The organism is Streptomyces sp. NPDC058086, from assembly GCF_042885015.1.
GTDB lineage: Bacteria > Actinomycetota > Actinomycetes > Streptomycetales > Streptomycetaceae > Streptomyces.
Genome location: NZ_JBHVST010000087.1, coordinates 1 through 48,146, shown reverse-complemented (window position 1 = coordinate 48,146; position 48,146 = coordinate 1). Strand labels below are relative to the sequence as shown.

Sequence of the window (48,146 nt, the reverse complement as noted above, 5' to 3'; positions counted from 1 at the left end):
CTCACCCGCACCCTCCGCCGAGGGCTTGCCCACATCCAGCGTCACCCCGAGCTCATCAACGGCTGCCTCACCGAAACCGGACTGACCCTCACCCCAGATCCCCCGAAGCCAATCCGAAAAGGTCAGTAGTAGCCGCATGAGTTGAAGTCCTGAGCCAAGCGGTCGTTGCGGTCGCGGTCGGCAGGGCGGCTAAGCATGGCACCGCAGGGCGGATAAGCAGGCGCACTCAGGCGGTACGACGCGGAGCGATGAGATCACCTCGCCATCGCACCGCCGGAGTCCCATGCTCAGCCGCATCGCCGTCGCCCTCGTCCCCTCCCTTGGCTGTCTGACGACGTCCGCCGAACCCCGCCGAGTCCCGACTCCCGGCATCCTCGTTTCCAACCACACTTCCCTGCAGAAATACCAGGTCAGGGACCCGGTCTACCAATTGCAGAACCCGTCAGCGTTGCGGCGCTCACTGGTCTGGGGGGTCGAGGACAAGCTCGGACGTGATCAGGGCATCGAGCTCCGCGCGTATCTCGTCAAGACGATCGGCGTCGCCCGGTGCCTTGTCGCGTAGTGCCGTCAGATCGGCCTGACCGTCGAGGAGCTGGCTCCACAGCACTCCGCGCCCCAATTCGAGCAACTCGACAGCCGCACCGTGCCGATTGGCCGCAACGGCAGCGGACGCGGCCTCGCTGGCGAGGCCCGCGTGGTCGGACAGCAACCGCTCCTGGCCTGGACGGCGGACTCCGCGCCAGGCCAGCTGTGGCAGCAGAAGCACCGCGGTGTCGAAACCCTCCACCGCCGAAGTCAGCGTGGGGTCGACTATCAGAGCCATTCGCGCCCAGGCGTGCGCCGCCTGCACCCGTACGTAGGTCTGGGTGGTCGGCGACGTGGCGGCCTCGCGCCATCGGGCGATCGCCTGCGAGGCATCGGCCAGCTTCCGCCACTTGAGGAATCTCTCGGCATGCGCGCTGCCGAGGTTCATCAGCCGGATACCGAGGCTGGGGTGGCCGCCGGGCGTGGCGGCCACCGAGTCCTGCCCGGCTCTGACTGCTTCGCCGAAGTCTGCGGCCACGCCGGATTGCTTGGCCTGCTTGAGCGACAAGGTGCACAGATTGGTCAGGACGCCCGCACGATGGACGCTCCCGTCCGGGAGCAACCGGGCTGCCTCGCTCGTAGCGTGAAGTGCTGCCTCCAGATCCGACGGTGCGGTGCTGTGCTCGAATCGGGTCGCGAGGACGGTAGCGAGATTGGCAAACCTTATGCCCTGGTCGGGGTCGGCATCTTCGGCCCCGGCAACGGCCCGCTCGCTGACCGCGACCGCTTCGTCGAGGTCATCGGGTCGCCCGTAGTAGCTGAAGCGGATCCGGAGCGCGATGCCGAGGTTGTTGAGCGTCGCCTTCAGCCCCGGGTCCCCGGGGGGTGCGGCATCGATCGCCTTACGACCGTACTCGACGGCCGCGTCGAGGTCGGCCGGCTCCCTGAAGCGCTCGAAACGGACCCGGAGCAGATCACCGAGGTCGCTGAGCAATGGGAACCGGGTCGCCGGTTCGGCGGTCATCGCCGCAAGTGCCGCCCGGGCGGCGTTGATCGCGCCCTCCAGGTCTGCCGACCGCCCGACACGGTTTAACCGGATCCGCCGGACCACAAAGAGGTTGTTCAGCATCGCTCCCCGGTTCGGGTGTCCGAGCGGTGTGACGTCCACCGCCTGTCCGCAGATGTCGACAGCCCGATCGAGGTCGTCTGCCGACTCGGTGACATCGAAGCGTTGCCGGAGCAGGACGCCCAGGTCGGCGAGATAGAGCACCCAGAAGGGGTCTGTGGTCACGGCAGCCGCCTCTTCGCAGGACCGGATGGCGGCATCGAGGTCGGCAGGATCACCCAGTTCGTGGAAACGCAGCTTTAGCGCTATGGCGAGGTCGTGCATCATCCTGCCCCGCTGGGCGTGTCCTGGGGAGTCGGCGACTGCTTTCTGCAGCGCTCGCACCGCGGCGTGGAGATCGTCGCGGTTGCCAACACGCTCGAAGCGGATATGCAGAAGGACGCCGAGGTTACCCGTGATGGAACCGAGATCGGGATGCTCCGGCAGGGCTTCGACCGCATGGTGGAGCAGGGTGATGGCATGGTCCAGGGCGGCCGGCTCCACCTCCTGCCCTCGGGGAATGACGTCGGCCGCCAGTCGCACCCATTCCAGGGGATTTATGGATTCGATGACGCCTCTCATCAACACCTTGTGCAGTTCCTGGGGTACGCGGCCGGGCTCAGCGACCACGAGCGAGGCGAACATCTGGATCGCCACTTGCAGATCCTCACCGACCTGGCTGCCCTGTCTCTCCAGGTACCGGCACCAGCGCAGCCAGCCCACCACCTCCATGACGTCGTAGGGAAGTCGGCTGTTGGACGCGGCGGCCTGCCGCAGCAGTTGGTCCGCCTCCTCCAGGGCCGCCGGATCGAGCACCAGGGAGGGGTCCGCCTGTTCCGCATAGGTATGGATCCGCGCCCACAAGGCGTCGATCAGTGGGTTCCGCATGCCACTTCTCCTACCTTGGGTTTCGGCAGAGCCGAGGCCGGTGCCCGGACGGGGCACCGCATCCGTCACTTCCTCGGGGTGCAGGAGTCGACGGCCCGCATGCCTTCAGCACGTTCCAGGTCCACGGTGACCTCTCCCACCGCAGTCTTCAGCGTCAGCCTGCCCGCCTCCATCCGCACCACCGATCCGCAGCGGACACCGGTCGGGGTGACGACTTCGATGACGGGCTTCTTCATGGCCGGCCCATACCACGTCATCCCCACGGCCGTGACGAGCAGGGCCGTGCACGTCAGTGCGAGCGCCAGGCCCCAGTTGAGGGCCCGGAACGCCAAGAGCGTCTCAACGTGGTCGGCTCCGGCCAGCGAGCCGGAGCCGTGCACCGCCCGCGGGTCCCGCAGATCGACGGCGACCGGGCGGCCGTGCGCGGCACGCAACAGCAGCAGGGCCGCAGCCGTTCCCGCGATCAGGGCGGCGAGCAGCACGCATCCGACAAACGCGTCGTACGGCGAGGCGAGTTCGCCGATGTCGGAACGGCCCTTGATGATCCCGAAACCGATGAGCCCTGCCAGCAGCGCTCCGACGCCGTTGCGCCAAGCGAGGGCTTTCTCCCGCACACGGGGGAGCGCCCCCTGGACGGTTTCGTGTCGGTAGCGGGCCATCGCCAGGTCCGCGGGGTCAGGAGGCGGCCCAGGAGCGATGATCACGGTCGTCCCTCGGCGGGTCGCCGCGTGATGGTCCAGTACGCCCCGCAGCCATACTCGCCCTCGGGCCGCCCCGGGTGAACGCCATTGCACGTGCAGATCATCGGCACCACGCTCGGGTCACGGCGGGGACGACTCCCGTCCTCTTCGCTGGGCCGTGACCGCTCCCGCCTCCAAAAGGTGGCCTTGACCGACCTTGTGACATGGAGAAACTCCATCAAGTCCCGGCACCGCGGACACGGGCCGCGCAGGATGACGCCGCCCCTGGTCGGCAGCGGCTCGAAGCCGGTCGATCCTGTGGGGAACTCCGTGGGCGCCACCTGGTAGAGCAGCGTCTCGTCGTGATCCGCGCTCGAGGCGGCGCCGTCGTCGGACCGCGGTGGATTGCCCGGACCGTTCTCGTCGTCCGAGCCAGGCCCGGCGGGGGTCTCTGCCACGAGTGATCCTTCTTCTTCGAAAGGGTCGGCGTTACGGTCCGGTGTGGGTGAAGGGGGCCCACAGGCGGGGCTCGTCCGGGGTCTCGTCCCGCAGCGCGCGAAGGGCGTGGTGCAGGGCCGTAGCCGCGCCGTCCGGTCGCAGTCTTCCGTCGGCCGTGATGTCGCCGTAAACGGCCCGGAACACGTTCGCGGATGTTTCGTCGTCCACCGACCACAAAGCGGCCACGACATGTCGGTACCCGGTGTAGTGCAGCGCTGCGGCCAGAGTGATCACCTCGTCGAGAAGGTGGATGCCGCCGACTGCGGTCTTGCAGGCGGACAGGCCGGCGAAGTCGCCCCGGAACTGGCGCGCCGCGATGTCGGCGACGCTGAGCATGCCGTCAGTGAGCAGTAGACCGCCACGCGACGGTTCGTTGAGATCCTGGTCGCCGTGGCAGCTGAAGTGGACCCAGCGGTGCTGCGACAGTTTCTTGCTCACCTGTGCGCGCGTGGCTCTCGGGCCTTCCAGCAGCGTGCGCCGGCTGGGCGGGAAGAGTCGGGTGAGCAGCTCTCGCTCCCGGGTCACGTTGTGCAGGACGGGTTGTCCCAGGGCGTCCTCCACGGCGACGATGAGGAGGCGGTCGCGGTTCGTCTCTTCTCCGGCCCGGTCGCCGTCCGCCCCACCGCCGCTGTCAGTTGGCGACGGAATCGCCTTCCGTGCCTCCAGGAGGGCTCGGAGCGTGGGGGTGTACGACGAGACCACGCGGTCGATCACCGTTCGGGGCACCGGAGCCCCGGGGGTCGCGTCGACCGGGCCGTGGTATCCGGCGGCATGCAACGGCAGCAGAGTGAGGGGCCCGGTCGGACACCACCATAAACGCGGCCACGGATCGTTCGGGCCCGGCATCCGGTCCAGCTCCAACGCGTTGAGCACCGGCGCGGCAACTGTGTCCCATAGCCACTCCTGGAGAGAGCGGAGCATGTCGTCCGTACGGCTCTCGGCTTCCAAGAGACTCTGCGCGGCACGGAGTTGTTCGCGGATGGCGGTGGGGCCCGGGTCCTCGTCCACGGCCTCCTGAGCCTTGTGATGTGCATGTGCGGCGACTTCCGCCTCGCGCAGCGTCTCGAGGTAAGCCGTGGCCCGCTTCGTTGTCTGGTCCAGTGTCAGGTGAGGCAATGCCCGCTGTGCGACACCATCGTCGGAGACGATCAGTGCGTCGCAGCGCCAGCGACTGACATTGACGACGATGACGGGACCACCGGACGCCGCGGGGAGCAGGGTCTTCAGGGCGGGCGGGCCCAGGAAATCCTCGAACCCTTGCAGTTTCCGTACTTTACTCACCAGTTTGTCCCACTCGCGGACCAGAGCCATCCGGCGGTCCACCAAGTGGTCTTGCTCGTCCTCGAAGCCCGACATCCCCCATCGCCTCCCCCTTGATGGCGCAATCGCATCTTGCCCAAAGGAAGCGCTGTCATGCTTCGTCATACTTCCGGCACGCTTCATACCTTTCTCGATTACTGTGGCTGCCCAACGGACACCTCGGCTACAAGCCCTCGAACGATCACATCGAACGCGCCCGGCGGATCGAGGAGCGACGAGCCGCCCGCAACCCGCTCGTTCCCCACCTGGCCGCCCCGGGCCAGGAAGCTCTGTTCACGATGCGCAGAGACTGGACGCCGCTGCTGAACCTCGACCGGCGCGTCGAGTCCCTGCCGGAGCTGGCCGAGCCCGCCCGCCGCCTGGCCGACGAGTTCACGGCCATGATGCGCGACCAGCAGTGGGACATGAACCAGAAGGTGGTGAACGGGCGGACCTTGCACATCGTGCTGTCCTAGCTCGGCGCGGACACCCCGATCCTGGAGGCCGACGTGGTCGACCTCGCCCGCCAGGACACGAACTTGGCGGCCAAACGCGTCTGCCAGTTCCTCAAGGCCCGCGACATGCTTATCGAAGATCCCGGCCTCCACCGCGACCGGGACCTGGAGTGGATCGAACAGCCCTATAGCCCGGCTGCCGGAGCAGATCGCGACGGAAGCACGGGCTTGGGTCACCGTCCTGCGAGGCCAGGGCCGCCGCGAGCACGAACCCCGCAGCTACCACAGCATCCGCCACTACTTCAGCGGCCTTCAGCCGGTCCTGGACAACTGGATCACCGCTGGCGTCACCAGCCTGCGAGAGATCTCCCACGACGACGTCAAGATAGCCCTCGACGCCTGTCAGGGCCACGCTGCCCGCTACCTCGCGGTCTCCCTCCGCAGCCTCTTCCGGGCCCTGAGACAAGAACAGCTGGTCTTTCAGAACCCGACCCGAGGCGTGGTCGTCAGCTCAGTCAAGACCCTGCCGCCGTCCATCCCCTCCGACGTCCTGGCCGGCCTGCTGGACCGGGCGACCAGCGCAGCCGGTTCGAACGTCCTGGCCCTGGTGGCCGTCCATGCCCTGCCCGGCCACGATGTCCGCCAACTGCTGACCGCCGACCTCAACCTCTCCAAGGGCCGCCTCATCGTCCGCCGCGGTCTGCGTCGTCACACCGTTTACCTCGAAGAGTTCACCCACCGGCTGGCCGCCGAATGGCTCTCCGAGCGGCACCGCCGCTGGCCAGCCTCGACCAACCCATACCTGCTGGTCAGCCAGCAGAGCGCGATGGATCCCGACCACCCGCCCGTCACTGCCACCATGATCAAACGACACTTCCGTGACCTGAGGCTCTCCCTGTCGCAACTCCGACAGGACCGCATCCTGCACGAGGCCCGGATCTCCGCCGACCCCCTCCGCCTCATGCGGCTGTTCGGCATCGGCGACACCACCGCCATGCGCTACATCGCCGCCGCCCACCCCGAGCGCACCGCGAAGCTGCCACGCTGACCGAGCCCAGAAAGCACCGCGCAGGCGAAGTCACCGCGCCAGACGGTCAGTGAACCGCAGTCAGTTATCCAGGGAATCTTCGGGATCGTCCTTGGCCTCGGCCATCACTCTGCCGCCGACAAAAGCCACGCTTAGGGCAAGTGCGCCAGCAGCGCCGATCAGCACCTTCTTGAGCGCCCCGTCCAGGAACTGCTTGTTCTCGCTGTCCTTCTGGAACTGCATCCTTGCAGTTTCCTGGATCAGCACGATCAGAAACTTCTTCTCTTCCCAGCTCAGGTTGTCCTTGTTGAGTTCGCCCTTGAGGATGTCCCTGACCTCCTGGCAGGCCCGGTGGACATGCTCCTGGCTTTGATTGTTGGCCGAGAGCGTCGACTCGTGCGCCCGCTCGATGGCACTCACAGCATCCTTGGCGAAGTCCTTGAACGCGGGGAACTGCTCAACGATCTTGAGGGCCACCTCAGTGTCCATGTTGGGCATCATGGCCGCGAACCTGATCATCTTGTCTTTGGAGAGGTTCCTCCAGGACTCGATCCCGAGTGCCTTCTTGATCTGAGCTTCGTTCTTGTACTTCATGCCGCGGTTCCCCCTTGACTTCAGCTAGGCAGCCATGGGGGCAAAAACCCACAGGTGCCGACAATCGCCCCAGACCCCCGTGGGCTGACCTGTCCGTAATCTAACGCGAGTTGGTCCTCAACCCACGCGTCCCTTGGTGCGAAGCGTCGGCCCCGCGGTCCGGTTCGAGCCCTTCCGAGTCTCAGATTCTGCGAACCTGCGCGCTTCCGACCGGACTGCGCAGAAGATCCGCCGCCAGGAGCAGGGCTGTGAATACGCCGCAGCCCAGCTCATCGCGCTCGGCGCTCCGCGGCCGCGGCCCGGCTGCGACCCGGCTCTCTGGCTGCGCGAGGCCCTGGCCGCGGTCGGAGCCCGCAACATCCGGCACCGCGGCGCGCATCGGTTCGTATTCCGGCTCGGCCGAACCCGCCGTGAGCGGGAGGAGATCGAGCTCGGCATCCCCGCCTCCCGGCCCTACCCCAAGCAGCCCGATCCCGAGCCGACAGCGACCTGAGCGAAAACCCCGTCGTAACCGCCCGCCTCGGACTGCATGCCGTCCTGCGCACCCAGTCCCACCGCCCACTCCTCGACTCATCGGAGCTGACATGCCTTCGCGTTCCGCTAACCGCCCGCCCAGCACACCCGATTTGACCTCTTACGATCTCCTCGCACCTCAGCTGTCCGGCGGCAAGGACAGCGCGGTCATGATGGCCGTGTTCATGGAAGCCGCCCAGGCCGCCGGCGTGGACGACCGGGTCATCTCGTACCACGCCAGCCTCGGGGCGCTGGAGTGGCCGCCCGTGGTCTTCGACGGCATCCGCTACCCGGGGGTGTCCGAGCTCGCCGCGCTGCAGAGTGCCGCCTTCGGGGTACCGGCCGACCGGCACGTCGAGGTCACCCGCACGATGCCGGGCCCGGACGGCACCCGGATGCCGCACAGCCTGCTGACCGAGATCGCGGCGTACGGGCGTTTCCCCCGCATGGGCAGCCCGTACTGCCGCAAGGCCGCGAAGGAGAGCGTGGTCTCCAGCGCCTGGACGCCGATGGTCAGCCGCCTGAAGCGCGAGCTCGGCCGCCCGGTGCGGATCCTGAAGGTCATGGGCCTGCGCAGCGACGAGGGAGCCGACCGTAAGAAGCGCTCTGGGCAATGTTGCACACGCTGCATCAACGGGTTCGCCGTGAAGTACCTGGACAGTACCGTCTCCCGTTGCGGGTCGCGTCGAATGGTCCCTCGAAGGAGTGGTGCCTTGCAGGGCCCGGCCTGCGCGACTTGCGGGGCTGGTGTACTCCGTGCACCGGTGGTGCAGTGGATGCATCACGCGGTAGGTGTTGAAGATGGCCACCGGTCGCGGAGGGTGATGAATGGCGCGGGGGAGTTCGGGCGGCGCGACCGCCGTGCCCGGGGTCGCCAGGCTTCACGTCGTCGAGGGCGTCTCGATGCTGCGGCCGCAGGCCGCGGTCTTCGAGAAGACGCTGCAGGGGTTCGGGGATCACCAGCGGGCTCGCCATCTGGCGCCGGACACGATCAAGAGCCGTGCTCGCATCGCCCGGCAGGTGCAAGCGTTCTCCGGCGGCTATCCGTGGGAACCGGTCTGGAACCACGCCATGTTCGACCGCTGGTCGGCGATGCAGGCGAAGGAGGTGACCACCTCCACGCTGCGCGGCTACCGTGGCGACCTGGCTCTCTATCTGGCCTACTTGTGCGATCCGGCCTACGAGTGGCCGCAGGTCTGCTTGGAGACGTTCGGCATGTTCGCCGGCTTCGCCCTGCGGGACCTCAACGCGGTTCGCCACGCTCAGGAGTACATGGGGCAGCCCAGTGGCAACCGGCCGTTGTCACGGGCGGAGATCAAGAAGTTCTTCGGGCAGATGGACCCGGAGATCAAGCGGCTGCGTGCGGCTCGACACAAGGGTGCGCTGGCCGCGGCCCGTGACCTGGCGATGTTCACCACGACGTATGGCTGGGGTCTGCGGCGGCGGGAGGCCGCTCGGCTGGAGACACATGACTGGCGGCGGCAGGCCAAGCTGCCGGAGTTCGGCGACTACGCGGGCCTGGCCGTCCGCTGGGGTAAACCGGCTGGCCCGGGGCAGCCGCCGAAGCGGCGGATGGTGATCTCGGTCTGGCCCTGGGCGGTGCAGACCGTCCGGCTTTACATGGAACACATCCGCCCGCAGTTCTACCTCGACCGCACGGACGACGGGGTGATGTTCCCGACCGAGCGCGAGGAGATGATCTCCGAGCGGGCGTTCAACCAGCGGTTCCAGCACTCGCGCGAGCTCGCGGAGCTGCCGGAGTGCCTGGGGCCGCACTGCCTGCGGCACACCTATGTGACGCGGCTGATCGAAGCGGGCTATGACGGCCAGTTCGTGACCGAGCAGGTCGGCCACTCCCACGCGGCGACCACCGCGATCTACACCGCGCTCAGTAGCGACTTCAAGAACCTCAAGGTCCGCGAGTTCCTGGACACGGCCGAGGAAGCCCAACTGGCGGCAGCGTTCGCCCGAGCGGACGCCGAAGCGGAGATGGATGACGACTTCAGCGATCAAGCAACGGGCGAGCTCGTCGGCGCCGGCCGCCCGAAGGAGAAGTGATGACCGCGGTTCCCGCTGGCAACAACCCACAAGGGAAGACGGAGCTGGAGGCTCTCCACCCTCGCTACGAGTGGCGGCTCCAAGAGCTGATGGCCATCCGCAAGAACTGGTACAGCACGACCAAGCTGGGGCCTGAGCTGCGGAAGTTCGGGTTCGAGCTGGACCGCAGCAGCATCTACCGGCTGGTGAAGACCGACCGTCCGCCGAAGATGCCGGTGGAGCTGATCCTCGCGCTCTGCAAGATCCTCCAGTGCACCTTCGAGGACCTGGTCGTCGAGGTCGAGCCGGAACCGGCCGTCGAGGAGCCGGCGCCGAAGGGCCCGCGGCCCGTGGTTCCCGATATGCCGCTGTTGTCGGCGGACTTCTTCGATGCGGAGGGCTGACGGTGGGGCGGAAAGAACGCGGCATCTGCAACGGCTGCGGCAAGGACCGTTCGATCGCGCTGAAGTCGAAGGGCCTGTGCTACACCTGCTGGACCAAGCTCCGGGAGACGGAGACCTGCTGGCAGTGCGGACGTCAGGAGCCCGCGGCGTTCCGGGATGAGAAAGGGGCCTGGTGCCGGCTCTGCCGGTCGAGGAATCTGGCTGAGCCGTGCTGCGTCTGCGGGCGGGGCGGGAGAGTCGGATCACGGCGGGACGGGAAGCCCGTCTGCTGTCGCTGCTGGCAGCGCGAGCGCCGCATCCCGCGGCCGTGTCACGTCTGCGGCCGCGCCATGAAGGCCACGAAGAACACCCCTACGGGGCGGATGTGTTACACCTGCCACCGCAAGACGCTGCCCAAGGAGGCGTGCTGGGTCTGTGGTCGCATGGTCGTGGCCTCGGCTCACACCGAAGAGGGTGCCTGGTGCGAAACCTGCCGCAAGCGGGCACTCGCCGAGCCGTGCTCGCGCTGCGGCATCACCCGGACGATCACCGCCCGCGAGGAGGACGGGGGTCCGGTCTGCAGTGCCTGCTACCAGCGGGAACATCGCGGTGATCGGCCCCGGCACAAGTGCGTCAACTGCGGCGAGATGAAGGCCGTGGACCGGATCGCAGACGACGGACCGCTCTGCGAGAAGTGCAACAACCGTCGGGCGCCCATCGTGCTCTGCCCACGTTGCGGCAAGCACCGCAAGATCGGCGTGTTGAGCACCGGGGTCTGCCGAGCCTGCACCCAGCAGATGCGGCCTCGCGAACTATGTCGCATCCGTCGCCGGAGCATGCCGGTCGCCTTCCGCGACCCCGAGGGCCAGCCCTGGTGCGACAACTGCCGTCGTCGCGACTGCGCAGAACCGTGCTCCGGCTGCGGCATCACGAAGGTGGTCACCGCCCGTGACGCCCGCGGGCCGTGGTGCTCGGCCTGCTGGCAGCACCCTCGCCCCGGTCCCACCTGCGGCGACTGTGGACAGAGCCCGTCCATGCCTATGCCGAGCTGGGACGGCACACCACGTTGCGTCTCGTGCTACGGGGCCTCGAGTGTCCCCTGCAGCCGCTGCGGGACGCTCGCCAGGGCCGAGCGTCGCTGGCCGGAAGGTCCGGTCTGCTTGCCCTGCGTCGACGAGGTCCGCTTCACCCACGCAGAGTGCCACCGATGCGGCCGAATGGCGGCCGTCTTCCGCCAGGAGGAAGCAGGTCCGCTCTGCCCGGAGTGCGCTGGGCTCAACTTCGCCTACCGCTGCCCGGCTTGCGGTGCGATGGGGAGACTTCTGCACGGTCAGTGCCCTCGTTGTCGGGCTCTGCAGGAGCTCGACGAGACGTTCGCCGGCCCGGACGGCCAACGCTCATCCCAGCTCGCCCCGCTGGCCGAAGTCCTGGAGCAGTACGAGCAGCCGTACTCCCTGGTCCTCTACCTGCGACGGCCCGGCGGTCAGCTGATCCGGGCGATGGCCAGCGGTGACCTGGAATGCTCACACGAGGCCCTGGACGCCCTGCGGCAAACAGCGTCCGTCCACCACCTACGCGGACTGCTTGTGCTCGCCGAAGTGCTGGAGCCACGCGAGGAGCAACTTGCCCAGTTCAAGCGGGACATCAAGGTGTGTCTCGACGAGGTGACGGACCCGCACGACAAGACTGTCCTTGCCCGATACGCACGCTGGCATCTCATGCCCCTCGCTCACCACCACCTTGAGCGATCTGGTCTCAACCGGTTCCAGCGCGAGCATCTCCGCCGCAAGCTGCAGACGGCACACGTGTTGCTCACCCGCATCCGCCGCCGCGGCACCACTCTCGACAGCGTCACCCAGACCCTCGTCGACCGATGGCTGATCGCCAACAAGAGCCGCCAGAACCAGGCCCGATCGTTCTTGCTCTGGGCCGCCACCTGTCACTTGATCCCCCAGAACGTCGCGATCGCCACCGCGATCAGGACCGTCGACCGGTCGATCATGAGCGATGCCGACCGGATCCTCACCGCTCTCCGCTTGGAGACCGACGAGTCCGAGCACATCACCGACCGCGTCGCCGGCTGTCTCGTCCTGCAATACGGGCTGCGAACCGACCGACTGGTGAACCTCACGACCGACCAGTTCCTGGTCCACCCAGAGGAGCCCGGCGTCCTCGGTCTTCAACTCGGCCGAGACCCACTCTGGCTCCGGCCACGACTGTCGGCATTGCTCCAACGACTGATCAACGAACGGCGTCCACTGGCCGCCCCGCTCAGGACGCGCGAGACGCCCTACCTCTTCCCCGGCCTCCGCCCCGACCAGCCCATGACCTCCGCTACCCTGCAGAGACGACTGACCCGCCTCGGCATCCCCAGCACCAGCAAGGCCCGCAACGGGGCATGGCTGGCCATGGTCGGCGCCGTCCACTGGAAGATGCTCGCCGATCTCCTCGGCCTCGCCGACGGCACGGCCCACAACTGGCACAAGCTCAACGGGGGAGACCGCGCCAGCTACGTCGCCAGCCGACTCAAAGCCTCTCAAGCACCCAAGGGACCCGAGTAAACACCAGCCCCGTCACTTGACGTTGCCTCGATGATGCGTGGGCTCGAGCCGCGGTCAGGTCGTGCACCGCGCCCGGCAGGGCCGGTGAGACGCAGCCGAGCCAGCGAGATCCGTGCCCGCGGCGAACAAGCGATCGCCACTCTCAAGACCTGGAAGATCTTGGTCAAGCTGCGCTACTGCCCGCGTCGCGCCACCACAATCGTGCTCGCCAAACTCGTCCTGCACGACATCGAATCGAACCGCTATACCGGCTGAGAAGACTCAGAGGGCGGTATGCGACGTGATGTCGCTTTCCGCGTCACCGGAACATGTACGGCTGCCACGTCCGTGCCGCCGCCTGACGGACAATGGAGGTGTGATCATGAATCCTCCTGGCGACCCGCGCGGGATTGTCCTCTTCGGCCCCGGCGCTGGCGGCGACCCGGCTCGATATTCCGCTCTCATCGAAGCCGCCATGTCGGCGGGCTTCATCGTTGCTGCTCCGGAGCATGAGCGCTTCGATGCGCGCACTGTCACTGATGAGCAGATGTGCCAGCGAGCCGTTGGACTGGCGGCAATGCTCAACGACGTTGACAGACCTGACCTTCCGGTGGTTGCTGCGGGCCATTCCGCTGGAGGCTGGGCGGCGCTGTGCCTGGCTGGTGCGCAGCCGTGGGGACGGAGCCGGCGGCCGATCGCGGTGCCGACCGAGCCACGGGTGACTAAGGTGGTGATCTTGGCCCCGACACTGGGTTGGTTCCGAGCGCCGGGTGCGCTCGACGACCTGCGTGTGCCCGTTGTCGTGCTGGCCGGAGCGGCCGACGTGGTGACGCCGCCGCCCACGGTGGACATCCTCAGGGCCGCACCCACCGAGATCAGCGTCCAGACGTACGAGGGCGTCGGGCATTTCGACTTCATGAGCGTTCTTCCGCCCACGGTGTCGCCCACGCCCGGGCTCGACTACGAGGTGTTCATCAGGCAGCTCGCGAACGATTTCGCGAGAGCGCTCGGATAGCGCTCTCGCCGCCGGCGTCTCGCTGGTGGTTATGGCCGCGGCAGGGTGAACAGCCCTTGTTCGGTCTCGGCCAGGATTCCCCGCTCGGCGAGCCGCTTGAGCTTCAGCCGGGTGTTGTTGATGTTGCTGGGCGCGATCTCCACGTCCATCTCCTCACACACCGCCCGCGCCCGCAACGGGGCGTCGGCCGCCGCGAATACCGCCATGATCTGCTGGTAGGCCGGATTGTCCGGCAGCTTGGCGGCTGGCGGCGAGGGCGGTGGTGGGTCGGGCAGTTCCAGCAGCGTCTTGCGGGTGATCCGGATCTCCTCGACGGCGGTGTCGAGCCCGTCCAGCAGCGCTGTCAGCTCCGCGATCTTCTCCCGGGCCGTCTCGGCCTGCGCGGCGATCTCCCGTTCCCGCCCGTCCAGTCGCACCAGCAGCGGCCCCCAGGGTCAGTTCCCCGTCGGTCATGCTCCGCGCCAGGCGGGAGTGGAGGTGTCGGTCAGCATCCTCGACATCCGGTCGCTTATCGCCCAGTACACCCGAGACTCGGCCGAGGCGGTCCGGTGCTCGTAGTCGCGCACCAGCCTGCGGTGGAGCATCAAGATCCCGTTCGTCTGCTCCGCGATCCACCGCTTGACCTGGGGCACGAATCCGGTATCGGCCGGGTTGCGCTCGACGACTTCGACGTCGATGCCCACCTGCTGCCCGTGGTCCACCACGGTCTTCTTGAACCCCTGGTCCACCAGGGCCTTCTTCTCGGTGCCGGCGTTCGCTGCGACCTTGTCGAGCAGGGCGGTGCCGAAGGCGTTCTCGTGGACGGAGGCGGCCAGCACCACCACGGCGATCACCAGGCCCAGGACGTCGACGGCCAGTCCCCGCTTGCGGCCCGGCACCTTCTTGGCCGCGTCGCGTCCCGTGGTGTCGGCCGGGACCCCGGCGGCGGCGTGCAGGCTCTGGGTATCGAGCACCACCAGGCTGGGGTCGGCTAATCGGCCTTTCTTCTCGCGGACCTGCCAGCGCAGCAGGTCGTGGATGGTCTGGTCGGTGCCATCGTCGCGCCACTTGTAGAAGTAGTACTTCACCGCACCGGCGGGCGGCAGGTCGTGGGGCAGGTAGTCCCACTGGCAGCCGGTCCGAGACTGGTAGAGCAGGGCGTTGACGATCTCCCGCATGTCGTAACTGCCCTGATGGCCACTGACGGAGGTGTGCCGAGCCTTCCACGAGGTGATCACGGGCTCGATCAGAGCCCAACGCTCGTCGGATAAGTCGCTCTTGTAGGACTGGCGGTCGCTCACGAATGACACCACAGCACTCCGGGGCCTCCCAAGCAGCGGAGATGCGGCTATTCCACACGTTCCGGTGATGACAGATGCGACATCACGTCACATACCGTCCTCTCAGGAGTCCCAGTAGGAACGGAACAGAGAACCGGCGGAGCTGTCAAAACTTCTGACGGGGTGTGAGCCGGGTTGCCAGGTTGGGGCGGGTGAGTGACGACCCGACGATCGGTTTCCTGAGGCGGACGTAACGCGGTTCTGCGCCGGTCTGGATACGGGCATCCCTCGGGGCCTCGCAGCGGGTTGCGTTGCCACTACTAGACGATGCCAAGTACTGGGTTTAATCTGGCTGTGTGACAACGCCACATGATCCGCAGCTGCTCAAGGGCGTCCTGTCCTTGTTGTTGCTGCGATTGCTCGCGGAGCGCGAGTCCTACGGTTACGAGCTGGTGCAACGCCTGCGCGAGGTCGGCCTGGCCGGAATCGCCGAGGGCACCGTCTACCCCGCGCTGGCCCGGCTGGAGCGCGAGGCGCGGGTCAGCGCCCGGCTGGTCTCCTCCCGGTCCGGCCCCGCACGCAAGTACTACCGCCCCACCCAGGCCGGTTACGCCGCCCTGACGGAGGGCATCGCCGGCTGGCTGTCGCTGGCAGCCGTGGTCAATCCGGTGCTCACTGCCCCCGTGCCAACCCAACCCGCCCCTCCTTCCGAGGAAGTCCAGAAATGACCAACTCCCTCCCGTGGACCGACCAGTTGCGCATCGAACGGGTTGTGTGGACGTTCGACCATCACCTCCAGGACCTGCCATGGCGCTCCAGGACGGCCAGGCGCCGCGAACTCCGCGGCAATCTCCACGACGCCGCAGCGGACGTCGGTACCGCCACGGCCCTGCGCCGGCTGGGCAGCGTACGCCGACTCGCCGCCGAATACCTGGCCGCCGAATACGGCGAATCGCAGCCGCGACCCGCATGGTCCGCCGGGGCAGTATTCCTGCTGGCGGCGGTGGTCTTTCTGACCTGGCTCCACGACGCTGGCGCCGCCGGATACCGGGCCGGCGTCCTGGCGGCCGACCCGCACGCCACCGGTACATTCCACTGGTCCGCGGTGGCCTATGTATTCGACGGGATGACCTTCACCTTCGCCGACGGCAAGAGCACCAGCACGTTGGGCGGCGCGTTCACTCCGGTCGACTACCTCGGCCTGGCCGTCGGGACGGTGCTCTTCGGCCGGCTCTGGCGCGCCCTGCCGCAGCAGCGCCGACGCTCTCGCGCCGCCGACCAGGAGTGAGCCCGCGGCACTACCCGCCCAGCCGTAGACGCCGATACAGCGTCCGCGCCGGTCCTTTTGCACCGCACACCTGGAGCCGCCATGCCACCGCGCCGCCCCCACCTCCACCGCCGCATCTACCTCCACCTCAAGGGCGCCGACATGTCCAACCTGCGCCGACGCCCCGCTGGCCCCCCAGCGCAACGGGGCCGCGAGCGGCTGCTCCGTTGGGGAGTTCACCGTGGTGCCGCGGTAGCCCTGCTATGCGCCTGCGGCCTGGTGCTCGGCACAATTCCCGCGCTGGGGACGGCCGGACAGCCGGGCACCACCCGAGGGGCCGACGGAACCGACGCCGAGCTGCGAGGCATGCTGGCGGACGTGGTCGCCGCCGGAGCCCCAGGAGCGATCGCCCGGACAATCGACTGGCGTGGCGTGCACCAGGCCGCAGCGGGTGTCGCCGACACCACCACCGCCGCGAAGCTGCACCCGGATGCCCGCTTCCGGGCCGGCAGCCTCACCAAAACCTTCGTGGCCACGGTGGTACTCCAACTCGCGCAGGCCAAACGTCTCGCCCTCGACGAGCCGGTGGGACGTCGGCTGCCCGGCCTGCTGGCCGACGGCGACCGCATCACGGTGCGCCAGCTCCTCAACCACACCAGCGGACTGTTCGACTACACCGACGACCCGAGCGTGCCGGCGGGCGAGGCGCGCAACCAGGTCTTCACCCCCCGGGAACTCGTCGCCATCGCCGAATCCCACCCCGCCTCGTTCCCGCCCGGCACCGGCTGGCAGTACTCCAACACCAACTACATCGTTGCCGGGCTGCTCGTCGAAGCCGTCACCCATCACCCGCTGGCCCGGGAACTGCGGGCACGGATCATCAGGCCCCTGGGACTTCGGGCCACCTCATTCCCCGTCGGCACAGGGCGGATATCCGGCTACCACGCCCACGGCTACATCTCGACGGACCTCGTCCCGACGCCGGACGGCACGCCCTACGACGTGACGGGGTTCAATCCGTCCGCCGCCTGGGCGGCGGGTGCACTGGTCTCCAACGCCGCCGATCTCAGCCGGTTCTACCGGGCCCTGATGCACGGCGCACTGCTGAGCCCGCACATGCTGAAGGAGATGAAGACGACGGTCGCGGAAGACCCTGCCGACCCGAACGGCACCCGGTACGGCCTGGGCATCGAACGCGTCCAGGACCCGTGCGGCGCCGACTGGGGACACGGAGGCGAGATCCTCGGCTACCAGGTCATGGCCTACTGGAACGAACGGACCGGACGGACCGCCGTCCTCGCCAGCACGATGTTCCCCGCCCCTGCGGCCCTCGCGGCGCCATTGGAGAGAGCAGCCGCATACGTCCTGTGCGGGAGCCCGCGGGAGCACACCACCGGCTGACCCCTTCGCCGCGGCCATCCCCTCATCCAAGGCCGCATCAGTCACCTCGTTCAACGCGGCACGCAGCTGGACGACCAGCTTGGAAAAGGCTCACAGATCGTGACGACACGTGGAGGTATTCGGCACCCAAGAGTATTGCTCTCCGCCAGCACTCCGATCGATCTGCGCCAATTGATTTTCTGGCCAAATTTTATGCGTCTCATTTAAGGGCGAGGGTGGCAAGGGGGAGACGATAGTCACGCAATCCAGCCGATGTAAATCCAGCCAACCATGAACAGCAACGGAAGGCAACAAGTAACCAGAGTCGGTCGCACATACCAAGAGGTGCGCTCCAGTAATCGACTAGCGAAAGATGCGCTACCTACTAGAGATTGCCGGACCGGGCGCTGAAACACTGCGGGAGAGAGTACCACGCCCGTAACTGACTCCAATTGCCTGGCACTCTCCGACATATGGGCGCGCAATATCTTGATCCATTGATACGAGCTGAACGCCACCAAGAGCCAACCGATGCACAATACTAAGCTGAAGATCGCCAACGAGCTTTGGCTGAGCACCATATGGCTAGTACTGCTGCCTGCGGCGACAGCCACGAGGGCGCTCTGCACTAACAAAAAGAGGTTCATTCGACTGGAGAAGAGTTGTAGGTCTGAATCGTAATGAGCCTGTGCCCGATCGTAGGCATGCCAAAGATCTGCGCGATCCGGCTCATGGGGAGGAGTCGTCATATAGCGTCATCTGTTACGGCCTTGCGAGCAATCATCGAGAGCATCATGTCTACTGCGTCCTCCACTGAGGTAGCCATCCTTAGTTCTGGGTTGTTAGATTTATCAGGCGCTCTAACTTCCCATCCGCTGATCACAATGGTGGGCTTGTTCGTCCGTACGGCCAGCGCCATTTCGCTCAGTGTTCCCCAGCTTCCGCCTACGACGATTACGGCATCGGCACTTCGTACGACCAGGCCATTGCGTAGTTCGCCGAGGCCGGTCGGCAGAGCTACTGAAAGAAAGGCGTTTCCCTGTGCCCGCGAACTTCCGGGGAGAAGCCCCACTGTGGTGCCTCCCTCGCTCTGCGCACCCCGGCACACCGCCTCCATGACTCCCCCCAGCCCTCCGCAGATCACGATGCAATGCTGCTCCGCCAGTAGCCTTCCCAGCCGCTGAGCCGTCTCAACTTCCGATGGCGTCGCAGTCTCGGGTCCGACTACTGCCACGTACGGCGCTCTATGAGTTTCGTGGGAGCCATGTGACGGTGCGCCATGGGACATTGCGAGTCTCCCGGGTCTTGTTGCTCTATGGGCTTGATCACCTGAGTCTGACGCGAGACCTCGACTGGAGGCCCATCGACATGCGACGACAGGCATGCTTCGGACTCACGCCACGTTCTGGCACGCGCTGCCAGAGGGCCAGCGGTGATTCCCAGCGGCAACTGATCAGGTGCGACCCTGCATCAGAACTGAGCGTCACCACGACACCTACCACTCGGCGCAGACGAGTATTGCTCAGCGCCAGCACCCTGCCTTCCGTACGGTGCAGGCCAACAGTGCGCGGGTCGTCGACGAGTGGCTGCCCGTCAAGGACTGGCCAACCGACGCGGTCAAGGAGTGGCACGCCGACGCACCCGTGCCGTACTGCTGGACGTACGACTCGATGCCCGGCGCGGGCGACTGGGCCGGAACCTCCCGCTGCTCGTGCTCGCTGTGTGTCTTCGCCTCCCGCGCTGACGTGCTGCTCTCTGTCGGCCGATGGCCGCGGCTGGCTGACCTGTACGCCGAGGTCGAGCAGGTGCGTGGCGACAGCTTCCGCGCGGACTGGCGCATCACCGACCTGATCCGCCACGCCAACACCTGCGGGGCACCCGACCCCGGCGTCGTCTGCCCGGACGATGGGCCGGAGTTCACCGCCCTGCAGGAGCAGGTCCGGGAGACGCTGAAGAAGGACCCCCGCAAGGAACCCGAGATGGCCCGGCGGACGCGCCCCTGTGCGACGGCTGCACCGATCACAACTAAGAGGTCATCTCATTTGATGCGATAGTCACTTGGAAAAACCAAGCGCCACGGATAGGCTGCTGCTCCATGATCGCTAGGGCGTGTATCGAATGTGCTGGTCACAGCCACTCGTTGATGGCCGCTATGAGGACGGTCGCCTCGTAGCGGACCGCGAGTTTGTCGTACCTCGTGGCGACGGCCCGGTGCCTCTTGAGGCGATTGATACCGCACTCGACCGCGTGCCGAGCCTTGTAGTCCTCCGGGTCGAACTTCGGCGGACGGCCACCGCGCGAGCCGCGATTCTTACGGTTGCGGGCCTGGTCGGCCTTGTCCGGGATGGTGCATCGGATGCCACGTCTGCGCAGGTAGGCGCGATTCTTGCGGGAGGCGTACGCCTTATCAGCGCGCACCCGCTCGGGAAGGGTGCGCGGTCTGCCCGGCCCCGGTCGGGGCACCCTGATGCGCCCCAGGACGACCTCGAACTGTGGGGAGTCTCCGCGCTGCCCGGCGGTGATCACGATGGACATGGGCTTCTGTCCCTGCTCCACAGCCAGGTGCAGCTTGGTGGCCAGGCCGCCGCGCGAGCGCCCGAGGCCGTGATCGTCGGGCTCGGTGGCGACGCCGCCAGGCGGCTCCTTCTGCAGCGCCCCCTTTTCCTCGCTCCGGCGGCGTGTTGGTGGGCCCGGCAGACGGTGGAGTCGATGTTGAGGTCCCAGGTGATCAGGTCCTGCGTATCGGCCCGGGCCTGGAGCTGGGTGAAGATGCGCTGCCAGGTGCCGTCCCGCTGCCACCGGCGGAACAGGTCGTACGCCCGGCCCCACGGCCCGTACTCGGCGGGCACATCCCGCCATGGGATACCGGTACGGACCCGGAACCGTATGCCGTCGATCAGCTGCCGCCGGGTCCACAGCGGCGGCCGACCCGGCTTCTTGCCCTTCGGCAACAGCGGCTCCAGCACGCCCCATTGCTCGTCTGCCAGGTCTCCACGTGCCACAAACCAAGATCATCTCACGACCAAGATCCACTTTCGATACACGCCCTAGCGGTAGGAACAACGGGTACGAGCTCTCTACGGACCCGGATCGCCTCGACGTGGAACTGGTGCACCGATGGCTATCGACGGACGCGTTCTGGGCCCTGGGGCGTGCGCGGGAGACCGTCGAAGAGTCGGTGCGTGGCTCACTGAACTTCGCCATCTACGACGCCAGCGGCGACCAGGCTGCCTACGCTCGTGTGGTCACCGACCGTGCAACCTTTGCTTGGCTCTGCGACGTCTACGTCGCCCCTGCCCACCGCGGTAAAGGACTCGGGACCTGGCTTGCGACAGCGGTTCGCGACCACCTTGCCCCCTACCGGCTCAAGCGCATCCTCCTGGCGACCCTCGACGCGCACAAGGTTTACGCGAAGGCCGGATTCGCCCCAGTACCGAACCCCGAGAACTTCATGATTCTTAACGCCGAGAGGTGAGCGGAGCAGACAGTCTGCGGTAGCAGATCAGGGTGCAGGCGATGCTGGCGAAGGCGACGAAGTGGATGGCTTTGCGTTCGTAGCGGCGGTGGAGTCTGCGGCAGCCGGCGAGCCAGGCCATGGTGCGTTCGATGGTCCACCGGTGTCGTCCGAGTCGTTGTCCGTCTTCCACGCCTTTGCGGGCGATGCGGGGTGTGATGTTCCGGCCGCGGAGCCATTGCCGCAAGTGGCGGCTGTCGTAGGCTTTGTCCGCATGGAGCTTGGCGGGTCGGCGTCGGCGGGGCCCGCGGCGGGAGCGGATCGGAGGTACGCCGCGCACGAGAGGCTCAAGCGCCTGACTGTCATGGAGATTCGCTCCGGAGATCCCGATCGAAAGCGGCAGTCCGGACCGTTCGGTGATCAAGTGGATCTTCGACCCGTACTTGCCTCGATCCACAGGATTCGGGCCTGTCACGTCCCCTCTTTCAGGGCCCGCATGTTCACCGAGTCGATCCCGCACCGCGACCAGTCCAACTCGCCACACGCTCCGAGTTCATCCAGCACCAGGCGGTAGAGCTTGGCCCACACCCGCAGCCGGCTCCACTCCGCGAACCGACGATGCGCCGTCGCCCCTGAGGGCCCGAACACCGGCGGGACCTGCGACCACGTGCACCCTGTCGTCGCCACGAAGATGATCGCGGCCAGAACCTCACGATCGCCATGCCGCCGCCGACCACCACCCTGCGGACGTACCGGTGCCTCCGGCGCTACCCGCTGGAACAACTCCCACAACCCGTCCGGGACCAGACGCACAGTCATCAACACACCGGCAGCCTACTCGCAGCCCCAAATGAGATGACCTCTAATTCCCGCGTGTGCCGGGCCGGGTCCGGACGGACCCGGCCCGGCACACGTCTTACAGTGAATGAAGGAGAAGACCATGAACACCAACCCCACCGCCCTTCTTCTCGACCTCGCCGCCAACGCCCAGGACCTGAGTGACCGGGACGCGCTGGAGAACCTTCTCGCCACGGGCCACCGCGCCTGGTGCGAGGGCGCCGCCGACGTCCAGTCCGGCATCCGCCGGGAGGTCGCGAACCTGTCCGACACCGAGCTCGCCGAGCGGTGCTCTGCTGCCGACGCTCCGTGGGAGCCGGGGATGACACGCGGCGAGGCAGTCTCCGCGCTCGCGTTCGCGACCTGGGATGCCGCGCCGGCTGCCATGGCCTACACGGAGTTGGAAGAGCGCGCCGCGCTCTTCGGTGTCTGCCTTCTTGGCGAGGAACTTCTGTAGCCGCCTCTCGCGCTGGGCTGGACACGAACCCACCAACTTTGGCATTATCGAACCTGTCGCGCTCGACTGGGCGCCGGCACCGCCTTGCCGATCCTTCCAAAGGGGTTTCAATGTCTCCCGCCGAGCAGCTCGTGGACACCGCGCAGATCGTGTCCGAGTTCGGCACGAGCAAGCCCCGGATCAGCGAGTGGAGCAACGACCCGGACAGCGGCTTCCCCGCGGTCGCGCACACCGAGGGCCGCAAGCGGTTCTGGCGCCACGACGAGGTCGCGGCGTTCTTCGCCAAGCGCGCACCGAAGAAGCGCACGCTGCCGGCCGCGGTACTCGAGGCCGACCAGGACGAGCTGCTGCCCAAGCGGGAGGTGGCCAAGCTCCTCGGCTACACCCGCACCTCCACCATCGACGCCTACTTCCGCGACCGGCCCGGGTACTTCCCCGAGCCCGACGAGAACGTCGACGGCCCGATGTGGCGCCGCGGCACGATCGTCGCCTGGGCCAGCAACCGGCCCGGCAAGGGCCGGCGCAGCTCCGCCCCGGCTACTGCGCTGCCCCCGGTGTCGGTCGACGGGGACCCCGACGAGTTGCTCGGTACGGCCGAGGTCGCGAGCGTGTTCGGCTACGGAAGCGTCGCTTCGTTCTCCAGCGCCCTCTACCAGGGGCGCATCCCCGAACTGCCCGAGCCGGAGACCCTGGAGAGGGAGGAAGGCAGCCGCGGCGGAGCCCGCAAGAAGTGGCGCCGGGCCACCGTCGCCGCCGCCGCCCGCAAGCGCGGTGTGCTGCCGGCCGCCGACCAGGACGCGAACGAGGACCTGGTCGGTGCCGCCGAAGCGGCTCAGATCCTCGGATACGGCAACGCCGACAGCTTCATCAGCGCGCTCGGGCACGGGCTCCTGCCCGATCTCGAGCAGCCCGACGGGTTCGAATACCGCCGCGGCAGTGCCGGCCGACCGCGCCAGCAGCGCTGGAAGCGCTCCCGCCTCGAGGAGCTGGCCGCCCGCCGGTCCTCGACGTCCTGACTGCAACACCGAACCGCGTCACACGCGGGATACCGTAAGACCGCGGCCTCTGGTTTAAGGGATCGACGAACTCCCGGCGGGCCAGACGCCGCACGATGGCCGGTATGGAGAGGCCAGCCACCCCTCCACCGCGGAGCCGATGGCTTCGCGGAACCGGCCATCGCCACTCCTGAACGGTCTCTCGGACGTCGATCCGAGCAAATCTCGCTTCCGTGCGCGAGCACATCGACCGCCCATGGGCAACTTCGTCGACCTGATGGCCGAGGACCCCGACTTCGACATCATCCCGACTGTGCAGGGCTGGCGGCCAGCCGACTACGAGACCTGCCTGGAGCTGTACAACAAGCACGGCGTGACCCTCACCAGCTACCCGCTGTCGGTGTCGGCTCCGTCTGCCGCCACAGGTGGTCAAGGATGTTGAGGTCGGGCTACAACCTGGCCTCCGCCGGGCTGCGCCTGCACGGCATCCTCTCCTTGTTCTGCCGCTGGGCGATCGCCCAGCGGTAGACGGCCTCCGAGCCGTTCGCCTACCGCCAAGGCCCTGTTCGCACGGTGCCGTTACCGGCTCTCAGTGATGCGATGTGGGACCGGATCGTGCCGTTGATGCCGACCGGTCCGGACCACATGCGACGGTGAGTGGATCACCGCCGCATGTGGCCGGCCCCATGGCGGGGTCCTCCTCCGGTGTTGCCCGATTCGCCTGGTGAGGCGCGGAGTTGTGGCTTAGTGTCAGTCGAGCGTTTCAGCACAGGTGGTACGGGGGGCGAGGGTGGGCGGTTCAAACACTACTCAACTTGTGTTCTTGCACGGGATCGGAGGGATTCGTGATCCGGAGCGGGAACGCCGTGAGTGGCTGGAGGCCTTGGCCGCAGGCGCCCGCAAGGCGGGGCACTCCGACGCGGTCTCCGGGCTGACCCAGGGCTGGCTGGCGGAGGTCCGGTTCGCCGACTACAGCGATCTGTTCACCGACGCGGAGGCGCAGGGGGACCAGGCCCTGGCACTCGATGACCAGGAAGACGCGGTGTTCCTGGAGGAGTTCGTCGAGGCACTGATCGACGAGCTGGGCGTACAGTCCGTGGAGCGGGGCGACAAGCGGGCGTTGGCCGTGGTCAAGGACGCCCGGTCCCAGCTGCCCCGCTTCGACGGCGAGGCCCAGGGCGTGGGAGCGCCGATCCGCGTCCTCGGTAGGGTGCTGACGACCCTGCTGCAGATTCCGGGGCTGCGCGGGAGCGCGCAGTGGGCGAGTGGTCTGCCGCTGCTGTGGTACCTGGCCCAGGTCGGCCGCTACCTCGGAAGGCAAGAGGCCGACGGCGCCGGGCGCACTCTGGACCAACGGATCCGCGAGCGGGTGCTGCACGGCACGGACCCCGACCGCCCGCTGATCGTGGTGAGCCACTCGCTCGGCACCGTCGTGGCGTTCGAGGCGCTGAACGGCCACCGCGGGCCGGTTCCGCTACTGATGACCCTGGGCTCACCGCTGGCCACCGGGGCGGCCGTACTGCAACGGCTAGTGCCACAACCGCCCCGCACCCCTGGCCGGGTCGAACGGTGGCTGAACTTCTGGGACCGCGACGACATCGTGGTGGGCCGACCGCGCATCCAGAACTGGATGCTGCCCAACACCTCGGGTGTCCTGCCGGTGACCGAGCGGGTGGATTCCGACGGTCTGTGGGTGCACAGCGCCACCAAGTACCTGCGGCAGCCGGCCGTCGCCGGCCCCCTGGTCGAAGCGCTGAAGAAGTGACCGAGGAGCAACGCCGGCACGTCCTGGTCGTGGGCGCGCAGTGCACGGCGATGGGCGTCCTGTCCCGCCTGGAGGAAGCCGCCCGCAGCCTGCACTCCGTACTCACCGACCCTGCCCTTGGGGCGTGCGCCGTCCGCACCGGCGACCATCCGTCCTTGCTAGTGAGCGCCGCTCTGAAACCCGAGGACGTTCGCAACGCCGTACGCGAAGCCGTGTGCCGGGCCCGGGACGACAACGCGGTGCTGGTGGTGGCGTTGCTCGGGCACGGTTTCACCGCCCCCCAGCAGGCCGACCTGTATTACATGGTCGCCGACTCCACGACCGGCAGCATCGGGTCCGCGGTACACGTCGGCCAGTTGCTCACCGAAGCCGTCGACGAGCCAGGGGTCGAGGGCGTCGTCGCGCTGGTGGACACCTGCCACGCGGCTGGCGCCACCCCGGACGCGCGCGGCATCGCGGGCGGGGTGCGGGCGGGCCGTACCAGGCTGTCGGTCCTCACCGCAGCCGCAGCCGATCAGGCGGCCCGCGACATGCGCCTGACCTTCGCCGTCGTCGACGTGTTGCGCCAAGGAGTCACCGGCGCCGGTCCCCTGGTGTACGCGGACGCCAAACTCACCGAAGAGCTGCGCGAGCGCATCGTGGGCCAGGTCGTCGGCCGGTTCGAATACGACAACGACCCCTTCGCCGCCGACGGCCTGTGGCTCGCCCGCAACGCGCGGTCGGCGCCAGGCTCCGGAGGCGGCGTCGTGGGGCCAGCGGGACGACAGGACCTGGAGGAAGCCGTGGCCCTATGGCGAGCCGGTACCCGCCTCCCGGCACGCCTCACACGTTCCGCGCTCGAGGAGCTCCACACGTTCGCCCGGCGGAGCGAGGTGGCGGACGCTGCCGACCCGGTCTGGCACGACCGGGTCACCGAGGTGGTGGCGACACTCCTGGGATGCTGCGAGATCGTCACCCTCCTCAACACCGTGTTCGCCGAGGTGCTGACCAGCGATCTGCTGCGCGCGGCACGCCAGTTGTCCGGTCTGCCTCCTGAGGCCGAGGGCGCCGAGCTGCTGCGCGACATCGTCGAGTACGCGGCCCTACGCATGCCAAAGCTCGACGAGTCCCCGTGGAAGCTCCCCGCGCGCTTCGTGGCGGCCCTCGCCCTACTGGCCGGGGAAAACGAGGTGGACGCCCGGCTGCGGGAATGGGCGTGGAAGACGGGTGTGGTGACCGACTTCAACGACGCCCTGGCCGAGCTGGCGCGCAGGCGTGAGCAGGGGGAGCTCCGCCTGGTCGTCAGCCTGGCCGGCGCGTTGAACGACTGGCCGGACGAGGTGGACGCCTGGCTGGTCGGCGGCGGCGAGAGGCTCCCCGTCCACGAGCGCTTCCGCTGCGAGTCCGCGGACCAGCGCGGGGTGGGCCGGGCGATCGGGACGGCCCTGAAGTGGGCGCGCGGCCGGCTCCCCACACCGGAACAGCTGGTCAACGTGGACGTCGCCGCGCCTGCCCACCTGCTGGCGTCCTGGCAGCCCGAGGAGGACAAGGTCGGCCTTCGCCGGCTCGGCGTCAACCACACCGTCGTCGTGCGCTGGAGCGGCCGCATGGACCCGATGGAGGAGAGCGCTGAGATGAACGATGCCGCCCGCAAGGCGCTGCGCGACATGGCCGCCTGCACCAGCGCGCCGGTGGATTGGATCGGAGCGTCCGTCCTGAAGGACCGGCAGCGACTCGAGCAAGACCTGGAGACAGGCCGATACGACACCGCGGTCGGGCTCGACCACCACCCCGAAGCCCTGCATGACGTCCTTGAGCAACTCCTGCCGTACGCGCCGATCATCCTGTGGCCACGGCCGGACGCGCGCCCCGGTGACGAACGACTGCAGGCCCAAGTAGAACGTCACTGGCAAAGCCTGCCTGCTGGTTTCGCCGAGGCCTACCGGAAGCGGTGGTCCGCGGGACACGGAGTTTGCAAGGCCTGTCTCGGCGAGGTGCGTGCGGTCTGGCATGACGAGGCCTGGCTGGAGTTCTGCCGTCCCTTCGAGCAGCGTGTCGTGGCCAGCCCCGAGGAGGAGTTGTGACCTGGAAGCCCTACTACCGCGGTGACGGCGAGCAGCGGGACACCCCGCTGGCCGTCCCACCGCCGTGGCGCACGTTTCCGCGCACGCCGCAGCACCGCCAGTACCAGCCGCCGCCCGGTCTCGTCGACGCGGTGAACGCGGCGCTGCACCTGCGCCGCCCCCTCCTCGTCACTGGTTCCGCCGGGTCCGGCAAGTCCACTGTGATCGAGCAGGTGGCCCACGAGCTGAAGCTCGGGCAGGTCCTGCGCTGGCACATCACCTCCCGCAGCTCGCTGGCCGACGCCGTCTACCGTTACGACGCCCTGGGACGCATCCACGCGCAGAGCCTGCGCGCGGCCATGACGCACGGACCGGCGGACCGGGCCGGACGCGGACGCAGCCGCGACGACATCGCTCCCTTCCTGCAACTCGGCCCCCTCGGCACCGCGTTACTGCCGGCCGACCAGCCGCGTGCCCTGCTGGTCGACGAGATCGACAAGAGCGACCTCGACTTGCCCAGCGACCTACTGGAGGTCCTGGAGCGAGGTGAGTTCGAGATCCCCGAACTCGTGCGGTATCGCAAGCCCAGGGTCAAGGTCCGCCAGTGGGACAGTGACGAGGAGCACCTCATCGAGCGGGGGCGGGTGCAGTGCACCCAGTTCCCGTTCATCCTGCTGACCAGCAACGGTGAACGCGACTTCTCACCGGCCTTCCTACGCCGCTGCATCCGCTACCCCATGCCCGCCCTCACAGGTGCCGTCCTCACCGGCATCGTCGAGGCCCACTTCCACGAGGTGCCTAAGGGCGCACAGCAACTCGTCGAGGAGTTCGCCGAGCGAGTCGAGGCGGGCGAACACCTCGCCGTCGACCAGCTGCTGAACGCCGTGGCCCTGCTCACCGGTGACCAGGCGCCGCAGGGCAAACAGTACGAGGAGCTGCGAGAGCTGCTCCTACGCGAGCTCTCGCGTGTCTGACGCCCTCGCCCGTCTCGTCCGGGCCCTGGGCAGCGCGCCACTGCCCTCCGAAGTGGACGCGCGCACGCTCGCCGACGCCCTGTGGCTCGCCGCCTCGGGCACCTCGGACCAGGACCCGGCCCCGCCCCGGTCCACACCCGCCGAGGAGACCGTCCCCCGCCCCGAATCCACGGCGCCGTCCGAGCACAGCGAGCCCGGGCCGGCTGGGGACGGCACCTCGACCGGCGCGAGGAGCAGGGAGCTGTCCGTTCGGCGACCCGGGGCGAGTGACACGGTACGTGGTGCGCCGTTGTCGCTGGGACGCGCCAACCCGCTGCCGGATGCGCTCGTCGTCGGCCGTGCCATCCAGCCCTTCCGCCGGCCATGGCGCCAGGGCGCACGCAGCCTCCTGGACATCGACGCCACCGTCGAGCACTACGCGCGCGGCGGCCCCCTGGTACCGCTGTTCCGTCCCGCTCCCGAACCTTGGTTCGAGGCGGTCGTCATCGTGGACTCCGCACTGTCCATGACCGTGTGGCAGGAGACCATCCGGGCCATCACCCGGCTCCTGACCACCTTGGGAGGTTTCCGCGCCGTCCACACCTGGCGCCTGGAGTGGCAGGGGGACGAGCCGCGCGTACGCGACCACCACGGCTGCGAAGTCCCCCGCGAGCGCGTCCCCCACCACGGCAGCGGCACCCGGGGCAGGCGGCTGGTCCTGCTGGTCTCCGACTGCGCCGCCCGTGGCTGGCACGGCCCCGTCCCCTGGGTGTTGTTGCGCGACTGGGGTGCACAGATTCCGGTGGCCCTGCTCGATCCGTTGCCGCCGCGGCTGTGGCGCCGCTCCGCCCTGAACCTGCCCCCCGTACGCGTCACCGCGGACCGAGCCGGCGAGCCCAACCGCGCCCTCCGCTTCCGGCTACCTCCCAGACTCCGTCCCCATGTGGACGCCGAGGACCCCCTCGGGCCCTGGTCCGCGCTGCCCGTCGTGTCCTGCAACCCGAACTCCCTGAGCGCGTGGGCCAGCACGCTCATGCGCGCCGACCCACGGGGCTGCGACGCGGTGCTCATCCCCGCGACCGGCCGCCTGCCCCGGGCGCGCAACAGATCAGCACCAGCCCGACAGACCGACCCGACGCGGCTCGCCGAAGCGTTCGTCCACACCGCCCCCACCCCGGCCGTACGTCTGGCCGTCCTCTGCTCCGAGCTCCCCGAACTGCCTCTGCCGCTATTGCACATACTGCGCGACGAGGCTGTGCCCGAAGCCCGGTATTCCGATCTCGCCGAGCTGCTCACCAGCGGCCTGTTCACCGTACGCCGCGACGCCGAGGGCGATCCGCTGCTGGCGCTCAGTGCCCCCGCCCGGGCCCATCTGCGCACGCACCTCACGACCCACGACGCATGGCACATCCGGGCCGCCTTCAGCCGCCATGCCACCGCCCACCCGTACGCCCCAGGGGGCGTCGCAACCGTACTGCACGACCCGACTGCGGCACGGCAAGTCCCGGCGCAGACACAACCCTTCGCCGAGACGGCCACCGCGGTGAGGGGGGACGGAGGCGCGAAGGGGACGCGGCGGGCCGGTGCGACACCCCCGGCCACCCCCGAGGGCAGTGCCGCGGTGACGACTCTTGAGGCGGACGAGGCATCCGCTACGTACGAGGCTGTACGGGCGCAGATGCAGTCGCTTTTCGGGCCGCCCACCGCGCCCTCGGCTCTGCGCGACACCGAGCTCCTGCTGCGGCGCCTGATTGACTACACCTATCACCGGCTCCCGGCCCCGCTTGGTGGCTGGCCTTATCGGAACACGCTCTTCGATGACCTGCGCCCCATCCAGGGCAGACTCACACTCACCCATGTGATTAGCGACCTCCGCGGCCAGCTCTCCGCGGAGGGCATCGCCCTCGAAGGGCCGACGCGGGTTGAGGACGCGCTCGAACAGGACCTGCTGTGGCGTACCCCGGGCGCGCCGCTGCATGTCACGGTACGAATGGAGACCACTTTCTCGTGGCCGCGCGTGATGCAGGCTGTGCGCACTGCGTCCCCGCGCACCCCGGTCGTACTCTCTCCCGTCGAATTCCTCCTGGTCCTCGACGACTCGGACAAACCCGGAGGGCTTCAGTCTCTCGGATCCTGCGTGGCCCTTGTCGAGCGCACGGCTCCCCGGCCGGGGGCCGTCGTCGTGTTCCGTGTCCAGACCCGCCTCAGCAAAGTACGGCGGGAGAGCCGGGATGCACTCGCCAAATCTCTGCGCGAGCTGCACCACCGGGCCGGCGCCCCGACATATGCGTCGCTGGTGTGGCGGGCCGAGCAGGCGTCCCCTCCTGTCCACCTCACCACGAGCACACTGTCCGACTGGTTCAGAGGGAAGGCCGTCCCGGCCGACGAGCGCAGTTTTAACTGGCTGGTTGACTTCCTCGCCCGGCAGGCTGGTCCGGATTCCGACGGCGAGTCAACCGCGGCCGTTTTCATCGAGTTGCGGGACCGTGCTCTGCAGAAGCGCCGGGAAGAATCGGCATCATCCGTCATGACGGCACGGCTCGGGCAACCGATTGCTGTATTCGCCGACCGTGCGGCGCGGTCGAAAGCGCCGCGCTACGTCGAGCGGAGCCACGACCGATTGCTGCGGGCCATCGTAGGTGACTGCGTTGACGGAGCATCGAGGCTGGCCCTGCTCGTCGGCCCGCCTGGCTCGGGCAAGTCCCGGTCGGCCTGGGAAGCGGCGCGCCACCTTCCGGACGACTGGTCTCTGTGGGAACCCCGGTCCAGCGCCGACCTCGAGACGGCACTCGACACCCCGGCCCGGATCGGTGCGCGCACCGTGATCTGGCTGGGCGATGCGGAGCGTCACCTCCTGGACGAGACGGCCGGCGGCCGCGGCGAACGGGTCGCGGAGGCGCTGAGAGCGCGGCTGGAAGCCCCCGCCGACGGTCCGGTCCTGATGATGGGCACAGTGCGAACGGAGCCCTGGTACACACTCACCTCCGCTGCCCCGCTGAGTTCTCCCGACCGGCATCAGCAGGCACGAGCTCTGTGCCTCAGGGGTGTGGCCATCCCCGTGCCATCGCTAGTGAACGCCCAGTCCCTCTCCTATCTCACGAGTGGCGCCGACGCGATCGAGCGGTATACCTCCGCGCCGTCGTTCGTACGCGCCTTCGTGGACGCCGCGATCGACGCCCGCCGCTACGGTCACGGCCCGACGATCCCTGGCGTCCTGCTCTCCGAGGCGGCCCTCGGCTATCTGCGCCATCTCGATAAGAGCACTCCGGATCTGAGACAGCTCTCTGTCGAGAAGCTGAACAGCGCAGGCTTGATGCAAGTTGCGCGGCCGGACGGGTTAGCGTCCTCATTGGGATCCTTCCGGCTCTCCGACCACATCGACCAGTATGGGCGTGAAATCCGCCGTCACTCGGTCCCCCCGGAATCCCTGTGGGACGCACTGGCTCGGAACGCCGCGGTCCCGGACCTGGAAGCCATCGCCGGCACGGCGGATGAACAGGGCGACTCACAGCTTGCGGAGCGTTTCCGAGCACTCGCCACGGAGCGGCGGGAAGCGTCCACCGCTGTGCAGGAAAGCACCCCCGTCCAACTGCGTGAGCTGCTGAAACGCACCGACCCCGGCACAGACGAGGCCAGAGCCGTCGTCGACCAGGCACTGGCCTGGCTGAGTGCGCATGGCCGTACCGAGAGCGCTCAATACGTCCTCACCGCCCTCGTGTCCCGCGCGGACCTGACTCGCCAGCAGACGGCGCAGGTGATCCAACAGGCGCTGGACTGGCTTACGGTGCGCGGGGAGGCCGAAGATGCGCAGTACCTACTCAGCTCCCTGCTGGCGATCCCCCACCTTGCCGGGGACGAGACGGCTCGGACGCTGGCGTATACCCGGGCATGGCTCGCGGCGCGTGGGGACACCGAATCAGCGCGGCTCGTGTTGTCGGCGGCTCTGCTGCGCGAGGGTCTGTCGCAGGAGGATGCCCATGTTGTGGTGGACCAGGCGCTGCACTGGCTGGACTCCTACGGCACTAGCCTCGACAGTTCGTTCGTGCAGGGCGCTGCACTGCGCCGGGACGACCTACCATCCGACGCCCTACGCCAGTTCGTGCGGTACACCCTCGACTGGCTCAGGTCGGTCGGCGCCTCCCCCGAGGCCCAGTTCGTGCTCTATCCGCTCCTGCAACGCGTCGACCTGGCACCGGAGGAGGCGCGCGAGGCCACGGCGCTCGCTCTGAGGTGGCTGAGGGGGCACGGGCACGACACCGATCTTGACGCCCAGTTTGTCCTGAGCGCGTTACTCTCCCGCGACGACCTCACTCCGGCCGAGGCGATGAGGGCCGGTGATCGCGCACTCGAGTGGCTGCATATCCACGGTGCTGAGCCGTCCGCGCAGTACGTGCTGCGTCCCCTGCTCCTGCGCACCGACCTGGGACTCGAAGTGACGACCAGGGCGGTGGAGGCAGGGAGACGGTGGAGCAACGCCCGTACCGCCGGAAATGAATCGGATGCTGGCGTCGGCGAACTCGCGCGCACCCGCGCCGCCGTGGACTCCGGACGCAATCACCTCATCCTCGTCGTGGACATCGCGGGATTTGCCGCGAAGTCCGTGACGGACCAAATGAATGCCCGCAGTGCTCTGAACAACGTTCTGACCCAAGCGCTCTCCCAGGACGAGAGCCCACCGACTTGGGAGAGAAACGACAGGGGTGACGGGCAGATCATCGTCTTCAAGCCGGGGACGCGAACAATGGCGCTGGCCCCGGACCTGCTCGCGCGACTAGAGCGCGCACTGCACGGCCTCCACCGAGACGCATACCTCAGACTGCGCCTCGCGCTGCACTGCGGCGACGTGGCACAGCACCGGGGGGCACGGCTGGGGCAGCCGGTGGTCACGGCCGCCAGGTTGGTGGATTCGCAGCCGTTGCGGGCCGCTCTGAATGCCGCAAGCGATTCCCCGGCGGCGGTGGCGGTCTCCGACACCCTGTTTCGCGCCGTCTTCGCTGACAGGCAGGACCTGCGCAACACCTTCCGCCTGGTCTACGTCCAGAGTAAGGAGGGCGCCGAGAAGGCGTGGGTGTCGGTCGCGGGGTACACGGAACCACCCGCCATCGAAGCGTGGTCGCGTCCTCCTGGAGATCTGTGACGGTGGCGGCCGGACGTCCGACTTCGCGACGCCGGTGACCGAACCCGGATGGTCCTGTCGCGGCATCGCTCTCGCGGGGGCTTTGCACGCCTCAAAGTGGGTTCGCCGACATGGGTGCTGTCGAGGCGGTGGGCTGGTCGTGAACTCAGAAACGGTGCGGCCAAAGGAACGTGTCGGGGGTTTGCACGGCAGGAGGCCGTCGGGGGGTAATCGTGCCGACGACGGCCTCGGCCGTCCTCACTACCTCTTCGTGGGTGCCGCTGCTGAGGTGATGAGCAGGGCAGATGCAGTCACCCGTGCGGGCGTGCGTGCGAGGGGTGCCGTTGAGTTCCCGCACGTGCGCGAAGGCGTGTTCGGGAAAGTCGGCACGCACAGAGTGCCAGGTGCCGCCCTGCTCCTCTGGGAGGAGACCAGCGGCCACGTCCGGGCGCATCGGCGGGTATAGCTGGCCGTCGTGCTCGCGGAGCAGGAAGACGCGGTCGATGTAGTCGACGGTATCCCCCGTCGGCTGTTGCTCCTTCAGCCAGGCCAGGGCGTCGCTGCGGCTTCCCGGCCCCCACAGGTAGTCCGCTGGGAACTGCGTGGTTTCGAACCGGGCATCGAACGCTGACCAGTGGGCGTCCTGCAGTCGGCTTCCCGGGCGAGAGGCGCTTCGGATCAGAAGGTAGACGAATCCCTCGGCACCGGCGTCGTCGTGCAGGGAGTCGGCGTGGGCCATGTGGACGCTCCCTTCATCGTTCCAGGCCATGACGACGATGTCGCGTTCCACGGGGACGGGATACAAACGCCCGCCAGGGGTGGGGCGTCCCCACAGTTGGTTGATGAACTCTGCCAAGTCGTGCAGTGTCCGTGCCGTCTCTACCGGCGTGGTGCGCTGGTAGCCGACCGGGTGGGCGACCGCATTGCGTAGACGTGTCAACGCGTGCTCGATGCCGCGTGTGCGCTGACCACGCAGCAGACCGGCCTCACGCGCCCAGGTACGCAGCCCGGCCAGCATTCCATTGAAGTCGATCAGTGTGCTACCGACCTTCAACTGCCACCGCGGCGAGGCCCGCCCGCGCCTTCTGCCCAGTCTCTTTACCGTGGCAAGCACATCGTCGTAGGTGTAGACATCCTCGGTGGCGAGGGGCTCGCTGCCATTGGGGCCAGGGCGATGCGGTGGGCGGGGTGCCTGGTCAGCCAGCGCAGGGCCAGGCGTTGCATACGGCTCGCGGTGGGGGTGAGAACCCCGATCTGATGGGGTTGCTCGGGCGGGGTGCCGTCACCGGGAACGGTCCAGGCGAGCCAGCCCCACCGCGTGCGTTCGTACACGAGCACGGGTTCGCACTCGCCCGTGCAGGTGTGGTCGCGGACGTGGCCGGTCCGCAGGGCGCGTGAGCGTTCCGCCTCCCACCGGCTCGGGTCGAGGGTGAAGGGGCGCCGGTGCTGGCCGGCTGCGGCCGGCGGTGGTGTGCGGAGCGTGTCCGTCACGGGCTTCTTCCTTCCAGTGGGTCGGTCAGACGGAGGCGCACGTCCTGCAGCGGCCGTCGCCGTCGGGGTGGGCCCGCCGGGGAGTCGGGCCCGGGCAGGTGCGGCACAGCGGCCAGCCGAGACAGGCCGGGCAGAGGTCTTCACCGGGGGCGGTTGCGGGCACCCCGCAGCCGGCGCACTCGACGAGGGCCCGGTAGGTCAGGGCCTCGGGCACGCTGCGGGCGGCGGCCCCCATCGATGACCGCTCGGTTGTCGCCGACGCGTACGGCTCGTCCCACGGGGGCGCATCGTGGTGGTCCGCTGCGGAGTCGGGCGGCGGGTAAGCCTGGGCGGCGCGGAGCCGGGCGGCGATGATCGCGCCGACCGATGTGCGCACCGGGTGCGGCAGGGGCCGGCCGGTAATGACGTGGCGCAGCTGCTCAGCACTCCAGCCTGCATCCATCATCACGGTCGCCACGCGGCCCTGATCGGTCAGCGGCTTCCCGGTCAACAGGAGTTCCGGACGGCTCGCCCCGATCTCCAGCAGCAGCCGGATCCCCGGATGCATCTCGTCTGCCGGAGGCGGCGGCGCCGGGGACGCTGCCGCGTCCGGGGGGTCCGTCCTTCCGTTCGCGCGCGCGGCGTCGCCGCGGCCACACGGACGGAGGGGGTTGGTCTTCTGCTTGTTGGTCTTCTTAACGATGGTGTTCTTAGTGCCGGGATCAGCCAACACTGGCTCAGCCAATCCTGGATAACCCGACTCTGGTTGTGAGCTGGGGTTTTGCAGGGCGGCCAGGTCGGTGATGAAGTACAGCGCCTGCCCGAGCGTGCCGTCGGCGTTGCGGGCGCGGTCACGCAGCAGGAAGCCGTGATTCTCCAGCTCCTCCAGGCCAGTTGTCACCGCGTCTACGCGTTCGCGGCCGTGTCGGGCCAGGTTGGCGATGGTGACCTGCCAGCCGTCCCGGTGGGTGCTGATGTAGCCGAAGAGCCCCTTCGCCTTGAAGGAGATCCGGGTGTCGCGGAACAGCGCATTGGCGACCTGTGTGAACTGATCTCCCGCCATCACGCCGCGGCGGATCCCCGCGCCGAACCCGGCGTCGCTGCCAGGCTCAAGGAAGGCGGGTACCGATACCGGGTCGATCAGCGGAACGTCCGGGGCGGTAGGGCGGTCGGTGATGCTGTAGACGATCTCTCCGAGAGTGCCGTTCGGGCGGCGCACGCGATCGCGGACGAGATAGCCGCACTTCTCCAGCTCGTTCAGCCCTGCCCGCACCGCGTCTCGTCCATCGGGGCCCAAGGCAACCAGGGCGGCCATGGTCACCAGCCAGCCGTTTCGGTGCGTGCTGATGTAGCCGAAGATTCCCTTCGCCCGGTACGAGATCCGGCTGTCGCGGAACAACCCGTTGGAGATCTGTGTGAACTGATCAGCCGCCATCACGCCACGGCGGACCCCGGCCCCGAAGCCGCTCATCGCACTGCCCCTGACGCAGGCCGTGCGCGGTGGCCACGGCAGCGCACCGTGCCCACCAGGGTGAGGCGGCCGGCGGGCACAGGGGCGGGGGCGTGCGTGTGTTCCATGCGGTCAGCTCATCCGCCGACCCCGACCAGGCTGACGGCCACGAGCCCCGACCATCGGTCACGATCCGGCAACATGGCCGTCTAGCTGCCGTGGTCGGGCTCATGGTCGGGCCGACCACGCCACCCTTCGCCCCCAGTGCGCAGCGGTTGCGCACCCGACTGCGCAGCCCCGGAGGGGCGGTGCGCAATCGGGCTGCGCAACCATCCGAGGATCCTGCGCAGTCGGCTTGCGCGGTGCGGCTGTGCAGTCGGCCCCGAGGATTCCTGATCTTCTGGTGCGCAGGTCCGGTTGGAGCACTGCGCAGGCACCTCGCGGGCTCCGGATGGCTTGCGTCTGCGCATCGGTGTGCGGGTCCGCTGGCCGGGCGTCACGTGGTCGCCCAGCTGTCGCCGGCCTGGGGACCGCGGGGTGGACGCGATGTCCTGTCCTCGGCTCACGGCTTGCCCGTGGTCGGGTCTGTGGTTGGGCCGACCATGACCCCGACCACGGGCTTTGTGTCCCCATCGTGACCGTGGTCGGGGGTTCGTGGTCGGTGGTCGGGTCGGGGTCGGCGGGTTGTCTCAAGGTCAGCAAGTACACGTTCTGACCTGGGAGTTTGACCATGTCCCCTGGCAAGCAGGCCTCGGAGAGCGACGCGGCTCTCCCGATGGCCGCAGGCGCTCGGCTGGAGAAGATGAGGCGGCGCGTCCGCCTTTCACGCCTGGCGGTTCTGAGCGCGATCGCGGCCGGCCCCGTCGCCCTGGGCGTCGCGGTGATGTCCGGCCCGACCACCGTCGCGGCCGCCCCCTCGGACAAGCCGGCCGCCGTGCGCAGCGCGGCCGCCGCGGCCGACCCTGCGGGCTATGCGCAGGTGTTCGTCGACGCGTGGTTGCGCAGCAGCGCCGGCGACGCGAACAGTGCGCAGGCGCGGCTTGCGCAGTCCCTCGCGCCGGATGTCGATCTGCCGGATCCGGTCGCCAGTGCGCAGCCGAAGCCGGCGGAGGTGACCGCCGTGCGCAGTGCGCAGCGCGAGGACGGCGAGTGGGCGGTGACCGTGGCTGCGCACTACGCCGACGGACGGCTGCGCTACTTCGTCGTCCCTGTGACCGCCGACGCGAGCGGCGCCTCGTTCACGGTGACCGGCGCCCCCGGCGCGGTGGCCGGCCCGGCGCGCGCCGCGGTGGGCAAGTCGCCGTACGGCGTGAGCGTGGCGTCCGATGGTGATCTGTCCTTGGCAGTCAGCGAGTTCTTCGGCGCGTACCTGACGGGAGCCGGGGAGGTGGACCGCTACCTCGCACCCGGGGTGAAGCTGTCGCCCCTCTCCCCCGCCCCGTACACGTCGGTCGCGGTGCAGCGGGTGTCCGCCGTCGAGGAGGCTGCGGCCGCCGGGAAGGTGCCGGTCGATGGAACTTCAGTGCGTGTCCTCGTGCAGGTGGAAGCCCGGGACTCCGGCGGTCGCTGGCCGCTGGGGTACGAGCTCACGCTCAAGGCCCGCTCGGGCCGGTGGGAAGTCGCGGCGCTGGAGTCCGGGACCGCCCGGGACGGGGGTCGTAGGAGTTGACGCTCTGCTGGGCCACCTCGGCGGCCACCTGCTGGGCCTGCCCCAGCGGCCCGTCCTGGGTGAGCATTGATCCACGAGTTGCCGAGGTCGTTGAGCTGCCCGGCGAGCATCAGGCCGTGCACCGTGTTCACCGGCGGTCACCTGCCCGCCGGCGGCGTCGTTTTGCAGCGGAACCGCCGCTGTCCTCCGTACAGGTCGCTGGCCGGCCCTGGCCGAGGAAGGCACGCGTGACCGGGTTCGCGGCCAGCCGGCGCACGGCGCGAGGTGAGCGCCTACCGCGAGCAGGCCTCCCGGGTGGAGGCCGCGCTCGCCGGCGGCATCGCCGCCGCCCGCGACCTGGGCGAGCTGGACGCACGCCTGTCGCGCACCAGCGGGCGGCAAGCTCGCCAGCCGCGGCCCGTGCGACGGCTGCGCACAGGTCGACCCGGGCGAGATCGCCCTGCGCATGATCGAGGGCATCGAGCCCGGCGACCAGCCCCCCGGCAGTACGCACCCGTGGGTGGAGAACGTAGAGCGCGGTGGCCGCGGCCACCGCGGTGTACCTCGACACCAAGAGGCGCAGCAGCGAGACCCCACCCCGCGGGGACCTGTACATGGCGATCACGGCCGGTGCCGCTGTCGCGACCGTCCTGATGGGGATCGGTCTGGCGTCCCAGCCGCCGCAGGCCGTGCAGACTCCGGTCGTTGCTCCGGCGCCGCCCTGTCCGTCCCCGCCCGCCACTCGGCGCGACGTCACCCCGTACTACCTGGCACAGGCCGCCTGACGCCATGCCGGGCCGACGGCCGTCCCGTTGATCAGGCAGGACGTCGGTTTCCCGAGAAACTATCCGCGGTTCGAGTCATAGCCCCACCGAGCCCGGCCGTCCTTGCCCATGAAGCACTTGGCTGGACGTCCATCCTCGGCAATGCCGAGCGCGCCGACGGGGGAGCAGGCGTATCCAAACTGGATGCCGACCTGCCCGTCGAAGTCCCGGCCACCCGTCCCGCCGGTGTCATCTGTCACCGCTTCTTCCTCTTCCTCTGGGAAGTCGGGCGGAGTAACGGTCCCGGTCGTTGCGGTAGGGCGTGATGCGGGCTCTGATGACGGCCCGTCATCGATGTCGTCAACCGTTTTTGAGATCACGAAAGCGCCGAAAAGTCCGAGCATGACGACAACGACTATGCAGCCTCCTACAAGGGATGCGCAGCCTTCGATCCAGCCGCCTGCGCGATCGCTCGATCTGCTCATGATGTCGTTCTCCCACGCTGCCGGTCGTCTGGTGCGTGTCGCGCTCGCAGGGCGTCGGCCTAGCTGCACCTAGGTTCTGTTCCAGCTGATGGTATGGCTGATACGAGCCCTCGTACCTTGGAGGGCGGCAGCATGTTCTTGGCATGTGAGCATCAGAAACAGCTTGTCACGGCGGAAGAACTGCGTGCGAAGGGGGCACGGATGAGGCGCTGCGCCGTGTGCGGCCCAGATCCGCTTTAGGTTCAGGCCGGTTGCTCGTCCGGCCTGGACGCTGGACGGGATCGGGCTATGCGTCGGGGCGCTCGCGTAGGTCGACGAAGAACCGTAGCCGGACGCCCGGCTCGCCTGGATCTCTGGTCGTCCGGTCTGCCGGTGCCGCAGCGCATCGTTCGGTGAGCAGGTCCTGGATGGCGAAGGCTGTCGCGTCGTCGGCGGCTGCGATCTCCACCACCGCCAGGCCCGGCTCCGCCACGTGTGCGTCAAGGATTGCTCTCATGCCCGGCACGACGCGTTGGCGCTGCCGGCAGTTCTCCGTCCCAGGGAGCATCACCCGATCGTGTGCTTCCGCGCGCAGTTTGATGATTGTCAACGGGCACCGGCGCCTTGATGTGCGTTCTAGGATGCGCGAAGGCTGAGGTCCCGGCGCCAACGGGCTTGCTGGTCCACAGTTCCAGCCCGGTCCCGTAACGCTCTGGCGGGGCCGGGCTGACCACTTCTCGGCGCTGCCCAGGCTGGCCAGGTTCGCGGGGGAACAGAGGAGGGGCCCGGCTGCGCCGGACCCCTCTTCACACGGTGGGATTCAACCCGAGGCTCTCGAAGGCCTCGGACTTCCACTCTGCGATGTTCGTGTCAGCCGCGGACGATGTTCTCGGCCTGGGGACCCTTCTGGCCCTGGCCTACGTCGAACGTGACCTTCTCGCCCTCAAGGAGCTCCCGGAAGCCGTTGCCGGAGATGTTGGAGTAGTGGGCGAAGACGTCCGGTCCGCCGCCGTCCTGCTCGATGAAGCCGAAGCCCTTTTCGGCGTTGAACCACTTCACGGTGCCGCTGGCCATGCTGATGTCCTTCAAATCCTGCCGGAATTCCCGGCTCGTCTGGGTGCAGGCCCGTCCTCGACCGGACGGTGCCCGGCGTCCGTTCTACCCTGCCGGCGGCTCAAGTGCCCGGCTTTGCGTGCGGCGTTGCGTGCCGCGTGCCCAGCCTGGCACCTGACTCGATCCGTGCTCCGCGGTGCCCCGCAGGACACGGGGAGTCGGGGGTCACTTGCCCTTGGCGGCTTCCTTGAGCTTGGAGCCGGCGGAGACCTTCACGCTGTATCCGGCCGGGATCTCCAGCGGCTCGCCGGTCTGCGGGTTGCGCGCCGTGCGTGCGGCCCGATGGGTGCGCTCGAAGCTGAGGAAGCCCGGGATCGTCACCTTCTCGTCGCCCTTGGCGACGACATCGCCGACGCTTTCGGCGAGGGCGGTCAGCACGGCATCGGCGTCCTTGCGGGTCACCTGGGCGCGCTCCGCCAGCGCAGTCACCAGTTCACTCCGGTTCATTGCTTTGCTCCATATTCCTGGACGGTCCCGGTCTGCGGCGTGCAGGCGGGACGAGCCGACCATGCTGCCATCGGCCACTGACAGTGCGATCCTCGGGGCGAAGTAGCAGTATCAATGTGTGGGTTGTCACCTGGGCGCCGCACCTGTCACCAACATCAGCAGCACGAGGATCATGCGACTCGGAAAGATGTCCTGTCGCCCTGAGCCTGTCGGATTCTCACCGCTTCTCGTTCGTGCTGTCGGATTCTCACTGCGCCGCGCGGTGAGCGACGACGTTCGCCCAGTACGTGAGGTTTGATCTCATTTCTCTGGTCCGGTTCTCGCTGTACCTGTCACTCAGAGCAGGGCTCGGATGGCGTCGCGCTGCTCCGGCAGGCCGGCTTCCCTGAGCCAGCGGATTTTGTTGCCAATGTTTCCCCAGCAGTTGTCATTGGCGGTGACGGCTTGCAGAAGCTCCCGTTGTGCGGCCGACAGTGGCAGGCCGGGGCGGTAGCCGGTGGGGAAGGCTTTGACGAGCAGCGGACCCCAGTCGCGGTCGACGGTGTAGTCGCTGGCGAGCGGTATCAGGGCCATGGCCGCCGGGGCTAGGTCCTCAAAGGCGTCGACGCGGTCAAGGATGGCCTTCAGGAGGGTGAAGCGGAGCCAGCCGTCGATCTGAGGGAGGGGGTCGGGGAACCAATGGTCTGCCTCGGCCGGGTTCTGTAGGGCTTCGAGCAGGACGGCGGTGGCGCGGGGCATGTGCACGCATCCGGTGGCCAAAGCGGCGCAGGTGCGCACGGCTGGATCAGGATCGTTGAGGAGGCCGGTGGTGTCCTGGCCCCAGGAGCCCATTGCCAGAGCTGCGGAGGAGCGTTCTCGGCGGCTGCCGTCTGCTTCGAGAACGCTACGCAGACGGTGGGCGGCGCGGGGGACGAGTTCGGCGAGGTCGGGTGCCTTCAGAAGCAGGGTGACCGTTCCGAGGGCTGCCTCTCGGGTGTCCGGATGCGGATCGTCGAGGAACGGTTCGACCGCGTCGTAGAGCTCGGGTCGGATACTTCGGCATGCGCGGATCGCTTCGATCTCGTCTTCGTCCTCGCCGTCGCACTCATCCCCGTACTCGCCCTCGCTGCTGCCGGGGTCCTCGCCGTAGGAGGCCGAGTCCGCGATCTGGCCGAGCCAGTCGAGTAGTGCAGCCCGCAGGGGCCGGGTCCGGTCGTCCCAGGGGAAGAAGCTCTCGTGCTCGGCCAAAGTCTGGGGGTGGGCCAGGATCGCTGCAACGAACAGTGCGGCCGGCGGGGTGGAGCTGTACAGGGATCCTTGATGCAGTACGGACATATCGAGCATTCCCAGTGCCTCGGCCTGCACCTCGGGATCCTCGTTCAGGAGTTGGCGCAGGTACGGCGGGGTGTCCTCGGCGCTCCCATATGCATGTTGCAGGGCGTCCCATTCGGTTGCCATGAGCAGCTCTCTGGCCGTCGGAGGCAGTCCAGACCAGATGGGGGTGCCACGTTCCTCGTCTCGAGTCGTCACATGCACACCCTGCCGAACAGCACTGACAACCGGTTGCACCGGGGTGCCGGGGGATTCCGCACGTACGCCTCACCTGCTGCCGCCTTGAGTGGTTCTGTGAACCACTCCTCCGTGAAAGCCAGGTCGTTTGAGAAACCCGAGCCTCCGTCTTCTCAATCGGCCTGGCATCCCAGCAGGTCAACGGCTCGCTATCTGACAGATGCACTTCGACAGGACAAGAGACCGACTGGAAATGCGAAGCTAGTGTGATGCGCCGGAAATCGCGGGCTTAAGTATCTTGCTGGTTCTCGGTGGCTGGCGGAGTGACCTTGGTGAGGTAGTCGGCGAGGGATTTGAGGATCTCGTCGGCGGTCTTGGTCCAAGTGAAGGGCCTGGGGCTCTCGTTCCACGAGACGATCCATGCCCTGATGTCGTCTTCCAGCGCCTTCACCGAGGTGTGGACGCCGCGGCGGATGAGTTTGTCGGTCAGCAGGCCGAACCACCGGCGCCGGCTTCGGCCTAACCCTGCCGGTACCGGCCGTGGCCGGCGCCCGCTACACGTTCCAGCTCAGTCTCGACGGACGCGACGCCGACAGCGGCGTCTGGACCGGTGAGGCGGTCATCTATGCCGGATCGGACGGCACGAAGATCGACCGTATGCGGGTCACCAGCGACGCGAACGGAGCGGCGGTGCTGAACATCGAGCACCTCTATGGCGACGCCGAGGGCGCCACCAACGCGGAGATCATCACCGTCACGGGCTCCTACCCGGCTGCTTGATCCCAGCAAAAGGCCGTGGGGCTGGCGGGCACCTTCCGTCGGCCCCACGGGCACTCCAACCGAGCAACGTACTGCTGGCGCCGAATGGCTTCTGCTGTACGGCACCAGCAAGTACGGTGATCACAGGCCCGGTACCGCATCCCCCGTCGGTACCGGGCCTTCACTGCGAGCCCCGGCTTCACCGCCTCGATCAGCCTTGGGCTTGTCGGTGGGGAGGCGTTAGCGGACAGGACACCGTTTCCCGACGTCCGTCCACTCACAGTGCCGCCACCAGAGGGTGTCGCGTCAGCTCGCATATCCGTGTGCTCAGCAGCGGAATTTAACTTCGCGCCACGAGCGTTCGGGTGCCGATGGGCCGGCGCCCATCTGGAGGTGGCACCAGCGGCCAGTCAATTCCCATTTCCTCCATTGGTTCAAATACACGTAGGTCGGATTGTTGTAGCCAGGACTGGTAACCCCAGGTTCGTACCGGGCCGAGGTCACAATGTCGTCGGCAGTCTGTAGGACCTTGTAGGCCGAGATGCAGTCTCCGGCGGCACCCTTTTCGATAGCTACGCCCAAAGCCAGCTTCGCTGCCTTGATGGCCTTGCTTGCCGCGTACAGTCCCCTCGTTGTCGCGCCGCCGACGAGATTGATGACTGTGCCGACGGCGCATGCCTTGATGAGGGTCATCCCAGCATCGTTGATCCCGATGGCTGCCGAGACGGCTTGGTCCGGCTTGAGTTCGTTTTGCGTCATCGAGCCACGACGGCCCTGGCACATCGCGTTAAGCCGGTTGCGGAACTCCTGAGAAGCTTGGATGTCTCTGATCGCCCAGCGGTAGCCGCGGGTGTTGACGGCATTGATGTAGGCCTGGAGGCCGCCGGGGTCTGCGTTACGGTTGAGTAGCGCGCGGTACATCGCGGGAACGAAGGCGTTCGGCGTGCGAAGGTGGTTGTGAGCTTCCTGGCTGTCGCCGATCATCATGCCAGCGGTGAGAACGCCGAATTTACAGTCGTTCCACATTCGGTCGCGGTAGTTGTTGAAGCCACCAGGATCTGAAGGACGACCGAGGAACTCGCGGTAGTAGTTTTCGATGTCGGTTTCAGCGTTGTTCGGGCGCCCAATGTCGGCGTTGGCTACTCCAGGGGCGGCGCAGGCGATGAGTGCCGCCAGGACGACCATCATCAGTCCGCGCACACGCAGAAGCCGCCAGCCCATTAATCTGCGGTTCATGTCGGAAATGGTCCCACAAAAGAATGCGAAAAGCGTGATGTCGCACATGCGCATTATTGCAACATTTCACAGCTATTTGGTGCGACTAAATGACCAGGAGTGGCGGGAAGATGACTGCTTTTGCGTGTAGAGGTGGTGGGTCGAACGCGGGTGCCAGGACTCGCCTGCTGGTGATCATGAACGACCGCAAACTCTGCGCGCGAGTTAAGAGTCAGGGGCCGGGGTGCCGAGCGGGCAGACACATGTGACGCGTCCGGGCGATCCCCCCAACACCCGCCGCAGCTTCCGGTTTACCCCGGAGCTCGATGTTGTCCCGGAAGCCGCTGGGGACGCGGCAGCGGAAGGGCCGCGTGAGGCGCGTCACCGAATGTGGCCACCAGCGCGCAAGACCGCCTCCAGCGCCGGGTATCGGTAGAAGCTATCTCCCTCCTCGGCCATGGACTGAACGCGGGAGAGGAAGGAGACGAACTCCGCGGGCTGCGCCAAGCCCAGATGCGCCGTGTTACGGAAGAGCGCCACGGCAAGGTCGGGCATCTGGGCGGCGGTGCGGCAGTCGAGGTTGTCCGCCCACGTTGTCAACGCTGTCCGGAGATCCCCGATGCCGAGGAAGACGCCGTGCTGGACGAGAAGTTGACCGGCTTGCTCCCCGGTACGCCAGCTTCCGGCCTCCGCGATGAACCTGAGCACTACGGGGACGAAGTATGGGTGGGGACGCATTGCCACCACGTTCATCCGATGCAGCTCAGGAAGGTCGGCAAAGCGTTGTTCGAGCGCGGGAATCCGTTCCCGCGCATAGCTGCTGCTGACGACCGTCAGGCTTGCTGCAATGTCGGAGCGAAGAGGTTCCCAGGCCGCAGCGGTAATGTTCCTGGTCAGCAAACCTTGAAGCCGCTCACGGAGTGGTTCGTCCGCCATTTCCCAGAAGAAATCCTGGTCACCGAGTCGGGTGAGTGCGCGAAGCTGCATCTCGCCGTCGAGTGTCTGGAAGTTTTCGCGCTGTCCAGCTACGGCGGAACGGACAAGTTCTCTGTCGCGTTGCGCGAACGCGAACAGCACGACGGCGGACCTGTTGGCGTACTCGATGGTCGCCAAGCGACCATCGGGATCGAGTTCGCGTAGGGCGTGCTTCGCGGCGAGCTTGGCGATGTTGCTCCGGGCAGCTGTGCGTACGCGGTCGAAGAAGTTGGTCTGAATGTGGGACACCACCGGTACGAACGACGGGTCACAGGTGTAGTCAAGGAACGCGTCCAAGATTTTCCCGCCCTGGGTGGCGGGATGGGTCAACAGCGTTGTCAGGGCGACCGCGAGGTGTCCGCGGGCAACTTCGGGGAGAGGCTCGTAGACCTCGCTGAAGCTGCGTAGTGACGGGTGCACGCAGAGGTTGCGGTCTTCGCGGATGCGTTCGAGTTCTCGCTGGCCGATCGAGTCGATCAGCTCGAAGTCGGCTGCTTTGGTCAGCAAGCTGGCTTCGATGTTTTGCATCGCGCGAACGCCGTCTGGCGTGATGCCCTTCCCCTGTGCACTCGTAATCTCGGTGCGGACTGCGACTGCCCCGGCATCGCCGTTGTCGGCAAGTTGGATGAGTTTGGTGATGATGTCCGCGGTGACTGCCGTCCAGGTTGCGGCGATGCTTGCGCGGATGGCGCCGGCGTTGTAGCAGCGCCATGCTTCCTCTGCGAGCGGTCGCGTGTCCGGGTTCCAGACCTGCGCAATCAGACTTTCCACGTCCGTCACCGACTTCTCCTCGTTATCTCACCCGAGTGTCCCAGGAAGGGCCCCGGCCGAAGGTCGACACCGACGTGTACCTGAGTGTCTTTCTGCACGATGACGGGTTCGCCGGTGGTGCTCAGGACCACGCGGCTCTCCAAGGAGGATGGGAGTTCAGTTGCTCAGCATGGCAGCTGACTGCCCGTCGGGAGAGGACGTTCGTTGCCCGAGTTGGCCGACGCTATCGTCGTGACGTAGGGCGAGGACCGGAACGGTTCGAGCTGATCAAGGTCCAACTGCCTGATGGTACGTACGCGGCCGAACCCGTCGACCGGTACGTCTGGAGGGCCCCGCCAACGAGGGCCCTCCATTTCATGCGTCACATCTCGACTCCGTGTCCGCTGACTTCGACGGCCGCTGCCTCGTGCTCCGGTTCGGGGCGCTGGACTACGACGGGCTCGTCGCGGCAGGTGCGCTCGGCGTCCTCCATCTCGCGAGTGCTGTCCGTTCTCGTGGGCAGAGCCACATGCCTTACTTGCCTTACTCATCTCCAATACGTTGACCTGTAGAGACACTTGACAGCACTAGATAATCCTCGTGGAGTCTCCGAGATCCGTTGGACGTGCGCACCTACGACGATGTGCTCGCCGCGGTAAAGACGCTGGGCAGGAGGAGCCGGCGGAGACCTCGGCAGCAGCCGTCGCCGCAGTGGCAGCTGAAGGTCGGCAGCACCCTGATCGACTTCAACGGGATGCTCGCCGGGCTGCGGACCTGGGCCCGAGCAGCCGGTCTGCTGCGTGGCCAGCGCACGCGTGGCATCGAGCATGCGATGTCGCGGCTGCGCAATGCTGTCGCCCACCCGACCGGTTACCACCGCACGATGCCCGTGGAGACGGCACGGACCCTGCACGACCTGGCAGAGTTGATCAACCAGTTGTGGGGACACCCGACCCCTGGCGGGCGCTTGTACCCCGCCCCGGTGGAACGCGACATCGTCGTCATGGCCTGGAACGACGAGGGAAGCGTCCACATGGCCCAGGCCGATGCCCTGCGCGACGACACCGGTGCCGACGGATACCTCTACCTCCTGATCCGCAGCGCTTCCCGCCCCGGAAGCCGGTACGAGGACGCGTACTGGGCAGAGTTCGACGCCCGGTTCGAGACAACGCAGTTCCCCGTGGAGTACCTCTGGGGGCCCGGGAGCCGCAGCGACGCCCTGGCCTGGCTAGTGCTGTGACCGCCTAGGTCCACCGGGTTGGAGCGGGGTTTTCCTTGCGCCGAGCGGGCGCTCAGATGCTCAGGAACGCTGGTGTGAGGAACCGTCACGGGAACATGCGGGAGCCACGAGTGGTCGGAGGAGCTCTATCGTCGAGAGAGAACCAGCCTGCGTCGCTCCCGGTCGATTTCTGTGGCCGCCGACGGCGCCCTGCTCTTCGACGCCGCGGCCCACGACCCCTTCCGTGCCCGCACCCGATCCGGCTCCCTCGGCTCAAGCGCCATCCGCAACCGGATCGACGACCTCGTCACCTGGGCGAACACTGAGGCCTCCCGCCACGGACTACCCGGCCAGACGATCCCTGCGGACCCGCACGGCAGGATCGGCACCGCCCGGTTCCGCCGCACCCTGGCCTGGCACATAGCCCGCCGCCCAGGCGGACTGGTCGCCCTCGCCATCCAGTACGGGCACCTGCGTACCGCCCTGGACACCGACGAGGCCGGCCGCTACGGCACCCGCAGCCGCGGCGGCATCCACCGGCTGGTCGACATCGAAACGGCCCTGGCCACCGCCGACACGGCCGCCGACCTCACCGAGCGCTTCCACGACGGTGAGGGGATCTCCGGGCCCGCCGCCCGCCAGGCCCTCCTCCGGGCCACCACCGGCCCCCTGTTCCAAGGCGGTCTGGTCAAGCGCGACTTCCCCGTCAAGCACGAACTCGCCCGCCGGCACCTGGCCCGCGACGGCGGCGTCCTGTACGACAACCCGCACGCCCTCCTGCTGTGCCTCTACCGGCGCGACCGGGCGCTGTGCCGCAACGACGAGCAGCTCACCGCACCCGTCCTCGACCGGTGCGTGCCCGGCTGCGGAAACGTCGTGCGCACCGACCAGCAGGCCGCCGCCCTACGCCAGCGTGCCGAACAATTGGAACGCAAGGCCGGACTCTTTCCCGAGCCCATCGGCGAGCGCCTGCACGTCAACGCCACACGGCTCCGCACCTGGGCCGACGACCACGACCGCACCCGCATCACTACCGAGGAGAACCCGACGTGAGCCCCGCGCCCGACGAACGCGACCGCATCCGCGCCGCCATGGACCGTATCCTCACCAGCACCCCCGAACGCTCCAACGGCGCCCTGACCATCGTCGCCCTGGCCATCGAAGCCGATGTCCCTAGTGCTGTGACCGCAAAGGTTCACCGGCCTGGGAGTGTGCCTCCTTTGACTGAGCAGACGTTCAGGAACACTCGCGCAAGGGAGCTGTCGCAGGAAGGCAGCGCATCACACGCCGGCGGATGAGC

The 48,146-nt window shown here is 67.9% G+C and carries 46 protein-coding genes and 1 pseudogene; 26 read left to right on the top strand and 21 right to left on the bottom strand.

Features of this window, described 5'->3' with window-relative positions; translation table 11 throughout:
- Nucleotides 1-457: 457 nt before the first annotated feature.
- The 3 genes from ACFVWD_RS42970 to ACFVWD_RS42960 all read right to left on the bottom strand — a co-directional run bounded on the left by ACFVWD_RS42970 (nucleotide 458) and on the right by ACFVWD_RS42960 (nucleotide 5,052).
- Entirely contained in the window at nucleotides 458-2,518 is a 2,061-nt protein-coding gene (locus tag ACFVWD_RS42970; protein WP_389603369.1) for a hypothetical protein, read from the bottom strand.
- A 65-nt stretch (nucleotides 2,519-2,583) separates the two neighbouring features.
- Entirely contained in the window at nucleotides 2,584-3,222 is a 639-nt protein-coding gene (locus ACFVWD_RS42965) for a hypothetical protein (protein WP_389603367.1), read from the bottom strand.
- A 465-nt stretch (nucleotides 3,223-3,687) separates the two neighbouring features.
- Nucleotides 3,688-5,052 (bottom strand): CHAT domain-containing protein, encoded by a 1,365-nt coding sequence (locus ACFVWD_RS42960; RefSeq protein WP_389603366.1) that lies wholly within the window; start codon nucleotides 5,050-5,052, stop codon nucleotides 3,688-3,690.
- Nucleotides 5,053-5,294: 242 nt separating this feature from the next.
- Here ACFVWD_RS42960 and ACFVWD_RS42955 point away from each other — a divergent pair, with 242 nt between their 5' ends.
- A complete protein-coding gene (locus tag ACFVWD_RS42955; RefSeq protein WP_389603365.1) occupies nucleotides 5,295-5,471 on the top strand; it encodes a hypothetical protein in 177 nt (58 codons plus the stop codon).
- A gap of 478 nt (nucleotides 5,472-5,949) precedes the next feature.
- Nucleotides 5,950-6,498, top strand: a complete 549-nt coding sequence (locus tag ACFVWD_RS42950; protein WP_389603364.1) for a hypothetical protein — start codon at nucleotides 5,950-5,952, stop codon at nucleotides 6,496-6,498.
- 60 nt (nucleotides 6,499-6,558) lie between these two features.
- On the opposite strand, the gene ACFVWD_RS42945 is transcribed toward ACFVWD_RS42950, so the two are convergent.
- Entirely contained in the window at nucleotides 6,559-7,071 is a 513-nt protein-coding gene (locus ACFVWD_RS42945) for a hypothetical protein (protein WP_389603362.1), read from the bottom strand.
- A 136-nt stretch (nucleotides 7,072-7,207) separates the two neighbouring features.
- Between ACFVWD_RS42945 and ACFVWD_RS42940 the strand changes: the two genes are divergently transcribed.
- A complete protein-coding gene (locus ACFVWD_RS42940) occupies nucleotides 7,208-7,564 on the top strand; it encodes a hypothetical protein (protein ID WP_389603361.1) in 357 nt (118 codons plus the stop codon).
- A gap of 306 nt (nucleotides 7,565-7,870) precedes the next feature.
- Here the strand turns inward: ACFVWD_RS42940 and ACFVWD_RS42935 are convergent, their stop codons facing one another.
- Nucleotides 7,871-8,149 carry a hypothetical protein gene (locus tag ACFVWD_RS42935; RefSeq protein ID WP_389603359.1) on the bottom strand — a complete coding sequence of 93 codons (279 nt, stop codon included), beginning with the start codon at nucleotides 8,147-8,149 and terminating at the stop codon, nucleotides 7,871-7,873.
- 263 nt (nucleotides 8,150-8,412) lie between these two features.
- On the opposite strand from ACFVWD_RS42935, the gene ACFVWD_RS42930 reads away from it, so the two are divergent.
- From ACFVWD_RS42930 to ACFVWD_RS42910, 5 genes and pseudogenes are all read left to right on the top strand, one after another.
- Complete coding sequence (locus ACFVWD_RS42930) at nucleotides 8,413-9,642, top strand: tyrosine-type recombinase/integrase (protein ID WP_389603357.1); 1,230 nt, start codon at nucleotides 8,413-8,415, stop codon at nucleotides 9,640-9,642.
- A complete protein-coding gene (locus ACFVWD_RS42925) occupies nucleotides 9,642-10,025 on the top strand; it encodes a helix-turn-helix domain-containing protein (RefSeq protein ID WP_389603356.1) in 384 nt (127 codons plus the stop codon). The genes ACFVWD_RS42930 and ACFVWD_RS42925 overlap by 1 nt, the downstream gene beginning before the upstream one ends.
- Nucleotides 10,026-11,314: 1,289 nt before the next feature.
- On the top strand, nucleotides 11,315-12,565 hold the full coding sequence (locus tag ACFVWD_RS42920; protein WP_389603354.1) for a hypothetical protein: 1,251 nt from the start codon (nucleotides 11,315-11,317) through the stop codon (nucleotides 12,563-12,565).
- Between the two features lie 108 nt (nucleotides 12,566-12,673).
- Nucleotides 12,674-12,820 (top strand): annotated as a pseudogene (locus tag ACFVWD_RS42915) (IS5/IS1182 family transposase); the annotation flags it as partial.
- A 100-nt stretch (nucleotides 12,821-12,920) separates the two neighbouring features.
- Complete coding sequence (locus ACFVWD_RS42910) at nucleotides 12,921-13,559, top strand: alpha/beta hydrolase family protein (protein ID WP_389603353.1); 639 nt, start codon at nucleotides 12,921-12,923, stop codon at nucleotides 13,557-13,559.
- Between the two features lie 29 nt (nucleotides 13,560-13,588).
- Here ACFVWD_RS42910 and ACFVWD_RS42905 read toward each other — a convergent pair whose 3' ends face one another.
- Entirely contained in the window at nucleotides 13,589-13,975 is a 387-nt protein-coding gene (locus ACFVWD_RS42905) for a hypothetical protein (protein WP_257040136.1), read from the bottom strand.
- Between the two features lie 33 nt (nucleotides 13,976-14,008).
- On the bottom strand, nucleotides 14,009-14,839 hold the full coding sequence (locus ACFVWD_RS42900; RefSeq protein WP_389603352.1) for an IS5 family transposase: 831 nt from the start codon (nucleotides 14,837-14,839) through the stop codon (nucleotides 14,009-14,011).
- A 335-nt stretch (nucleotides 14,840-15,174) separates the two neighbouring features.
- Between ACFVWD_RS42900 and ACFVWD_RS42895 the strand changes: the two genes are divergently transcribed.
- The 3 genes from ACFVWD_RS42895 to ACFVWD_RS42885 all read left to right on the top strand — a co-directional run bounded on the left by ACFVWD_RS42895 (nucleotide 15,175) and on the right by ACFVWD_RS42885 (nucleotide 17,486).
- Complete coding sequence (locus ACFVWD_RS42895) at nucleotides 15,175-15,546, top strand: PadR family transcriptional regulator (RefSeq protein ID WP_358549116.1); 372 nt, start codon at nucleotides 15,175-15,177, stop codon at nucleotides 15,544-15,546.
- Nucleotides 15,543-16,106, top strand: coding sequence for a hypothetical protein (locus ACFVWD_RS42890; protein ID WP_389603351.1), 564 nt, complete (start codon nucleotides 15,543-15,545; stop codon nucleotides 16,104-16,106). The genes ACFVWD_RS42895 and ACFVWD_RS42890 overlap by 4 nt, the downstream gene beginning before the upstream one ends.
- A gap of 81 nt (nucleotides 16,107-16,187) precedes the next feature.
- Complete coding sequence (locus ACFVWD_RS42885; RefSeq protein ID WP_389603349.1) at nucleotides 16,188-17,486, top strand: serine hydrolase domain-containing protein; 1,299 nt, start codon at nucleotides 16,188-16,190, stop codon at nucleotides 17,484-17,486.
- Nucleotides 17,487-18,210: 724 nt separating this feature from the next.
- On the opposite strand, the gene ACFVWD_RS42880 is transcribed toward ACFVWD_RS42885, so the two are convergent.
- A complete protein-coding gene (locus tag ACFVWD_RS42880) occupies nucleotides 18,211-18,753 on the bottom strand; it encodes a TIGR00725 family protein (protein ID WP_389603348.1) in 543 nt (180 codons plus the stop codon).
- A gap of 262 nt (nucleotides 18,754-19,015) precedes the next feature.
- On the opposite strand from ACFVWD_RS42880, the gene ACFVWD_RS42875 reads away from it, so the two are divergent.
- Entirely contained in the window at nucleotides 19,016-19,519 is a 504-nt protein-coding gene (locus ACFVWD_RS42875) for a hypothetical protein (protein WP_389603347.1), read from the top strand.
- A gap of 73 nt (nucleotides 19,520-19,592) precedes the next feature.
- Here the strand turns inward: ACFVWD_RS42875 and ACFVWD_RS42870 are convergent.
- Nucleotides 19,593-20,467, bottom strand: a protein-coding gene (locus ACFVWD_RS42870) for an IS5 family transposase (RefSeq protein ID WP_389603346.1) whose coding sequence is annotated in 2 segments (ribosomal slippage) — nucleotides 19,593-20,092 and nucleotides 20,092-20,467 — 876 coding nt in all. Because the reading frame shifts where the segments join, the coding sequence is not laid out codon by codon here.
- Nucleotides 20,468-20,475: 8 nt separating this feature from the next.
- Between ACFVWD_RS42870 and ACFVWD_RS42865 the strand changes: the two genes are divergently transcribed.
- Complete coding sequence (locus tag ACFVWD_RS42865; protein ID WP_389603370.1) at nucleotides 20,476-20,940, top strand: GNAT family N-acetyltransferase; 465 nt, start codon at nucleotides 20,476-20,478, stop codon at nucleotides 20,938-20,940.
- Here the strand turns inward: ACFVWD_RS42865 and ACFVWD_RS42860 are convergent.
- Nucleotides 20,924-21,738, bottom strand: a protein-coding gene (locus ACFVWD_RS42860) for an IS5 family transposase (RefSeq protein ID WP_389603345.1) whose coding sequence is annotated in 2 segments (ribosomal slippage) — nucleotides 20,924-21,405 and nucleotides 21,405-21,738 — 816 coding nt in all. Because the reading frame shifts where the segments join, the coding sequence is not laid out codon by codon here. The genes ACFVWD_RS42865 and ACFVWD_RS42860 overlap by 17 nt on opposite strands.
- A 121-nt stretch (nucleotides 21,739-21,859) precedes the next feature.
- On the opposite strand from ACFVWD_RS42860, the gene ACFVWD_RS42855 reads away from it, so the two are divergent.
- The 7 genes from ACFVWD_RS42855 to ACFVWD_RS42825 all read left to right on the top strand — a co-directional run bounded on the left by ACFVWD_RS42855 (nucleotide 21,860) and on the right by ACFVWD_RS42825 (nucleotide 33,105).
- On the top strand, nucleotides 21,860-22,213 hold the full coding sequence (locus ACFVWD_RS42855) for a hypothetical protein (protein WP_389603344.1): 354 nt from the start codon (nucleotides 21,860-21,862) through the stop codon (nucleotides 22,211-22,213).
- 110 nt (nucleotides 22,214-22,323) lie between these two features.
- The gene (locus ACFVWD_RS42850) at nucleotides 22,324-23,229 is read left to right on the top strand and encodes a hypothetical protein (protein ID WP_389603343.1); all 906 of its coding nucleotides are present in this window, start codon (nucleotides 22,324-22,326) and stop codon (nucleotides 23,227-23,229) included.
- Nucleotides 23,230-23,464: 235 nt separating this feature from the next.
- Nucleotides 23,465-23,650 (top strand): hypothetical protein, encoded by a 186-nt coding sequence (locus ACFVWD_RS42845; RefSeq protein ID WP_382041821.1) that lies wholly within the window; start codon nucleotides 23,465-23,467, stop codon nucleotides 23,648-23,650.
- A gap of 375 nt (nucleotides 23,651-24,025) precedes the next feature.
- Complete coding sequence (locus tag ACFVWD_RS42840; protein WP_389603342.1) at nucleotides 24,026-24,973, top strand: hypothetical protein; 948 nt, start codon at nucleotides 24,026-24,028, stop codon at nucleotides 24,971-24,973.
- Nucleotides 24,970-27,036, top strand: coding sequence for a hypothetical protein (locus ACFVWD_RS42835; protein ID WP_389603341.1), 2,067 nt, complete (start codon nucleotides 24,970-24,972; stop codon nucleotides 27,034-27,036). The genes ACFVWD_RS42840 and ACFVWD_RS42835 overlap by 4 nt, the downstream gene beginning before the upstream one ends.
- Nucleotides 27,033-27,989, top strand: coding sequence for an AAA family ATPase (locus tag ACFVWD_RS42830; protein WP_389603340.1), 957 nt, complete (start codon nucleotides 27,033-27,035; stop codon nucleotides 27,987-27,989). The genes ACFVWD_RS42835 and ACFVWD_RS42830 overlap by 4 nt, the downstream gene beginning before the upstream one ends.
- Nucleotides 27,982-33,105, top strand: coding sequence for an SAV_2336 N-terminal domain-related protein (locus ACFVWD_RS42825; protein ID WP_389603339.1), 5,124 nt, complete (start codon nucleotides 27,982-27,984; stop codon nucleotides 33,103-33,105). The genes ACFVWD_RS42830 and ACFVWD_RS42825 overlap by 8 nt, the downstream gene beginning before the upstream one ends.
- A 145-nt stretch (nucleotides 33,106-33,250) precedes the next feature.
- On the opposite strand, the gene ACFVWD_RS42820 is transcribed toward ACFVWD_RS42825, so the two are convergent.
- From ACFVWD_RS42820 to ACFVWD_RS42810, 3 genes are read right to left on the bottom strand one after another with little or no spacing between them, the layout of a single operon-like run.
- Complete coding sequence (locus ACFVWD_RS42820) at nucleotides 33,251-34,138, bottom strand: hypothetical protein (protein WP_389603338.1); 888 nt, start codon at nucleotides 34,136-34,138, stop codon at nucleotides 33,251-33,253.
- Between the two features lie 44 nt (nucleotides 34,139-34,182).
- Nucleotides 34,183-34,575 carry a hypothetical protein gene (locus ACFVWD_RS42815; RefSeq protein WP_389603337.1) on the bottom strand — a complete coding sequence of 131 codons (393 nt, stop codon included), beginning with the start codon at nucleotides 34,573-34,575 and terminating at the stop codon, nucleotides 34,183-34,185.
- 25 nt (nucleotides 34,576-34,600) lie between these two features.
- Nucleotides 34,601-36,025: a hypothetical protein gene (locus ACFVWD_RS42810; RefSeq protein WP_389603336.1), complete on the bottom strand. Its 1,425-nt coding sequence runs from the start codon at nucleotides 36,023-36,025 to the stop codon at nucleotides 34,601-34,603.
- A gap of 709 nt (nucleotides 36,026-36,734) precedes the next feature.
- Between ACFVWD_RS42810 and ACFVWD_RS42805 the strand changes: the two genes are divergently transcribed.
- Together ACFVWD_RS42805 and ACFVWD_RS42800 are read left to right on the top strand one after the other, a co-directional pair.
- Nucleotides 36,735-37,673, top strand: a complete 939-nt coding sequence (locus ACFVWD_RS42805; RefSeq protein ID WP_389603335.1) for a conjugal transfer protein — start codon at nucleotides 36,735-36,737, stop codon at nucleotides 37,671-37,673.
- A 518-nt stretch (nucleotides 37,674-38,191) separates the two neighbouring features.
- A complete protein-coding gene (locus ACFVWD_RS42800) occupies nucleotides 38,192-38,437 on the top strand; it encodes a hypothetical protein (RefSeq protein ID WP_389603334.1) in 246 nt (81 codons plus the stop codon).
- Between the two features lie 59 nt (nucleotides 38,438-38,496).
- Here ACFVWD_RS42800 and ACFVWD_RS42795 read toward each other — a convergent pair whose 3' ends face one another.
- The 6 genes from ACFVWD_RS42795 to ACFVWD_RS42770 all read right to left on the bottom strand — a co-directional run bounded on the left by ACFVWD_RS42795 (nucleotide 38,497) and on the right by ACFVWD_RS42770 (nucleotide 42,379).
- Nucleotides 38,497-38,901: a hypothetical protein gene (locus tag ACFVWD_RS42795; RefSeq protein ID WP_389603333.1), complete on the bottom strand. Its 405-nt coding sequence runs from the start codon at nucleotides 38,899-38,901 to the stop codon at nucleotides 38,497-38,499.
- A 286-nt stretch (nucleotides 38,902-39,187) separates the two neighbouring features.
- Nucleotides 39,188-39,397: a DUF6207 family protein gene (locus tag ACFVWD_RS42790; protein ID WP_266592094.1), complete on the bottom strand. Its 210-nt coding sequence runs from the start codon at nucleotides 39,395-39,397 to the stop codon at nucleotides 39,188-39,190.
- Nucleotides 39,398-39,750: 353 nt separating this feature from the next.
- On the bottom strand, nucleotides 39,751-39,954 hold the full coding sequence (locus ACFVWD_RS42785; RefSeq protein ID WP_097228186.1) for a cold-shock protein: 204 nt from the start codon (nucleotides 39,952-39,954) through the stop codon (nucleotides 39,751-39,753).
- A 204-nt stretch (nucleotides 39,955-40,158) separates the two neighbouring features.
- Nucleotides 40,159-40,440, bottom strand: a complete 282-nt coding sequence (locus ACFVWD_RS42780) for an HU family DNA-binding protein (protein ID WP_054230207.1) — start codon at nucleotides 40,438-40,440, stop codon at nucleotides 40,159-40,161.
- A 336-nt stretch (nucleotides 40,441-40,776) separates the two neighbouring features.
- A complete protein-coding gene (locus ACFVWD_RS42775; protein ID WP_389603332.1) occupies nucleotides 40,777-41,784 on the bottom strand; it encodes a HEAT repeat domain-containing protein in 1,008 nt (335 codons plus the stop codon).
- Nucleotides 41,785-42,217: 433 nt separating this feature from the next.
- On the bottom strand, nucleotides 42,218-42,379 hold the full coding sequence (locus ACFVWD_RS42770; RefSeq protein WP_389603331.1) for a hypothetical protein: 162 nt from the start codon (nucleotides 42,377-42,379) through the stop codon (nucleotides 42,218-42,220).
- A gap of 89 nt (nucleotides 42,380-42,468) precedes the next feature.
- Between ACFVWD_RS42770 and ACFVWD_RS42765 the strand changes: the two genes are divergently transcribed.
- Nucleotides 42,469-42,708, top strand: a complete 240-nt coding sequence (locus ACFVWD_RS42765) for a hypothetical protein (protein ID WP_389603330.1) — start codon at nucleotides 42,469-42,471, stop codon at nucleotides 42,706-42,708.
- A 306-nt stretch (nucleotides 42,709-43,014) separates the two neighbouring features.
- Here ACFVWD_RS42765 and ACFVWD_RS42760 read toward each other — a convergent pair whose 3' ends face one another.
- The gene (locus ACFVWD_RS42760; protein ID WP_389603329.1) at nucleotides 43,015-43,971 is read right to left on the bottom strand and encodes a hypothetical protein; all 957 of its coding nucleotides are present in this window, start codon (nucleotides 43,969-43,971) and stop codon (nucleotides 43,015-43,017) included.
- Nucleotides 43,972-44,283: 312 nt separating this feature from the next.
- Nucleotides 44,284-45,657, bottom strand: coding sequence for a hypothetical protein (locus ACFVWD_RS42755; protein WP_389603328.1), 1,374 nt, complete (start codon nucleotides 45,655-45,657; stop codon nucleotides 44,284-44,286).
- A 595-nt stretch (nucleotides 45,658-46,252) separates the two neighbouring features.
- Between ACFVWD_RS42755 and ACFVWD_RS42750 the strand changes: the two genes are divergently transcribed.
- The 3 genes from ACFVWD_RS42750 to ACFVWD_RS42740 all read left to right on the top strand — a co-directional run bounded on the left by ACFVWD_RS42750 (nucleotide 46,253) and on the right by ACFVWD_RS42740 (nucleotide 48,144).
- The gene (locus ACFVWD_RS42750) at nucleotides 46,253-46,867 is read left to right on the top strand and encodes a hypothetical protein (protein ID WP_389603327.1); all 615 of its coding nucleotides are present in this window, start codon (nucleotides 46,253-46,255) and stop codon (nucleotides 46,865-46,867) included.
- A gap of 171 nt (nucleotides 46,868-47,038) precedes the next feature.
- Nucleotides 47,039-47,899, top strand: a complete 861-nt coding sequence (locus ACFVWD_RS42745) for a hypothetical protein (RefSeq protein WP_389603326.1) — start codon at nucleotides 47,039-47,041, stop codon at nucleotides 47,897-47,899.
- Nucleotides 47,896-48,144: a hypothetical protein gene (locus ACFVWD_RS42740; protein ID WP_389603325.1), complete on the top strand. Its 249-nt coding sequence runs from the start codon at nucleotides 47,896-47,898 to the stop codon at nucleotides 48,142-48,144. Before ACFVWD_RS42745 ends, ACFVWD_RS42740 begins: the two co-directional genes overlap by 4 nt.
- Nucleotides 48,145-48,146: the final 2 nt, after the last annotated feature.

Coding starts and splice junctions, on each gene's coding strand:
- ACFVWD_RS42945 (WP_389603362.1), bottom strand. CDS start 7,071: ATGAAGTACAAGAACGAAGCTCAGATCAAGAAGGCACTCGGGATCGAG.
- ACFVWD_RS42890 (WP_389603351.1), top strand. CDS start 15,543: ATGACCAACTCCCTCCCGTGGACCGACCAGTTGCGCATCGAACGGGTT.
- ACFVWD_RS42790 (WP_266592094.1), bottom strand. CDS start 39,397: ATGAGAGCAATCCTTGACGCACACGTGGCGGAGCCGGGCCTGGCGGTG.
- ACFVWD_RS42935 (WP_389603359.1), bottom strand. CDS start 8,149: ATGACCTTCAGGATCCGCACCGGGCGGCCGAGCTCGCGCTTCAGGCGG.
- ACFVWD_RS42795 (WP_389603333.1), bottom strand. CDS start 38,901: ATGAGCAGATCGAGCGATCGCGCAGGCGGCTGGATCGAAGGCTGCGCA.
- ACFVWD_RS42850 (WP_389603343.1), top strand. CDS start 22,324: ATGTCTCCCGCCGAGCAGCTCGTGGACACCGCGCAGATCGTGTCCGAG.
- ACFVWD_RS42805 (WP_389603335.1), top strand. CDS start 36,735: ATGTCCCCTGGCAAGCAGGCCTCGGAGAGCGACGCGGCTCTCCCGATG.
- ACFVWD_RS42960 (WP_389603366.1), bottom strand. CDS start 5,052: ATGTCGGGCTTCGAGGACGAGCAAGACCACTTGGTGGACCGCCGGATG.
- ACFVWD_RS42970 (WP_389603369.1), bottom strand. CDS start 2,518: ATGCGGAACCCACTGATCGACGCCTTGTGGGCGCGGATCCATACCTAT.
- ACFVWD_RS42845 (WP_382041821.1), top strand. CDS start 23,465: ATGGGCAACTTCGTCGACCTGATGGCCGAGGACCCCGACTTCGACATC.
- ACFVWD_RS42780 (WP_054230207.1), bottom strand. CDS start 40,440: ATGAACCGGAGTGAACTGGTGACTGCGCTGGCGGAGCGCGCCCAGGTG.
- ACFVWD_RS42885 (WP_389603349.1), top strand. CDS start 16,188: ATGCCACCGCGCCGCCCCCACCTCCACCGCCGCATCTACCTCCACCTC.
- ACFVWD_RS42925 (WP_389603356.1), top strand. CDS start 9,642: ATGACCGCGGTTCCCGCTGGCAACAACCCACAAGGGAAGACGGAGCTG.
- ACFVWD_RS42880 (WP_389603348.1), bottom strand. CDS start 18,753: ATGTCCCATGGCGCACCGTCACATGGCTCCCACGAAACTCATAGAGCG.
- ACFVWD_RS42855 (WP_389603344.1), top strand. CDS start 21,860: ATGAACACCAACCCCACCGCCCTTCTTCTCGACCTCGCCGCCAACGCC.
- ACFVWD_RS42920 (WP_389603354.1), top strand. CDS start 11,315: ATGGGGAGACTTCTGCACGGTCAGTGCCCTCGTTGTCGGGCTCTGCAG.
- ACFVWD_RS42760 (WP_389603329.1), bottom strand. CDS start 43,971: ATGTGCGACATCACGCTTTTCGCATTCTTTTGTGGGACCATTTCCGAC.
- ACFVWD_RS42810 (WP_389603336.1), bottom strand. CDS start 36,025: ATGAGCGGCTTCGGGGCCGGGGTCCGCCGTGGCGTGATGGCGGCTGAT.
- ACFVWD_RS42955 (WP_389603365.1), top strand. CDS start 5,295: ATGCGCAGAGACTGGACGCCGCTGCTGAACCTCGACCGGCGCGTCGAG.
- ACFVWD_RS42785 (WP_097228186.1), bottom strand. CDS start 39,954: ATGGCCAGCGGCACCGTGAAGTGGTTCAACGCCGAAAAGGGCTTCGGC.
- ACFVWD_RS42930 (WP_389603357.1), top strand. CDS start 8,413: ATGGCGCGGGGGAGTTCGGGCGGCGCGACCGCCGTGCCCGGGGTCGCC.